Annotated in this window: 56 protein-coding genes (2 of these 56 only partly in view); 29 read left to right on the top strand and 27 right to left on the bottom strand. The window is 68.2% G+C overall.

Features of this window, described 5'->3' with window-relative positions:
- A protein-coding gene (locus tag DAT35_RS41235) for a CYTH domain-containing protein (RefSeq protein ID WP_158502108.1) crosses the window boundary here: on the bottom strand, window positions 1-160 show its 5' portion. Its footprint begins 671 nt before the window's first position; 160 of the gene's 831 nt are visible here — the first part of the coding sequence; its start codon is at window positions 158-160; its stop codon lies beyond the left edge, outside the window.
- Between the two features lie 138 nt (window positions 161-298).
- Window positions 299-961 carry a hypothetical protein gene (locus DAT35_RS41230; RefSeq protein ID WP_146210094.1) on the bottom strand — a complete coding sequence of 221 codons (663 nt, stop codon included), beginning with the start codon at window positions 959-961 and terminating at the stop codon, window positions 299-301.
- A 179-nt stretch (window positions 962-1,140) separates the two neighbouring features.
- On the opposite strand from DAT35_RS41230, the gene DAT35_RS41225 reads away from it, so the two are divergent.
- The 3 genes from DAT35_RS41225 (at window position 1,141) to DAT35_RS41215 (ending at window position 4,052) form a co-directional block, all read left to right on the top strand.
- Window positions 1,141-2,112: a multidrug resistance efflux transporter family protein gene (locus tag DAT35_RS41225; RefSeq protein WP_199243150.1), complete on the top strand. Its 972-nt coding sequence runs from the start codon at window positions 1,141-1,143 to the stop codon at window positions 2,110-2,112.
- Between the two features lie 390 nt (window positions 2,113-2,502).
- Window positions 2,503-3,717 (top strand): M4 family metallopeptidase, encoded by a 1,215-nt coding sequence (locus tag DAT35_RS41220; protein WP_108074892.1) that lies wholly within the window; start codon window positions 2,503-2,505, stop codon window positions 3,715-3,717.
- A gap of 32 nt (window positions 3,718-3,749) precedes the next feature.
- Window positions 3,750-4,052: a protealysin inhibitor emfourin gene (locus DAT35_RS41215; protein WP_108074891.1), complete on the top strand. Its 303-nt coding sequence runs from the start codon at window positions 3,750-3,752 to the stop codon at window positions 4,050-4,052.
- 121 nt (window positions 4,053-4,173) lie between these two features.
- On the opposite strand, the gene DAT35_RS41210 is transcribed toward DAT35_RS41215, so the two are convergent.
- Window positions 4,174-6,390, bottom strand: coding sequence for a M4 family metallopeptidase (locus DAT35_RS41210; protein ID WP_233262015.1), 2,217 nt, complete (start codon window positions 6,388-6,390; stop codon window positions 4,174-4,176).
- Window positions 6,391-6,744: 354 nt separating this feature from the next.
- On the opposite strand from DAT35_RS41210, the gene DAT35_RS41205 reads away from it, so the two are divergent.
- The 4 genes from DAT35_RS41205 (at window position 6,745) to DAT35_RS41190 (ending at window position 10,703) form a co-directional block, all read left to right on the top strand.
- On the top strand, window positions 6,745-7,881 hold the full coding sequence (locus tag DAT35_RS41205) for a histidinol-phosphate transaminase (protein ID WP_158502107.1): 1,137 nt from the start codon (window positions 6,745-6,747) through the stop codon (window positions 7,879-7,881).
- 90 nt (window positions 7,882-7,971) lie between these two features.
- The gene (locus DAT35_RS41200; protein WP_108074780.1) at window positions 7,972-9,093 is read left to right on the top strand and encodes a sensor histidine kinase; all 1,122 of its coding nucleotides are present in this window, start codon (window positions 7,972-7,974) and stop codon (window positions 9,091-9,093) included.
- The gene (locus DAT35_RS41195) at window positions 9,059-9,802 is read left to right on the top strand and encodes a LytTR family DNA-binding domain-containing protein (protein WP_108074779.1); all 744 of its coding nucleotides are present in this window, start codon (window positions 9,059-9,061) and stop codon (window positions 9,800-9,802) included. The genes DAT35_RS41200 and DAT35_RS41195 overlap by 35 nt, the downstream gene beginning before the upstream one ends.
- 244 nt (window positions 9,803-10,046) lie before the next feature.
- On the top strand, window positions 10,047-10,703 hold the full coding sequence (locus DAT35_RS41190; protein WP_108074778.1) for a hypothetical protein: 657 nt from the start codon (window positions 10,047-10,049) through the stop codon (window positions 10,701-10,703).
- On the opposite strand, the gene DAT35_RS41185 is transcribed toward DAT35_RS41190, so the two are convergent.
- Window positions 10,665-11,861, bottom strand: coding sequence for a PLP-dependent aspartate aminotransferase family protein (locus DAT35_RS41185; protein WP_108074777.1), 1,197 nt, complete (start codon window positions 11,859-11,861; stop codon window positions 10,665-10,667). The genes DAT35_RS41190 and DAT35_RS41185 overlap by 39 nt on opposite strands.
- Before the next feature lie 49 nt (window positions 11,862-11,910).
- Between DAT35_RS41185 and DAT35_RS41180 the strand changes: the two genes are divergently transcribed.
- The 3 genes from DAT35_RS41180 to DAT35_RS41170 all read left to right on the top strand — a co-directional run bounded on the left by DAT35_RS41180 (window position 11,911) and on the right by DAT35_RS41170 (window position 13,365).
- On the top strand, window positions 11,911-12,477 hold the full coding sequence (locus DAT35_RS41180) for an Lrp/AsnC family transcriptional regulator (RefSeq protein WP_108074776.1): 567 nt from the start codon (window positions 11,911-11,913) through the stop codon (window positions 12,475-12,477).
- Between the two features lie 215 nt (window positions 12,478-12,692).
- Window positions 12,693-12,896 (top strand): cold-shock protein, encoded by a 204-nt coding sequence (locus DAT35_RS41175; RefSeq protein ID WP_108074775.1) that lies wholly within the window; start codon window positions 12,693-12,695, stop codon window positions 12,894-12,896.
- Window positions 12,897-13,182: 286 nt separating this feature from the next.
- Window positions 13,183-13,365 (top strand): hypothetical protein, encoded by a 183-nt coding sequence (locus DAT35_RS41170; RefSeq protein ID WP_108074774.1) that lies wholly within the window; start codon window positions 13,183-13,185, stop codon window positions 13,363-13,365.
- 3 nt (window positions 13,366-13,368) lie between these two features.
- Here DAT35_RS41170 and holA read toward each other — a convergent pair whose 3' ends face one another.
- The 7 genes from holA to DAT35_RS41135 form a co-directional block, all read right to left on the bottom strand.
- The gene (holA, locus tag DAT35_RS41165) at window positions 13,369-14,685 is read right to left on the bottom strand and encodes a DNA polymerase III subunit delta (RefSeq protein WP_108074773.1); all 1,317 of its coding nucleotides are present in this window, start codon (window positions 14,683-14,685) and stop codon (window positions 13,369-13,371) included.
- Window positions 14,682-15,710, bottom strand: coding sequence for a DNA polymerase III subunit delta' (gene holB / locus DAT35_RS41160; RefSeq protein ID WP_108074772.1), 1,029 nt, complete (start codon window positions 15,708-15,710; stop codon window positions 14,682-14,684). The genes holA and holB overlap by 4 nt, the downstream gene beginning before the upstream one ends.
- Window positions 15,711-15,776: 66 nt before the next feature.
- Complete coding sequence (locus tag DAT35_RS41155; protein ID WP_108074771.1) at window positions 15,777-16,730, bottom strand: TIGR02757 family protein; 954 nt, start codon at window positions 16,728-16,730, stop codon at window positions 15,777-15,779.
- A gap of 82 nt (window positions 16,731-16,812) precedes the next feature.
- Window positions 16,813-17,592 carry a hypothetical protein gene (locus DAT35_RS59475; protein ID WP_158502106.1) on the bottom strand — a complete coding sequence of 260 codons (780 nt, stop codon included), beginning with the start codon at window positions 17,590-17,592 and terminating at the stop codon, window positions 16,813-16,815.
- Window positions 17,593-17,775: 183 nt separating this feature from the next.
- Window positions 17,776-18,243, bottom strand: a complete 468-nt coding sequence (locus DAT35_RS41140; protein WP_199243160.1) for a molybdenum cofactor biosynthesis protein B — start codon at window positions 18,241-18,243, stop codon at window positions 17,776-17,778.
- Window positions 18,244-18,272: 29 nt separating this feature from the next.
- Window positions 18,273-18,410 carry a hypothetical protein gene (locus DAT35_RS60185; protein ID WP_199243148.1) on the bottom strand — a complete coding sequence of 46 codons (138 nt, stop codon included), beginning with the start codon at window positions 18,408-18,410 and terminating at the stop codon, window positions 18,273-18,275.
- Window positions 18,411-18,452: 42 nt separating this feature from the next.
- Window positions 18,453-18,770 carry a Rieske 2Fe-2S domain-containing protein gene (locus DAT35_RS41135; RefSeq protein ID WP_108074767.1) on the bottom strand — a complete coding sequence of 106 codons (318 nt, stop codon included), beginning with the start codon at window positions 18,768-18,770 and terminating at the stop codon, window positions 18,453-18,455.
- Window positions 18,771-18,912: 142 nt separating this feature from the next.
- On the opposite strand from DAT35_RS41135, the gene polX reads away from it, so the two are divergent.
- The 3 genes from polX to mrtX are packed head-to-tail and all read left to right on the top strand — an operon-like array spanning window position 18,913 to window position 22,008.
- On the top strand, window positions 18,913-20,652 hold the full coding sequence (gene polX, locus DAT35_RS41130) for a DNA polymerase/3'-5' exonuclease PolX (protein WP_108074766.1): 1,740 nt from the start codon (window positions 18,913-18,915) through the stop codon (window positions 20,650-20,652).
- A 34-nt stretch (window positions 20,653-20,686) separates the two neighbouring features.
- The gene (locus DAT35_RS41125) at window positions 20,687-21,283 is read left to right on the top strand and encodes a serine protease (RefSeq protein WP_108074765.1); all 597 of its coding nucleotides are present in this window, start codon (window positions 20,687-20,689) and stop codon (window positions 21,281-21,283) included.
- Window positions 21,280-22,008, top strand: coding sequence for a myxosortase MrtX (gene mrtX, locus DAT35_RS41120; RefSeq protein ID WP_108074764.1), 729 nt, complete (start codon window positions 21,280-21,282; stop codon window positions 22,006-22,008). Before DAT35_RS41125 ends, mrtX begins: the two co-directional genes overlap by 4 nt.
- Here mrtX and DAT35_RS41115 read toward each other — a convergent pair whose 3' ends face one another.
- Window positions 22,009-22,842 (bottom strand): class II glutamine amidotransferase, encoded by an 834-nt coding sequence (locus DAT35_RS41115; protein ID WP_108074763.1) that lies wholly within the window; start codon window positions 22,840-22,842, stop codon window positions 22,009-22,011.
- Between the two features lie 214 nt (window positions 22,843-23,056).
- Here DAT35_RS41115 and dnaK point away from each other — a divergent pair, with 214 nt between their 5' ends.
- Window positions 23,057-24,673, top strand: a complete 1,617-nt coding sequence (dnaK, locus tag DAT35_RS41110) for a molecular chaperone DnaK (RefSeq protein WP_108074762.1) — start codon at window positions 23,057-23,059, stop codon at window positions 24,671-24,673.
- A gap of 197 nt (window positions 24,674-24,870) precedes the next feature.
- On the opposite strand, the gene DAT35_RS58465 is transcribed toward dnaK, so the two are convergent.
- Window positions 24,871-25,482, bottom strand: a complete 612-nt coding sequence (locus tag DAT35_RS58465) for a hypothetical protein (protein WP_146210093.1) — start codon at window positions 25,480-25,482, stop codon at window positions 24,871-24,873.
- Here DAT35_RS58465 and DAT35_RS41100 point away from each other — a divergent pair.
- Both DAT35_RS41100 and DAT35_RS41095 read left to right on the top strand, forming a co-directional pair.
- Complete coding sequence (locus tag DAT35_RS41100; RefSeq protein WP_108074761.1) at window positions 25,472-26,218, top strand: J domain-containing protein; 747 nt, start codon at window positions 25,472-25,474, stop codon at window positions 26,216-26,218. The genes DAT35_RS58465 and DAT35_RS41100 overlap by 11 nt on opposite strands.
- A 27-nt stretch (window positions 26,219-26,245) precedes the next feature.
- Window positions 26,246-26,998: a CvpA family protein gene (locus tag DAT35_RS41095; protein ID WP_108074760.1), complete on the top strand. Its 753-nt coding sequence runs from the start codon at window positions 26,246-26,248 to the stop codon at window positions 26,996-26,998.
- Window positions 26,999-27,006: 8 nt separating this feature from the next.
- Here DAT35_RS41095 and clpX read toward each other — a convergent pair whose 3' ends face one another.
- Window positions 27,007-28,080, bottom strand: coding sequence for an ATP-dependent Clp protease ATP-binding subunit ClpX (clpX, locus tag DAT35_RS41090; RefSeq protein ID WP_108074759.1), 1,074 nt, complete (start codon window positions 28,078-28,080; stop codon window positions 27,007-27,009).
- A gap of 219 nt (window positions 28,081-28,299) precedes the next feature.
- Between clpX and speA the strand changes: the two genes are divergently transcribed.
- Complete coding sequence (gene speA / locus DAT35_RS41085) at window positions 28,300-30,318, top strand: biosynthetic arginine decarboxylase (protein WP_199243147.1); 2,019 nt, start codon at window positions 28,300-28,302, stop codon at window positions 30,316-30,318.
- Between the two features lie 323 nt (window positions 30,319-30,641).
- Here the strand turns inward: speA and DAT35_RS41080 are convergent, their stop codons facing one another.
- The 3 genes from DAT35_RS41080 to DAT35_RS41070 form a co-directional block, all read right to left on the bottom strand.
- A complete protein-coding gene (locus DAT35_RS41080) occupies window positions 30,642-31,133 on the bottom strand; it encodes a hypothetical protein (protein WP_108074757.1) in 492 nt (163 codons plus the stop codon).
- A 36-nt stretch (window positions 31,134-31,169) separates the two neighbouring features.
- Window positions 31,170-32,216, bottom strand: a complete 1,047-nt coding sequence (gene add / locus DAT35_RS41075; protein WP_108074756.1) for an adenosine deaminase — start codon at window positions 32,214-32,216, stop codon at window positions 31,170-31,172.
- A gap of 142 nt (window positions 32,217-32,358) precedes the next feature.
- On the bottom strand, window positions 32,359-33,003 hold the full coding sequence (locus DAT35_RS41070; RefSeq protein WP_108074890.1) for a type IV pilin protein: 645 nt from the start codon (window positions 33,001-33,003) through the stop codon (window positions 32,359-32,361).
- Between the two features lie 202 nt (window positions 33,004-33,205).
- Here DAT35_RS41070 and DAT35_RS41065 point away from each other — a divergent pair, with 202 nt between their 5' ends.
- A complete protein-coding gene (locus tag DAT35_RS41065) occupies window positions 33,206-35,005 on the top strand; it encodes a CsgG/HfaB family protein (RefSeq protein WP_108074755.1) in 1,800 nt (599 codons plus the stop codon).
- Window positions 35,006-35,017: 12 nt separating this feature from the next.
- Here the strand turns inward: DAT35_RS41065 and DAT35_RS41060 are convergent, their stop codons facing one another.
- Window positions 35,018-37,345: a hypothetical protein gene (locus DAT35_RS41060; RefSeq protein WP_108074754.1), complete on the bottom strand. Its 2,328-nt coding sequence runs from the start codon at window positions 37,343-37,345 to the stop codon at window positions 35,018-35,020.
- 43 nt (window positions 37,346-37,388) lie between these two features.
- On the opposite strand from DAT35_RS41060, the gene DAT35_RS41055 reads away from it, so the two are divergent.
- Window positions 37,389-38,096, top strand: a complete 708-nt coding sequence (locus DAT35_RS41055; protein ID WP_158502105.1) for a CsgG/HfaB family protein — start codon at window positions 37,389-37,391, stop codon at window positions 38,094-38,096.
- A gap of 4 nt (window positions 38,097-38,100) precedes the next feature.
- Here DAT35_RS41055 and DAT35_RS41050 read toward each other — a convergent pair whose 3' ends face one another.
- From DAT35_RS41050 to DAT35_RS41025, 6 genes are all read right to left on the bottom strand, one after another.
- Window positions 38,101-39,402: a tetratricopeptide repeat protein gene (locus DAT35_RS41050; RefSeq protein ID WP_108074752.1), complete on the bottom strand. Its 1,302-nt coding sequence runs from the start codon at window positions 39,400-39,402 to the stop codon at window positions 38,101-38,103.
- Window positions 39,403-39,472: 70 nt separating this feature from the next.
- On the bottom strand, window positions 39,473-40,006 hold the full coding sequence (locus DAT35_RS41045; protein WP_108074751.1) for a hypothetical protein: 534 nt from the start codon (window positions 40,004-40,006) through the stop codon (window positions 39,473-39,475).
- A 112-nt stretch (window positions 40,007-40,118) separates the two neighbouring features.
- A complete protein-coding gene (locus DAT35_RS41040; RefSeq protein ID WP_108074889.1) occupies window positions 40,119-40,559 on the bottom strand; it encodes an OsmC family protein in 441 nt (146 codons plus the stop codon).
- A 27-nt stretch (window positions 40,560-40,586) separates the two neighbouring features.
- Window positions 40,587-41,798 (bottom strand): deoxyhypusine synthase family protein, encoded by a 1,212-nt coding sequence (locus DAT35_RS41035; RefSeq protein ID WP_108074750.1) that lies wholly within the window; start codon window positions 41,796-41,798, stop codon window positions 40,587-40,589.
- 45 nt (window positions 41,799-41,843) lie between these two features.
- Window positions 41,844-42,116, bottom strand: coding sequence for a hypothetical protein (locus DAT35_RS41030; RefSeq protein ID WP_108074749.1), 273 nt, complete (start codon window positions 42,114-42,116; stop codon window positions 41,844-41,846).
- A 14-nt stretch (window positions 42,117-42,130) separates the two neighbouring features.
- A complete protein-coding gene (locus DAT35_RS41025; RefSeq protein WP_108074748.1) occupies window positions 42,131-42,622 on the bottom strand; it encodes an Rrf2 family transcriptional regulator in 492 nt (163 codons plus the stop codon).
- A gap of 63 nt (window positions 42,623-42,685) precedes the next feature.
- Here DAT35_RS41025 and DAT35_RS41020 point away from each other — a divergent pair, with 63 nt between their 5' ends.
- Window positions 42,686-43,513: a PHP domain-containing protein gene (locus DAT35_RS41020; protein ID WP_108074747.1), complete on the top strand. Its 828-nt coding sequence runs from the start codon at window positions 42,686-42,688 to the stop codon at window positions 43,511-43,513.
- A 4-nt stretch (window positions 43,514-43,517) separates the two neighbouring features.
- Here the strand turns inward: DAT35_RS41020 and DAT35_RS41015 are convergent, their stop codons facing one another.
- The gene (locus tag DAT35_RS41015) at window positions 43,518-45,113 is read right to left on the bottom strand and encodes a methyl-accepting chemotaxis protein (protein WP_108074746.1); all 1,596 of its coding nucleotides are present in this window, start codon (window positions 45,111-45,113) and stop codon (window positions 43,518-43,520) included.
- Window positions 45,114-45,330: 217 nt separating this feature from the next.
- Here DAT35_RS41015 and DAT35_RS41010 point away from each other — a divergent pair, with 217 nt between their 5' ends.
- Both DAT35_RS41010 and DAT35_RS41005 read left to right on the top strand, forming a co-directional pair.
- The gene (locus tag DAT35_RS41010) at window positions 45,331-45,702 is read left to right on the top strand and encodes an NADH-quinone oxidoreductase subunit A (RefSeq protein ID WP_108074745.1); all 372 of its coding nucleotides are present in this window, start codon (window positions 45,331-45,333) and stop codon (window positions 45,700-45,702) included.
- A gap of 30 nt (window positions 45,703-45,732) precedes the next feature.
- Entirely contained in the window at window positions 45,733-46,290 is a 558-nt protein-coding gene (locus DAT35_RS41005) for an NADH-quinone oxidoreductase subunit B (protein WP_108074744.1), read from the top strand.
- Window positions 46,291-46,360: 70 nt separating this feature from the next.
- Here the strand turns inward: DAT35_RS41005 and DAT35_RS41000 are convergent, their stop codons facing one another.
- Window positions 46,361-46,831, bottom strand: coding sequence for a PaaI family thioesterase (locus DAT35_RS41000; protein WP_108074743.1), 471 nt, complete (start codon window positions 46,829-46,831; stop codon window positions 46,361-46,363).
- Between the two features lie 126 nt (window positions 46,832-46,957).
- Between DAT35_RS41000 and DAT35_RS40995 the strand changes: the two genes are divergently transcribed.
- The 7 genes from DAT35_RS40995 to DAT35_RS40965 all read left to right on the top strand — a co-directional run bounded on the left by DAT35_RS40995 (window position 46,958) and on the right by DAT35_RS40965 (window position 54,842).
- Window positions 46,958-48,301 (top strand): adenylate/guanylate cyclase domain-containing protein, encoded by a 1,344-nt coding sequence (locus DAT35_RS40995; protein ID WP_233262014.1) that lies wholly within the window; start codon window positions 46,958-46,960, stop codon window positions 48,299-48,301.
- An 87-nt stretch (window positions 48,302-48,388) separates the two neighbouring features.
- The gene (locus DAT35_RS40990) at window positions 48,389-48,901 is read left to right on the top strand and encodes an NADH-quinone oxidoreductase subunit C (protein ID WP_108074887.1); all 513 of its coding nucleotides are present in this window, start codon (window positions 48,389-48,391) and stop codon (window positions 48,899-48,901) included.
- Window positions 48,902-48,940: 39 nt separating this feature from the next.
- Window positions 48,941-50,206 carry an NADH dehydrogenase (quinone) subunit D gene (nuoD, locus tag DAT35_RS40985; protein WP_108074742.1) on the top strand — a complete coding sequence of 422 codons (1,266 nt, stop codon included), beginning with the start codon at window positions 48,941-48,943 and terminating at the stop codon, window positions 50,204-50,206.
- Window positions 50,203-52,017, top strand: a complete 1,815-nt coding sequence (locus DAT35_RS40980; protein ID WP_108074741.1) for a 2Fe-2S iron-sulfur cluster-binding protein — start codon at window positions 50,203-50,205, stop codon at window positions 52,015-52,017. Before nuoD ends, DAT35_RS40980 begins: the two co-directional genes overlap by 4 nt.
- 2 nt (window positions 52,018-52,019) lie before the next feature.
- A complete protein-coding gene (locus DAT35_RS40975; RefSeq protein ID WP_108074740.1) occupies window positions 52,020-53,507 on the top strand; it encodes a complex I subunit 1 family protein in 1,488 nt (495 codons plus the stop codon).
- Window positions 53,508-53,528: 21 nt separating this feature from the next.
- The gene (locus tag DAT35_RS40970; RefSeq protein ID WP_108074739.1) at window positions 53,529-54,284 is read left to right on the top strand and encodes an NADH-quinone oxidoreductase subunit I; all 756 of its coding nucleotides are present in this window, start codon (window positions 53,529-53,531) and stop codon (window positions 54,282-54,284) included.
- A gap of 198 nt (window positions 54,285-54,482) precedes the next feature.
- Window positions 54,483-54,842 carry a ferredoxin gene (locus DAT35_RS40965; protein WP_108074738.1) on the top strand — a complete coding sequence of 120 codons (360 nt, stop codon included), beginning with the start codon at window positions 54,483-54,485 and terminating at the stop codon, window positions 54,840-54,842.
- A gap of 15 nt (window positions 54,843-54,857) precedes the next feature.
- Here the strand turns inward: DAT35_RS40965 and DAT35_RS40960 are convergent, their stop codons facing one another.
- Window positions 54,858-55,202: the 3' portion of an adenylate/guanylate cyclase domain-containing protein gene (locus DAT35_RS40960; protein WP_199243146.1), read on the bottom strand. 2,229 nt of this gene lie beyond the right edge of the window; only the last 345 of its 2,574 coding nucleotides appear in the window; the start codon falls outside the window, past its right edge; the stop codon is at window positions 54,858-54,860.

Genomic DNA, 55,202 nt, shown 5'->3' with positions numbered 1-55,202 from the left:
CCTGGCTCGGGTCGATGGTGACCTTGAACTCCACCCCGTTTCGCGAGGTGATGGCCTTCTCATCCACCCGGAAGCTCGCCGTGGTGGCACTCGGCTCGGGGGACTGCTTCGAGGCAGGGGCGGGCACGCCCCGGCGCGCGCTGGAGATGGAGCGGCTCATGAGACACATGCTCCCTTGGATGGACCCCGGCTTCTGGCGAACCGCTCCGGGGTCTCCCAGGTAGAGTCCGGGGCATGGGTTTGTGACCAACCGGCCGCGCTGTCACTTCACCGGCAGCGACAAGGCGTCCACCGGGGGTCACGCGAGCATCGCGTTGCCCACGGCAACGAAGTCGTCCAGGTCCAGGTCCTCGCGGCGCACCACAGCGCACAGCCGGGTGAACCAGACCTCGAAGCTGTCGAACCCGAATGTCCGTGGGGCGTTCGAGTCCAGCCACTCTCCGTCATCCACGTAGTGCCCCGTCAGCGCCTCGTAGTCGTTGTCCTCCAGCAGGACGGGAAGCTCACCGCCCTTCGGGCCCGTGCGCGTGTAGAAGCACCAGCGCGCCGCCTCCGCGCCCAGGTGCGCGTCCGCGAAGGAGATCAGGTCCGTGGTGGTGATTTCCCGGTCGTCCACCGTCGTGCCCGCGGGCGTCCACGAGGCCGTAAGCGATTCCATCGTGGGCGCCCAGACATGGAATGGGCGGTACGTCTCCCACCCCTCCCCGTCCGGCTGGTGCTCCAGCCGGACCTCGCGGTGCAGCAACAGGAACTCGCGGTAGCTCTCCGGGACGACGAAGGATTCCTCGCGATAGGGCGTCGGAAGCTCGTAAGGGTAAGCGGACAGCAGGCGCGGCAGTGCATCCACCTCCTCGCGCGTCAGCGGCGCCTCCCGCACCAGCCGCCAGCCCCGCTCCCGGGCCCAGGTGTCCATCGCATCCAGCAGGGCCTTCAAGTCCTCTCGCCACGTCGTACTCGCCATGGGCAGCACCTACCCCGGCTCGATGGTGAGCGAAAGGCCCTCTACTTGGGTTCCCGTCTGCGAGTGCCCTCACGACGAAGAGGAGACCCCTGACCTGGCGGACGAGCAGGGCGTTCACGGGAATTCGTCGGGACGAGGTGACCCGTGATAACCAGGGGTCCTCCTCGAGCACGTCCCCCATGAGAAAGTCCTCGTCCGCCCTGCCAGCGATCTTCCTCGGTCTGAGTTCGGCGATGTTCTTCACCATGACCTATGTGCTCAACCGACGCATGGCGGCGGCGGGAGGGTCCTGGGCGTGGAGCGCGTCGCTGCGCTACTTCATCATGGTGCCCCTGCTGTCCGTGATGGTGGCCATGCGGGGCGGCTGGCCGGCGCTGTGGGCCGAGTTGCGGCGCCACCCCCGCGAGTGGCTGCTCTGGGGCGGTGTGGGCTTCGGCATCTTCTATTCCTTCCTGACGCTGTCGGCGGAGTACGGGCCCTCGTGGCTGATCGCCGGCTCCTTCCAGATATCGGCGATTGCGGGTCCGCTGCTTTCGCCGTTCATCTACACGGATGCACGTCGGCGCATCCCCCTGAAGGCCATCGGCATGGGCTCGGTGATCATCGTGGGCGTGCTCATCATGCAGTTGGGGCACTTCCACCTGGCCATGCCGGCCCGAGCCTGGCTGGCGCTGCTCTTCGTGGTGCTCTCCGCCTTCGCGTACCCGCTGGGCAATCGCCGGCTGATGCTGCACCTGGAGCGCGAGGGCATCTCTCTGGACGCCAGCCAGCGCGTGCTGGGGATGACGCTGGGAAGCCTGCCGTTGTGGTTGGGTGTGGCGGCCTACGGCTACGCGCAAGCGGGGTGGCCCTCGCCGGAGCAGGCGCTGCAGTCCGCGGGCGTGGCGGTCTCCTCCGGAGTCATCGCCACGACGCTCTTCTTCCGCGCCACGAACATGACCGCGAACAACCCGGTCGGACTGGCCGCCGTGGAGGCCACACAGGCCACCGAGCTGCTCTTCGCGCTGCTGTTGGGAGTGCTCTTCCTGGGCGAGCCATGGCCCTCCGCGTTCAGCCTGGTGGGGGCGGTCATCATCGTGGTGGGGATGGTGCTCTACAGCCGCATCAGCATGAGCGCCGAGCTGGAGCCTTCCGCGGTGCAGACGTTCTGAGGCCGCCGAGCCCCCTATCGGGTCCAACTCCTGGCGCACCGTAGCGACCTCACGCTGGAAACATTCAGCCACGGAGCAAAAGTCGGGTCCTTCGCATGTCGGATGGAGATCTCTGGCCCTCGTGCGGGTCGGATGATGGCCATCTGTATGCAGCAAATGGAGACGGACGCGGTTTCACGACGTGGATCAGCCAGATCTGGCAGCCGGGTACGTACAACCGCAAGCCGATCCTGGACACAGGCCTGGCCCTAATGGACAGTGGATCCGCACCAGGTTCGAGCGCATTTCCGTGTGCGCTGGTGACTCGGCCAACCTGGCGGCCCATCCAGCGGCTCGTCTTCGAAATACCTCAGACGTTGCTCGCGGTCCCCAATGGACTGGGAGATGACCATGAATGCTCGTTGCTCCGTCAGCTGTATCGTTCCGCCTCACATTCTCCAAAAGCTGCTGGAGAGCACGGACCCTCAAATCCGCGGAGCGGCGCTCGGCAGCCTGCTGGCCACGACCCGATTCAGGGCCGAGCGGCGCATTCTGTCGGAGTTCGGTTTCACGCCGAACATTGCCGGCGGGATGCGGCGGACCATCTACGACTGCCAGCATGGTCGAGTGCTCAATAAATCCGTGCGGGTCTGCGGAGAAGGCGACGCATCGCCGAAGGACCCGACGGTCAAGCGCGCCTACGACGGGCTGGGCAAGACGTACGACTTCTACAAGACCGTCTTCTCGAGAAACTCGATCGACGGTCGTGGCATGCGTCTGGACGGCTACGTTCATTTCGCACGGGCGTACAACAACGCGTTCTGGAACGGCCGTCAGATGGTGTTCGGCGATGGCGACGGCCGCGTCTTCATCGACTTCACCAAGTCGCTCGACGTCATCGCGCACGAACTGACGCATGGCTTCACGGAGTTCACGGCGAATCTCGCCTACCACAATCAGTCCGGCGCGTTGAACGAATCCATTTCCGACGTCTTCGGCTCGCTCGTCAAGCAGTGGTCGCTCGGGCAACGGGCCGACGAGGCGGACTGGTTGATTGGAGCCGAGGTGTTCACCCCGGACATTCAGGGCGATGCGCTGCGGTCGATGAAGGAGCCAGGAACGGCCTACAACGATCCGACGATCGGCCGCGATCCGCAGCCCGGTCACATGGATGACTACAAGCAGTCGCCGGATACCGAAGAGGGCGACTGGGGCGGCGTCCACATCAATTCCGGAATTCCGAACCACGCGTTCTACATCCTCGCGGCGAACATCGGAGGGCATGCGTGGGAAGCGCCCGGCCACATCTGGTATGAAAGCGTCAAGGCATCCACGGAGACAACGGATTTTCAAGAGTTCGCGGATACGACGTTCCACATGGCGGGACGCCTGTACGGCGCGGGCAGCGTCGAGCAGAAGGCGGTTCGTGCGGCGTGGGGCGAGGTCGGAATTCGCGTCAATCTTGTCTCCGGTGTGGCAGCGCGTGCGGCGATGACAGCCGACGACGCCGACAGCGTGGCCGCGCTCGGCAGGAAACTGGAAGGGCTCGCCAAGCAGGTGAGCGCGCTGAAAACCGAAGTCGCTCAGCTGAAGGAGGGGCGGTATCCTGACATCGCGGAAACCTAGATGCGTTTCGGCCCACAGGTCGCCTATTGCGTATGCGCATCACGCTGAAGAAGCATGGCGGGCAGACTGCGGGCATGCGGATGCCGGAGCAGCGTGTCGACGTCGCCGCGCTCGACACGCGAACGGCTGAGAAGCTGACCGGGTTGGTACAATCAGCCGTTCGCGCCGGACCTGGAGAACGTTCCCCGCGCGCCGCGCCGGATGCGATGAATTACTCGATCACGATCGACGAGAACGGTCGCTCGACGACGTTGTGGGGCTCGGACACGAACATGACCGAGCCGTTCGCGGAGTTGTTGGACTATCTTGAGAACCTGGGCTTCGTGCCCGGTTAGAACCCGCCATTCGCTGCTGGGCCCAGGCGCGGCGTATAGCGGCACGCCGGACTCGCGCGAACGCACGGCGGGCGGCCCCCGAGGAGTGCCGCCCGCCGAGGATGAGTGTTGAGCGCCAGGGCTACAACAGATCAACTACCAGGGAGTACGTGCCTGCGGTGTAGCCTCTCACCATGATGTAGGCAGACTTTACGCCCAGTGGAACCGTCAGATCACACGTTTCGGAGGCTCCCGAGAGGTACGGACGGCAGTTGTATTGGCTGACGGTGGGCGCCGCGTCCCAGCGGACGTACAGGTCCGGGTCACCCGTGCCCGTCATCACCACCCTGAACCTCTTGCCGGCCGCGACACAGAAGGGGCCGTAGTGGACCTCCTGCCCCGTGAGTACGCTGCCAGTTATCGGTCCGGGAGTAGGGTTGGTGTAGTCAGCCCTCAGCGTGACGCCGGAGTAGGCAGTGACTGCATGCAGCATGACATACCACTTGCTACCAGGAGCCACGTTGTTGAAGACGCAAGTCTCGTCGTTGCCGTCCAGGTGTGGGCGGCAATCGTAGCTGGTGAACGTCGGCTGCGAGCCAGACTTCACATACAGGTCCGCGTTACCCGTGCCGCCGCTGATGCGGATCGTGAGGGAGCTCGGTGCGAGCTGCGCGATCTTTCCACAGGTTCCCCCGCCGACGGTGGGCACCTCGAAGACGAAGTTCTGCACAGAATCCGTGGCTCCCCCCAGGCCTGTCACTGGCACCCCATCCATCAGCGGGATCGCATCAGGGGGAGGCGCCAGGCCCACGGCCGCCCAGGCCTCGGTCACGGGTGCCACGCTATATCCAAGCGCGCTGGCGGCCTGCTCGGTGTACGTCCTCGCCTGGGCGAAGGTGGTGGAGGCCGTGAAGAAGTCCACGTTGGCCTTGTAGAAGATGGCGCCGGCCTTCTGCACGCCGATGCCCGTCACGTTCACGGTCGACTTGCCGCGCGGGTGCGTGCCGCCCTTGGAGAGCAGCGTGAAGGCCAGGTTGGCGATGCCGGAACTGTAGTGCACGTCCACGCTGCCGGCGCCGCTGGTCCAGTAGTCCAGCGAGGAGCCGTCCTTGGCGGGGTCGTACATGTAGCGGAGCGCGTCGCCCGGGATGGCCGGCGTCCAGATGTCGTCGCCCACCATGAACACCGCGTTGGTGGTGGCCCAGGTGCCCGAGGCGTAGCTCTCGCAGTAGGCGCCGAAGATGTCGCTCAGCGCCTCGTTGAGACCGCCGGACTCACCCGAGTAGGTGAGGTTGGACTCGTGCTCGGTGACAGCGTGGGTGAGCTCGTGCGTGGTCACGTCCGCGGACAGACCGAGCATGCCCGAGTTCACGCCATCGCCATCGCCGTACACCATCTGGGTGCCGTTCCAGTAGGCATTCACGTAGTTGCTGCTGTAGTGCACCGTGCTGATGAGCGGGGCGCCCGCGTTGTCGAACGAGTCGCGGCCGAAGTTGTTCTTGTAGCAGTCGTACGTGCCACCCAGCTTGAGGTAGTTCGTGTCGACGTGGGTGTCACCCGTGGCGGCGCTCCCCTCGCTGCGCCTGAGCGTGCCCGGAAGGCTGGTGCCGTTGTTGGCCGAGTACACCCTGCGGCTCAGCGCCGAATGCACTTGCGGATGCACCGCCAGGAGCGCGCCCGTCCCCGCGTCCACGTACACCAGGTCGTCCGCCGGCATATCGTCGCGCTCGCCCTTCACGCGCACCTCGTAGGCCAGCGCCGTCTGACGCTCCCCTTCCCCCAGCAGGTACACCAGAGGCGCGGTGCCCTCGGCCACCGCGCCCCTGACATCCGAGCCACGTACCGCGGCGACGACCGCCGCCTCTTCTGACACCTTCGGAGCCACCGCCGCATCCACCCCGTCACGCGCAGAGCCGTTCGCCGCGTAGATGAGACCCTCGGCGTCCGCGTGCAGGATCAGCTCACCGCCCACCACCTTCAGCCCGTTCTTGAGTTGCTGGAAGCGCAGGTGCTGGTGGCCCTGCTCGTCTCGGTGCACCCGAGACAACACCAGGTCCTCCCCGCGCAGGCGGAAGACGGGAGCGATGCCACGCAGAGACTCGTGCAACCGGGTGTCCCCCCGCATCAGCTGCGCGTTCATCCCCGTGCCGACCCGACCCAGTTGGCCACGGATGAAGTAGGGAATCTCTCCCTCCAGTCCCAATACCTTGGCGTTCTGGAGGGCACTCAGTGCCGCCTGGATGTCGCTCCCGTCCCTCTCCACCTGGGCGGTTGCCCTCTCCTCACCCACCACACCGCATGCCGAGAGCGCGAGGCCAGCCCAGACGACGCCGAGACTCCTCAATATCGGTGTCTTCAAACTTTTCTCCTTTAAATAGGAATCACTGTTTATATCATAATTCTGGGAGATGTATAAGACGGCCACAGCAGAGCATCGACCTGCTTCGCCACGTGTGCTGCCAGTCAAAACCTGGTGGAGCCGTGGAATCTCAGGCGAGCGGATTTTTTCCGAGAGTTTGAGCGCTGGCAGCCCTCTCGGGCTCCCTCTGTGCCCCATCCGGCGCACGGGACACACCGCTCACCGGCGAATCGGCGCCGTTCACCGACGTCCAGGGCGGCTTCGCAGATGAGGGCCGAGCGGGAGGCGTGGGTGTTCCTAGGCTCTTGCGCGTGCGCTGAGCCACCCAACCCCCTCAGCGCAGGGAGGTCCATCGTGTCTGCCTTCGCCCCTACTCGCAGAGCACTCCTCACCGGCGCTGCCGTGGCCACCGCGGGCCTGGCGCTCCGCCCGGCACTGACGGTGGCGGCCCCAGCGCCGTCCCGTCCCGCGCCTGGAACGGAGCTCATCCGGCTCTTCTCGAACGAGAACCGCTACGGCCCGTGTGAAGGCGCACAGCGCGCGATGCTCGAGGCGCTGCGCCTCAGCAGCCGCTATGCGTCGCTCGACGCCGTTCATGCGCTGCGGCGCCTCATCGCGGAGCAGGAGGGGGTGTCCCCGGAGCACGTCCTGCTCACCGCCGGCTCCCTCGAGGCGCTGACCAGCATCGCGGCGGAGTACGGCGCGGGAGGAGGCGGTGTCGTGTGCGCGGAGATTACCTTTCCCGCGCTCCCGAACTACGCCGCGCGCCTGGGCGCGAAGGTTCAGCGCGTGCCCATGGACGGGCACATGGCGCATGACCTCGAGGCGATGGAGGCCCGGGTGGGCTCGGGCACGAAGCTCGTCTCCGTGTGCAACCCGAACAACCCCACGGGCACCGTCGTCGACCCTGCCCGTCTGCGTGCCTTCTGCGAGGCCGTGTCCTCACGCGCCACGGTGCTGGTGGACGAGGTGTATCTCCACTACCTGGAGCCTGCTCCGGGACAGTCCATGGTGGATCTGGTCCGGGCTGGAAGGAATGTCATCATCGTCCGCTCCTTCTCCAAGATTTATGGCATGGCGGGCATGCGTGTGGGGTATGCCATTGCGCAGCCAGACGTCGTGAAGCGGCTGTCCGAGCTGAAGATGGCTTTGCCCAATCCCATCTCGCTCGCGGCGGCCCAGGCGAGCCTCCAGGACACGCAGTTCGTGGGACGCATGCGCAAGCTCAACACCGAGGCGCGGAAACTGACCTCGAAAGCCCTGGACGATGTGGGGATGAAGCACATCGCGGGACACGGAAACTTCCTGTGGATTCCGTTGAAGCCGGACCAGCTCGACCTGCCCTCTCGGTTCATTCCGCACGGCTTCGCCCTCACCACGATTCCGAAGGACCCCATCCCCGCGGACGTGGCCGCCCTCCGGCTGACGATTGGCACCGTGGAGGAGATGCGCGCCTTCGCCACGGCGCTGCGCTCCGTGCTGAAGGCTTGAGGCCATGCGGGGCTCGCTCCGCCGGGGTCTCCGGCCGCTCATCCGGGAGACATGCGTCGATGCTCCGGCGCCTCTGGTAGGTTGCGGCACATGAATCAGCGCTCGGCCTCCGCCCCCTCCTTCTGGACGCTGCAGTTGGGCGGCTGGGGGCTCTATGCCCTGCTCCTCATCATCACCTTCCTCCCCATCCTCTCGGCCGAGGGTGGGGCGCTGCATCTGGTGATCGTGAAGGCCGTTCGCGCCGCATTCGGGTTGGGGCTCACCAGCGTGATGCGGCTGGGGTATCGGCGCATCTTCCCCAGCACGTTCCGGCGTCAGGCAATCTGGGCCCTGGCCACGAGCGCCATCTTCGGCGGGGTGTGGATGGTCCTGGGTGAGGCCTGGGCCGCCTGGTTCTATGCGGGCCAGTACGACTGGGACGAGAACCGGGTGCGGCTGCCGAGGTACGCGTTCGACTACGCCATCACCCTGCTGGGCTGGAGCGGGCTCTACTTCGGAATCAAGCACGGCCTCGCGTGGCAGAGCGAGCGGGAGCGGGCGCTGCGCGCGGACACGTTGGCGCAAGAGGCTCGGGTCGCCTCCCTGCGGCACCAGATGCACCCGCACTTCTTGTTCAATGCGCTCACCTCCGTGCGGGCGTTGATTGGAGAGGATCCGGCGAGAGCGCGGCGGATGGTGACGGAGATGGCGGAGTTCCTCCGGTTCTCGCTGCAGAAGGGGGACCACCCGCACGTGCCGCTGGAGGAGGAGCTGGCCATGGTGCGCAGCTACCTGAGCATCGAGTCCGTGCGCTTCGAGGAGAAGCTGGAGGTGAGCCTGTCGGTGATGCCCGGCACGGAGCGGCTGGTGGTCCCCGCGTTCCTCATCCAGCCGATCGTGGACAACGCCGTGAAGCACGGGATGGCCTCCGGGGTGTTGCCGGTCCGCGTTCGCGTGGACGTGAGGGAGGAGCAGGGCGTGCTGCGCATCCAGGTGGACAACACGGGGGCGTGGGCGCCGCCCGCGCGCGAGCCCGGGGGCCAGGGCACAGGCACGGGACTGAGGAATGTGCGCGAGCGGTTGGCGCACCTGTTCGCGGAGCGTGCGAAGCTGGAGTCCTGGGAGGACGAGGGGTGGGTTCACGTCGTCGTCGAGCTCCCCGCCAGGGAATGGACCGCGGTCTTCGACAAGGAGTCTCATGACGTCCCCGTTGCGCGCCTTGCTGGTGGATGACGAGCGGCTGGCCCGGGTGGAGCTGAGAGAGCTGCTATCGGAGTACCCGCAGGTCAAGGTGGTGGGAGAGGCGGATGGGGTTGCGTCCGCGCTCGCGCAGATCGAAGCGCTCCAGCCGACGCTCCTCTTCCTCGACGTGCAGATGCCGGGAGAAGGGGGCTTCGAGCTGCTGGCGCGCCTGCCCGAGCGCCCGTTCGAGCTCGTCTTCGTGACAGCCTACGACGCTCATGCTCTGCGAGCGTTCGAGGTCAACGCGCTGGACTATCTGCTCAAGCCCGTACATCCGGAGCGGCTGGCCCGGACGGTGGCGCGGCTGGCGGCGCGGGAGCAGGGCAAGCGAGAACCCGTACCGGGGACCGCGCGCCCGAAGCTGGCGGAAGGCGACATGCTCTTCCTGGAGAACGGAGCGAAGTCGCGGTTCGTGCGCGTCGACCAGATTGTCTGTCTCTGTGGTGCGGGGGACTACGCGGAGGTCGTCATGGCGGACGGCAGCCGGACGCTCTCTTCCCGCCCGCTGAAGGAGTGGGAGTCGCGGTTGCCGGAGCGGCTCTTCGCGCGCATCCACCGCTCCTCGCTGGTCAACCTGTCCTTCGTCGAGCGCGTGGACCGGGGCTTGAGCGGGGGTGGTGAGGTGTACCTGCGAGGCCTCGCCGCGCCATTGCTGCTCAGCCGGAGCCATGCGGCGGTGTTACGAGAGCGATTCGGTTGATGTCAGGATTTTTCGGGCCCTTTCGTCCCTGATTGCAGCTGCCCGGCCTGAGAGGCCAAACAAGCCCTGGTAATTCGCCTGTAAAGCGAACGCGGTTCAACTCCGCCCCAGACCTGGATTGGTCAGCCAACCAAACCGGCTTCTCCACTCGGGCAGCGATTCTTCTTCTCTTCCTCGACAGCCGCCACATGGCGCGGGGGGATGGCGTCCAGGCCCGCAACGCGGTAGACGGCGCCCCGCCCCTATGTCGCGCGAGAAAATCCAGACCGTCCTGAAGCGAATCACGGCCGAGCCCCCGCTCGAGGCTCGCTGGCTGAACACGCTGTCCCTCCTGGAGTTCGTTGGAGCCAGGAAGATCAGCCGCACCGTGGCCGATCGTCATCCGACGCTGGAGGTGCTCGCGCACCTCGCGGACGAGACGCGTCACGCCATGGCCTTCAAGCGGCTGGCGTGCGAGGTTGCCGGAGGCGAAGTCTCCGAGTACCTCTGCCCCCAGGAAGCCGCCACGTACTTCCAGACGCTCGACCGCGAGCTGGCTGCCTGGGCCACGCAGGCGCTGGGTCACGAGGACGTGAAGCTCAATTACCTGCTGACCACCACCATCGTGGAGCAGCGGGCCATGCTGATGTACCCGCTCTACAAGGCCGCCACGCACCAGGCCTCGGTGCGCACCGAGCTCGGAAAGGTCGTCACCGAGGAGCAGTCGCACCGGCTCGACATCGAGGAGACGTGCAAGCTGCGGCTGGCGCAGGCCGGCGTCTCGGACCTGTCCGCGCCCCGCGCCATCGAGGAGCGGCTCTTCGGCGCGTTCCTTTCGGCCCTCGAGCGCGAGGTCTCGTCCCCCGCGCCCCAGCCCGACGCCCTACCCCGCCAGCCGCTCGAGCGACTGCAGCGCGTCTAGGGCGCGCTGGAGGTCCGCCCAGAGGTCCTCCGGGTTCTCCAGGCCCACGCTGACCCGGAGCATTCCCTCGGAGATGCCGCTGGCCTCGCGGGCCGTCGCGTCCACCACGCGGTGCGTGAGGCTCGCCGGGTGCTGGATGAGCGTGTCCACCGAGCCCAAGCTCACCGCCGGCGTGAGCAGCTCCACCCGCTCCATCACCCGGGCCGCCGCCTTCCCACCGCCCGCCAGCTCGAAGGAGAGCAGGCACCCAGGCCCCCGCATCTGCCGGCCCACGAGGCCCTCGGGATCACATCCCGCGAGTCCCGGGTACCAGATGCGAGACACGGCCGGGTGCGAGGCCAGGCGCTCCGCGAGGAACTGGGCTCCCCGCTGCGCCTCGCGGACGCGGACGGGCAGCGTCGCCAGACCGCGGTGCAGCATGTAACCCGCCTCGGGGTGGAGCACGCCGCCAGTGGCGATGCGCACCTGGCGCAACCGCGCCGCCCAGGCCGCGCTCGTGGCCACCACGCCGCCCATGACGTCGCCATGCCCGCCGAGGAACTTGGTCGCGCTGTGCAGCACCAGCGTGGCCCCGTGCGCGAGCGGGTTCTGGAGCACGGGCGTGGCGAAGGTGGAGTCCACCAGCACCGGGACGTTGCCCGCCTGGGCCACCACCCGCGCGATGTCGATGAGCGCCAGCGTGGGGTTGGCCGGGGTCTCGATGACGACGAGCGCCGTGTCCGGACGCAGGGCCTTGCTCACGTGCTGTGGCTGCGTCCAGGTGACCTCCAACCCCAACAGGCCACTGTCCAGCAGGTGGTCCGAGCCCCCGTAGACGGGACGGCACGCCACCACGTGCTTGCCGCCCTGGCGCGCCGCGAGGAGCACCGCCGTCAGCGCCGCCATGCCGGAACCGAAGGCCACCGCCTCCTCGGTGCCCTCCAGTGCGGCAAGTGCCTTCTCGAAGCGGACCACCGTGGGGTTGTGCAGCCGGGCGTAGACGGGATTGTCCCGCAGGGGACCCCCCTGGGCGAGCGCGTCGAAGCACTCGCCGATGCCCCCGAGACTGCCCACGGGATAGGTCGTGGAGAGATCGATGGGCGGCGCATGCACGCCGAGGGTGGCCAGCTCCTCGCGGCCGGAGTGGACCGCACGCGTTTCGAAACCAAGCTGTCTCATCCGAATTTCCTCCTGCCAACCGGGCACCTAAAGGAATACGCTTCCACGAATGAAAGGAACATCGAATAACCTGCGGAAGCCACCGGCGGCGCCTGAGCTGGACCGAATCGACTTCGCCATCCTGGAGGCCTTGCAGAACAATGCTCGGCTCTCGAACAAGGAGCTGGCCGCGGAGGTGGGGCTCGCACAGTCGAGCTGCCTCGCCCGGGTGGGCCGGCTGCGAGAGACGGGCGTGCTCAAGTCGTTCCACGCCGAGGTGGATGCGCGAGCGGTGGGCATCGGGCTCCAGGCGATGATCGCCGTGAGGCTCCGGCAGCACTCGCGGGAGATGGTGGAGGAGTTCCGCCGCCACGCGCTCTCCCTGCCCCAGGTGCTGGCCGTCTATCATGTGGCCGGAGCCAACGACTTCCTCGTGCACGTAGCGGTACGGGACGCCGACCACCTGAGGGACCTGGGCATGGACGCGTTCACCACCCGGCCCGAGGTGGCCCACCTGGAGACGTCCCTCATCTTCGAGTTCGTACGAAGTCCCGGGCTGCCGCTCTATCGGCCCACCGAGCCCGGGAAGGTCACTCCCGTGCCCTCCAGACGGCGTACTCGAAAACCGCCTCGCTGAGCGGCGGCTCCCGAGGGAGAGGGAGGACGCGGAATGGAAGCCCGGGGCCGGGGGTTCCAATCTCCAGCCGCCAGTCATGTGGCACTTTCCGGACATATTCGGAGAGGGCCCCTAGGCACGCGCCTCGAAACGTGACACACGGCAATGGTCGCCCCCCGTAAGGGAGCGGCCTCCGGCTCAACTCACTGAGGCCGGACAAGAAAGAAGACGAGTAAATGGCAACCGGTACCGTGAAGTGGTTCAACGACGCGAAGGGCTTTGGGTTCATCACGCAGGACGGCGGGGGCGAGGACCTCTTCTGCCACCACAGCGCGATCCAGACCCAGGGCTTCCGCTCGCTCCAGGAAGGGCAGAAGGTCGAGTTCGACGTCGCCCGCGGCCCCAAGGGCCTGCAGGCGCAGAACGTCCGCCCCGTCTAAGGCGCGCCGTCAGGATCGGCACCAGGCCCACTCTCCTCGCGAGGTTGGGCCTTTTTCATTTCTGGACACCCGGGTTCAATGGGGTGACATCTCCGGACCCGGTGATTACATCTGAAACCCACCGCGCTCCGCTCCGGGGCGCTACCGCAATGGGTTCCCATGACGGGAGGCAGCTCGGCTTCCTCGTCTGCCCAGCGGGCGCGATTCCACGCGCATCAGGACCGTTTCACGGGGCCTGTCTCAGGGAGGAGACGGGTCTTTCTAGAACTCACTCCCTTGGAGTCTCATGACAGTCACATTCATCAAGCGTCAGAAGGAGCGGGCTCGTCAGCAGCGCAATCAGGACAAGGATGCCAGACGAGAGGAGCGCAAGCGCCTCAAGGCCGAGCGCCCCAAGGGCGAGGTGGGCGGACTGGATCCGGACATCGCGCACATCATCCCGGGGCCCCAGCCGCCTCTGGAGGAGTGAGCCTCAGGCGCTCCCGCAGACGGTCCAGAGCAGGCGCTCGATGACGAGCTTGCTGCTCGCGGACGACTTGAGCGCCAGGTCCGCATCGGCGCACGCCACCAGCGCATCGAGCAGTTCACGCCGCTTGTAGCGTGCCGCCCCCTGCATCGCGAGGAACGCCGCGTACGGATGAGGGGCCTTGCCCTTCGCCGCCTTGGCCTCCTCCTCGATTCTGGGGAACACGCGCGCCTTGAAGTCCGGGTACGAGCGCGGCAGTGAACCTCCCGCGAACTTCTCCAGCCGCTCGTGGTTCTCCAGCATGCCCCGCGTGATGGAGGCCACCGCACCCAGCAACTGCAGCCCGTGCACGCCCTGCCCCATCGCGTCCATCGTGTAGTCCAACGCCGCCTTCAGGTTGCGGTTCTGCAGGGCCTCGGACAGCTCGAAGAACTCCTCCTCGCGCGTGTGCGCCACCAGCGCCGCCACGTCCGAGGCCTCGATCGTCGACCCCTCCGCGTACGTCGCCAGCTTCTCCAGCTCGGACTGCAACAGCCGCACGTTGCCGCCGATGCGCTCCTTGAGCTGCTCCGCCGCCCCCTTCCCCAGCTTCTTCTTGAAGGGCCGCAGGAACTCCTCGGCGAGCGGCTCCAGCTCCAGGTCCTTGTGGCGCGCCGCCACCTTGCGCTCGACCACCCGCCCCTTGTCCGCCGCGAGCTTCACCAGCGGGTTCTTCGCGTCCACCTCCGACGCCGCCAGCACCAGCGCGTGCCCCCGCGGCACTCCCTTCTGGAACAGCTCCAGCAGCGCGCTCGCGTCACCCTCGGGCGCGGTGATGCGCTCCTCGCGGCAGAACGCGGCCACCTCCTTGAGGAAGACCAGGTCCGCCTCGGCCAGCTCGACGTTCAGCTCGTCCTTCCACTGTTCCACCGACGGCGCACCCGAGGCCCCCGGATCAATCTGGTCCGCGCCCCACCCCGCCCGCGCCGCCAGCGCCAGCAGCCGCCGCGCGCCCTCCTTGCGCTTGCCCGCCTTCCACGCCTCGCGCGCCTTGCCCAGCGCGTCCCCCCGGCCCTTCTTCGGTGCGAGGAACTCCGGGTCCCTCACCAGCACCACCTTGCGCCCGGGGAAGAGCGGCAGCGTGGCCAGCTCCTGCGCCACCTCGCGCGGTGAGCCTGCGTCCAGCACCGCGAAGTTCAGCCCCGCCGACGCGTCCGGCAGCAGCGCCTTCACCAACTCGTCCGCGCCCCGGCGCACCAGGTACTCCTCGCCCCACAGCAGGTAGAGCGGTTGCACCTTCCCGGCCTTCACCTCGTCCAGCACGTCCTCGATGTCCGCGCTCATCGCCCCTCCAGCAGCTCGATGAGCATCCGCTCCAGCTGCAGCCTCGGCGCCGCGTTGCGCTCCACGATGGTCGCCCTCGTCTTCTCCAGCAGCGCGTGCCGGCGGTGCAGCACCGTCTCGTGCGTGCGTACCGCCACCTCCTGCGCGAGCTGCACCAGATCCCTGTTGGCCAGCCGCTCCACGCCCGCCTTCGCCAGCGACACGTCCCGCGTCCACAGCGAGAGGATGGTGAGTGCCTGCTCCGCCAGCTCGCGCGAGGCGCCGAACGTCTCGGCCCAGCGCAGCAGCGCGCCCACGTCCCCGGGCTTCAGCGCCTCGAAGCCGGTGATGACGTCCTTGCGCGCCGCGAGCGCGTCGAGATCCAACGCCATGGCCCGCCCCAGGCTCCCGCCCGCCATCACCGCCGCGAGCTCCGCCGTCTGGGCATCCAGCTTGCGCTCCTTCTGGAGGCGCTCGGCGACGAGCTCCACGGGCAGCGGATTGAAGTACACCTTGCTGCACCGGCTGCGAATGGTGGGCAGCAGCTTGTCCGGCGCCGAGGCGAGCAGGATGAGCGTGGTGTCCGCGGGCGGCTCCTCGAGCGTCTTGAGGAACGCGTTCTGTGCCTGCGCGTTCATCATGTGCATGTCCACCACGATGGCCACCTTGCGCTTGGACTCGAGCCCGCGCAGCGCGATGCGCTCCAGCAGCCCACGCACCTGCTCCACGCGGATCTCCCGGCTGGGCGTGCCGCTGAAGTCCGAGCGGCCCGCGAGCCCTCGCTCCACGCGCTCGGCATCCGGCATGAGCCAGGTGACGTCCGGGTGGGCGCCCTTGGCGATACGGGTGCAGCCCGAGCAGGTGCCACAGCCCTCGTTGGGCTTCTCCGGGCAGGTGAGCGCCTGGGCGAGCCCCACGGCGGCGAGCTCCTTGCCCACGCCCTCGGGTCCGGCGAAGAGATAGGCGTGATGAACCGCGCCGCTGCGAAGCGCCGCCTGGAGCGCGTCGATCGCACGCGGCTGTCCGACAACCGAGGCCAACGTCATGGCGCGTGTATCCCCGCTCGCGTGGCACCCGTCAACCACTCAGGGGGTAGTGACCCCGATGCCGCGCTAGCGGGTCCGCGCACGCCGAGCCCCTCTCGCTCCCGTGCGGACCTCCACCGTCTTGCGTCCCACGGAGCACGCCGGGAGCAGCTTGCACCGCGCACAATTCTCCGGGACGGGCTTCGTGGGACACACGCCGCTCATGCCGTAGTGACACAGCGCGAAGTCGTAGCGCACGGGGTCCTCGGCATCGAGCGCGCGCAACGAGGCCGTCACCTCCTCGGCGGTGCGCCAGGTCAGGTCATTGCGGCGGGTGAGGCCCAGGTGCTTCGAGATGCGGCCGATGTGTGTATCCAGGGGGATCAGCAGCGCCGAGGGACGCACCCGCTTCCAGATGCCGAGGTCCACGCCATCCGGCCCGCGCACCATCCACCGCAGGAAGAGGTTGAGCCGCTTGGCCGCTCCGGCCCCGAGGGGCGAGGGCAACAGATGGTGCAGGCCGCGCTCGGGCCCGAGCGCCTTGCGCAGCGGCTCCATGGGCACGTCGCGCAGGGCCGAGGTGAAGGCATCCAGCGCGCCGTGCCAGGAGCCCCGGACCTCGAGTCCCTGGACGAAGAGCGTCTCCAGGCTCCCGAGCTCGCGCAGCGTCCGGCCCATGCCTAGCAGGAGCACCGCCACATCCGTCCCCACGTTGAAGCGGTAGACGAACCCCGCGAGCAGCTCGCGTGCCCCGGCCACATCCAGCCCGCGCACGAAGGCCGCCGGTGACGGGCCCATGCGCTTGAGCAATGCGTCCACCTTGGGCCGGAAGAGGTCCGCGCGCCCGTAGGCCAGCGCCGCCGCGAGCAGCGCGCTGACCTCGATGTCCCTCGGGTCCCGGTAGCGGTGTGGGAACTCCAGGGGATCGAACGCGATGCGCGCCCGGCTGTCGGTGGATGCCAGGAAGGCGTCCAGGCACGGGCGCAGGCGCTCGGCTTCTCTCGGGCTCAGCCCCGTGTGTTCTTGTGTTCTCCGGCCCATGGCTCAGGGAACCCAGTAGCGTGAAGCAGCCCATTCCGCCACGGGGTTCATCGTTGCCAGGAGTCTCGGCACCACCGCTCGATCAGTAGAAGATGATGGGGAAGCGGTTGCGGCCGTGGGGCGCCTTCTCGAGGTCGTGCTTCTCGCGCTGGATGTCGAGACCGGCCTTCGCCTGGCGCGCGGTGGTGGCCAGCTTCTCGGCGGGACTCAGCGAACCATCGGCCTGCGCCTTGGCGATGTCGCCGGTGAGGTCGGCCTGCCCCCGGAGAAGCGTCGAGGACTCGCTGCTGGAGAGCTGCCCCGAGCGGATGCCCTGGGCGATGCTGCCGAGCTGCTCCGCCTGCGTCTGCACGACGCCGTGGTCCTGCAGGATCGAATCGAACTCGAAGCTGGTCCGGGCCTCACGGATGCTGGCGCTGGCCTTGGCCTGCTGGCGCTGGATGTCCGCCTGCTCCTTGGCCGAGATGAAGCCATCGGCCTGGGCGCGCTTGATGGCGTCGGAGACAGAGGCCTGCTGCTTCAGCAACTCGGCGGCTTCCGCCTCGGAGATGTAGCCACTCTCGAGGCCGTGCTGGATCCGCTCGAGCTGGTTGGCCTGGGTGTTGGAGACCGCGGAGGAACGAGCGCGGTTGATCAGGTCGCGCAGCCCACCGTGACCGGGCAGGGGAAAGGGCTGCGGATGCGGCAGCGGCTGGGGATGCGGCAGCGGCGAGGGGAAGCAGCCACCACCGGGCGGCGGCGGGGGACGGGGAATCCCAGGCGCGGGGAGGGTCTCGATGGGGCCGGGCTGCGGCCGGGTGGGAACGGGCGAGGGACGGTAGCAACCACCAGCACCAGGGGCGAACGAGTTCAGCTTGGACATGGCGGGAATCTCCGACAGTAGCGAGCTTTGAATGAATTATCGGAGCTGCTCGCACATGGTTTCCTGGAGACTCATCAACGCCGTCTGATTCGTCCTCACCATCCTGTTCTGTCTGGAATGTGACGCGAACCGGCCAGACCTCGCGGAGATTGAATGGGCGAGGCCTGGCCGGAAGCTCTCAACTCAGCGCGTCAGCTCACGCACCGCGTGACCCAGCTCGGGGAGGATGAGCCGCTGAAGCCCGAGCCGCACCGCCTGTGGCGAGCCCGGCAGCGCGAAGAGGATCATCCCCTGGTACGTGCCCGCCGTCGCCCGGGACATCATCGCGGCGCTGCCGATCTCCTTGAACGACAGCATCCGGAACAGCTCGCCGAAGCCGGGCAGTGTCTTCTCGAACAGCCCCTGCAACGTCTCCACCGTGCTGTCCCGCCGGCCGATCCCCGTGCCTCCGTTGAAGATCACCGCCCGCGCTCCCGACTCCTGCGCTTCCTTCAGCGTCGCGCGGATCGCCTCGGGCTCGTCCTTGATCACCTTGTAGCCGCTCACCGAGTGCCCCTCGGCCTCCAGCAGCTCGCGCAGGACCCGCCCGCTCTCGTCCTTCGACGCGTCCCGGCTGTCCGAGCACGTCACCACGAACGCACTCACGTGCACCGGCGCGTGCGACTTGTGCTCCGCCGCCGTCACCGAACCGTACGCGTGCCTGTGCTCATGGTCGTGATGGTGATCATGCCCGTGGTCCTGACCGTGCCCATGATCGTGGTGATGATCATGACCATGTCCGTGGTCATGGCCGTGCCCGTGACCATGCCCGTGGTCATGGTCGTGATCGTGTCCTTCGTGTGCCATACCGATCCTCCTCCCTACACGTCCTTGTCGGGCAGCTCGACCACCAGCTCCCCGTTGTCGACCTCGAGCTTCACCGTGGGCTGGTCGTCACACACGCCCGGCGAGGTCTCGTTCTTCCCCGAGTCCATGTCGAAGCCGACCTCGTGGCAGGGGCAGACGACCATGTTCCCCTCCAGGCGGCCACCGGACAGCAGACACCCCGCGTGGTTGCACCAGTCATCGAGCCCCTTGTAGCGCCCGTTGATCCGGGCAACGCACAGGCTGCGCTTGCCCACCTCGTAGCCCCGCATCTCCTTTTCGGCGAAGTCCGCCGGTCCGAGCTTGATCTTCATCGGCTCCGTCTCTCGTGGCTCTCTGGAGTCAACATCCGGTGTCCTTGTATCCCGACACGGCCGGGCCTGGGAGGTCTTGCGAGTGAACCTCGCGTTTCCGCTCGCCTGCACCCCCATTCCATGGGCATTACCTTCCCCCGTGATGCCTGCCGACAAAGCCACCGTGGTCCAGGTCCTCCGGGACATCTCGCTCCTCCTCCAGATGAAGGGGGAGAACCCCTTCCGCAGCCGGGCCTACGACACGGCCGCCGACCGCATCGCCGGCCTCTCCGAGGACCTCGGCGCCCTCGTCCGTGACGGCCGCCTGAAGGAGCTCCCGGGAATCGGCCAGGCGATCGCCGACAAGGTGTCCGAGCTGCTCACCACCGGAAAGCTCGCCTACTACGACGCGCTGCGCGGTGAGTTCCCCCCGGGAGTCCTGGAGCTCGTCCAGGTGCCCGACCTCGGCCCGAAGAAGGCCCTGGCCATTGCGCGCCAGCTCGGGGTGGATGGCGTGGATGCGCTCGAGAAGGCCTGCCGCGAGGGCCGCGTGCGCAAGCTGTCGGGTTTCGGCGAGAAGAGCGAGGCGAAGATCCTCGCCGGGGTCGAGATCTACCGGAGAACCCGTACGCCCCGGCGCCTGCTGGGGGACGTGCTGCCCGTGGCCGAGCGGCTGCTCGCATCCATCAAGGCCGCGCCCGGAGTCATCCGCGCGAGCGTCGGAGGCAGTCTGCGCCGGCGTGCGGAGACGATCGGAGACGTGGACCTCATCGCCTCGGCGCCCGATGCCGGCGCGGTGTTCGATACCTTCTCCCGAGCCCCCGAAGTGGCCCACATCATCGGCCGGGGCGAGAGCAAGTGCTCGGTGCGGCTGCACGAGAAGGATCTCCAGGTGGACCTGCGCGTCCTGCCCGACGAGGACTTCGCCACCGCCCTGCACCACTTCACCGGATCCAAGGCCCACCACGTGCGGCTGCGCGGAATCGCCCATGACCGGGGGCTGAAGATCTCCGAGTGGGGCGTCCACCGCGACGACGGCACCAAGCTGCACGTGCCCGACGAGGCCGCGCTCTACCGGCTGCTCGGCATGCAGTACGTCCCGCCCGAGCTGCGCGAGGACTCGGGAGAGATCGAAGCCGCGCTCGAGGGCCGGCTGCCCGAGGACCTGATCACACTGGAGGATCTCCAGGGCGCCGTGCACGCCCACAGCACCTGGTCGGACGGAAAGCACTCGCTGGAGGAGATGGCTCGCGCGGCCCAGGCACTGGGCCTGAAGTTCCTCACCGTCACCGAGCACAGCCAGGCGGCCATCTACGCCGGAGGCCTCAAGGAGGACGACCTGCGCCGGCAGTGGGAGGAGATCGACCGCGTCAACGACACCGTCAAGGGCGTGCGGCTCCTCAAGGGCATCGAGGTGGACATCCTGGAGAGTGGCGCGCTCGACTATTCGGACAGCGTCCTCGAGAAGCTCGAGGTGGTCATCGGCTCCATCCACGTGCGCCACGGCATGGACGAGGAGCAGATGACGCGCCGGCTGCTGACGGCCTTCGACAACCCGCACCTGCACATCCTCGGGCACCCCACCGGGCGCCTCATCCAGAACCGCGAGCCCTACCCCATGCGCATGGAGGCGGTGCTCGACAAGGCCGCCGAGCGAGGCGTGGCGGTGGAGGTGAATGGCAAGCCGGAGCGGTTGGACCTCAAGGCCGAGCACGTGCGCCTGGCGCTCCAGCGCGGGGTGAAGCTGGTGGCGAGCTGCGATGCGCACCGGGCCGAGGATCTGGGCAACCTGGCCTTCGCCGTGGCCACCGCGCGCCGGGGTTGGGCTCGGAAGGGTGACATCCTCAACACCCTCCCCGCGGAGCAGTTCGTCTCCACCCTGCGCAAGCTGCGAAGCGCCTGACGCGGCCCATCACCGGTGCTAGGCTCGCCGCGCCTTGCCGCACCGACTGATCCCGCTCGTCCTCTTCCTGCTCGCCACCCACGCCTCCGCCGTGGATCGCCCCACCATGGCCGATCTGCAGAAGGCGCTGGCCCTGCACGAGCGCTCCGTGGTGAAGGTGCGAGGCACCCGCAAGGCGGGCCTGGGCGTCATCGTGGGCACCGAGGGCCAGGTGCTCACCTCCGTGAGCCACATCAGCCTGGACACCGCCCAGGTGGAGTACGACGGGCGGACACTGCCGGCCAGGGTGGTGCTCGCCAATGCGTACTTGAAGGTGGCGGTCGTCGCCGCGCCCGCGGGTGAATACCCCGCTGCCCCCGTGCGGGTGGCCTCCGAGAGCCCCGTCGGGCAATGGCTCATTGGCGTCGTGCCCGGGCGAGGCCGGCAGCAGGACAGGCCACAGGCGGCCCTGGCTCGCAAGGCCCCCGCGCCCTTCTTCGACGTGAGCCTGGCGCTCCCTCCGGGCAGTCCCCTCTTCGACACCAACGGCCGGCTGGTGGCGGTGTCCGTCCAGCGCAAGGGACGCGGCTGCCGGGCCCTGTCCCTGGACGTCGTCCGGCAGCAGCTCGCCACGAAGGTGGCCACGCCGTGAGCACCTCCGCCGCCCCGGCCACGCCCTGGCGCCCGAGCGCCGTGCAGGAAGTCCTGGGCCTGTGGGGCCTGGGCTTCCTGGGCATCATCATCGCCTTCCTCCTCTTCGGAGGCTCCGGCATCCCCAAGCTGGTGGCCACGGTGGGCTTCCTCTACCTGCCGCTCATCCCCATGCGCTGGCGGGGCGAGGACTACCGCGACTACGGCCTCAGCCTGCGCACCTGGCGCGAGGACGTGCGCCTCTTCCTCATCATGAGCGCGGTGGTGTTCCCCCTCTTCTTCGGGGCCTTCGCCCTGTGGACGCAGGTGCTGCCCCAGCTCCCCCCAGACCTGGCACGCCTGCTGGCTCCCTTCCGGGGTGTCTCGCACTTCACCCCGCGGCTGCCGCCCCGCTTCGGTGAGTGGGTGGTGGATCAGCTCTTCGTGGTGGCACTGCCGGAGGAGTTCTTCTACCGGGGCTACATGCAGGCCCGCCTGCGCGATGCCTGGCCCCACGGGCGGCGTGTCCTGGGCGTGCGTCTGGGGGCCGCCTTCTGGCTGACGGCGCTGCTCTTCGCGCTCGGCCACCTCGCCATCTTCCAGGTGTGGCGCCTGTCCGTCTTCTTCCCCGCCCTGCTCTTCGGATGGATGCGCGAGCGCACCGGCAGCGTGGTGGGCTCCGCCCTCTTCCACGCCGCCTCCAACCTCTTCGTGCGCTTCCTCGAGGTGTCCTTCTTCGGCGTGTGACTACGCCGTCAGGTGACGCACCCGCAGGTCCGGCTCCACCGCCAGTGTGGTGCCCTCGGCCAGCTCCACCCAGCCCGCCGGACGCTTCACGTGCGTGGCCACCACCACCGAGCGCCTCCGCCGGTGCGCCACCACTCCCGGCTGCGACTCGGGCGAGGTGGGGGTGATGCCGCACACCTCGCAGCGATCCGTACCCTCCAGGCGCGTGTAGTACAGCGGCTGTCCGCCCAGGCGCGTGGCCACCAGGACGAAGCCATTGGTGGCCAGGAGGTTCACCGTGGAGGTGCGCGCGGCGCCCGCGGAAGCCGAGGCCTTCGACAGGTAGCGCGCGGTGTCCGCCAGCAACCGGCCCACCGCCTCCGCCTCCAGCCTCGGGTCATCCGCGTGCCCCGTCTCCCACAACCGCTTCAGGAAGAGCGCGAAGGCCACCTCGCTGTCCGTCTCCCCGCGGATCTGCCGCTTGAGGAAGTCCGGCACCTCGTCCAGCAGCCCGGCACGGATGCGGGCGAAGTCCTGGAGGCTCCCCTGGTGTGCGAACAGCCAGCGGCGCGAACGGAACGGCTGGGTGTTCTCCTCCAGCGACAACCCGACGGGCAGCCGCCGCCCGTGGAAGAGCAGCGCCTCTGTCTCGTGCGGCGGAGCGAGCGATTCCAGGGACAGGTCCGCGTCCCGGGGGAAGCGGCGCAGCAGGACGTCATCCTGCGCATAGGCTCCAATGCCCACGGCGTTGGATCGCCCCTCCTCTCCCTGGAGAGACACCTGCCCCTCCAGCCGATGCAGCTCGCACCGCACCAGGTTCGGATCGGACGTCAGGACGGCCAGCGCGACGGACATGCGACAAACCTCCTTGTTCTCCTCATAGATAATGCCGCCCCCCCCGCCCCCTCAACCCAACCCCCGGACGGCTGGATGCTGGGCCAAACCCTTGAAACGACTGGGGTTTACCCATACGGAACGTTTGACAGGCCGAGTGCGAGGTGCCTAACATCCCGGCGCCTTTCCGAGGGCCGGGATTCCAACGGCCCTCCCTGGCTACACCGGAGACGGAATGTCGAACGACATCGCGATCGGCATCGACCTGGGTACCTCCACCTCGTGTGTGTCCGTGGTGCAGGACGGTCAGCCGTTCGTCATCCCCAACGAGTGGGGTGAGACGACCCACGCCTCGTGCGTGTCCTTCCTCGAGGACGGCTCGGTCCTGGTGGGCAACGCGGCCAAGCGCAACATCATCACCAACGCCGAGTCCACGGTGTACTCGGCCAAGCGGCTCATCGGGCGCTACTACTTCTCCGACGAGGTGAAGAAGGCCCAGGCGGTGATGCCCTACCGCATCGTCGAGGGCGACAACAACTCGGTGCGCATCGCCGTGCGGGGGCACGACTACTCGCTGCCGGAGATTTCGGCGCTCGTCCTCAAGGAGATGAAGGCCATCGCGGAGACGTACCTGGGCCGCGAGGTGACCAAGGCCGCCATCACGGTGCCGGCCTACTTCAACGACAACCAGCGCCAGGCCACCAAGGACGCGGGGCGCATCGCCGGGCTGGAGGTGCTGCGCATCCTCAACGAGCCCACCGCGGCGGCGCTCGCCTACGGCTTCGGCCGGGAGGTGAGCCAGCGCGTGGTGGTGTACGACCTGGGCGGCGGTACCTTCGACGTCTCCATCCTGGAGATCGGCAAGGACGTCTTCGAGGTGCTGTCCACCGCGGGCGACACGTACCTGGGCGGCGACGACTTCGACGACCGCATCATGACGTGGCTGGCGGACGACTTCATGAAGCGCACGCGGCTGGATCTGCGGCAGAACAAGTACTGCCTGCAGATGCTCAAGGACGCGGCCGAGCGCGCGAAGATCGACGTGGGCAGCACCGGCGTGGCGGACGTGCTCTGCCAGGGCATCTGCCAGGACGCCAGCGGCAACGTGCTGGACCTGAGCAACCGGCTCACGCAGGACCAGTTCAACCGGATGGTGATGGACCTGGTGCAGCGCACCTTCAAGGTGTGTGACGAGGCGCTGCAGTCCGCGCGCATGACGGCGGCGGACATCGACGCGGTCATCCTGGTGGGTGGCCCCACGCGCCTGCCCATCATCCGCAACTCGGTGCGCCACTACTTCCAGAAGGAGCCCAAGGAGGGCGTCAATCCGGACCAGGTGGTGGCCATGGGCGCGGCGCTCCAGGCCAACGCGCTGCTGGACGCGGCCACCGAGACCTTCCTGGTGGACGTGACGCCGCTGTCGCTGCGCATCGGCACGGTGGGCGGCTACACCGAGAAGATCATCGATAAGAACACCCCGGTGCCCATCGACCGCTCGAAGACATTCACCACCAGCCGCGACGGCCAGGAGAAGGTGAAGATCCGCGTCTACCAGGGCGAGTCCAACCGCGCCGACGAGTGCGAGATGCTGGGCGAGTTCGAGTTCTCGGGCTTCCGCATCGGCTACCGCGGCGAGGTGAAGATCGACGTGACGTTCGAGATCAACACCGACGGCCTGGTGAACGTGTCGGCGACGGATCAGGAGACGGGGCAGAAGACGTCCACCACCCTCACCATGTCCTCGGGCATGTCGGAGGCGGACATCCAGCGCTCCATGCAGGCCAACAAGCAGCTCCAACTCGCGGGCCATGGGGGGGACCTGCCCGCCGTCGCCGCCAGACGAGGAAGATAGACCCGCGCGATGTCCCAGCCTCCCCAGAACGGCGCCGGGAAGCCCCCCGCCCCTCCGGTCCCGAGCCAGCCCGCCACACCGGGCTCCCGGGTGACTCCGGCGGCCGCCGCGCCCGCCGTGCCTCCGGCCCGTCCGCCCGCCTCGGGCACCGCGCCGGCCGTGGCCCCCGTGCGGCCTCCCGTGACCGCGGCCCCGGGTCAGCCCCCGTCGCGCCCGTCCTCGCCGGGAGTGCCCTCCGTGGCCCCCGCGGCCCGTCCATCCGTGCCCGGTGCGGCGGCCCGTCCGCCCCCACCTCCCGGTGCGCCTGCCCCGGCCTCCGCGGCCCGTCCGCCCCCGCCTCCCGGTGCGTCCGCCGCCCCTGGTGGGTCTCCGGCCACGCCCGCGCGCCCCATGGGGACACCCTCGGGGACTCGCCCCAGTGTCGCAGCGGTCCCGAGCGTGGCGCCCGCGCGTCCGTCCGCGCCCCCAGCACCTCCGGGCCCCGCGGTGCCCCCTCCTCCGCCGGCTGCGGCCACCGCGTCCCGCCCACAGCCGCCCACGCTGGCCCCGGGCGCGGCGCTTCCCCCGAGCCCCGCTCCCTCGGGCACACGTCCCGTCGTCCGGCCCACCACCTCGCTCCCGGCCGTGGCGCCCGCGGGATCCGCACCCGTGCGCCCTCCGTCCGGGAGCAGCCCGGTTCGTCCGCCGCCTCCTCCCACCGGCGCGGCCCAGCCTCCCCCCCCGCCTTCCGCCGCACTCCAGCCGCCGCCCCCTCCGGGTGCGCCACGCCCACCGGGAGTGCCCTCGGTGGCACCCGTGATGCCCTCCATCGCACCGCTCGTGCCCTCGGTGGCGCCCGTGGTGCCCTCCGTTGCACCCGCGGGAGCTCCAGCGCGCCCTCCGTCCGGCGTCAACCCCGCCGTCCCGCCTCCGCCTCCCACCGCCTCGGCCCAGCCTCCACCCCCGCCGCCCGCCGCGGCCGGGAAGAGCCTGGACCTGGATCCCGCCCAGATGGCCCAGCTCTGGGAACGCTGCGCCCAGCTCGACCAGATGGACTACTTCGAGATCCTCATGGTGGAGCGGACGGCGCCACCCGCGGACATCAAGAAGGCCTTCTACCGGGAGAGCCGCAGCTACCACCCGGACCGCTTCTTCCACCTGCAGAACAAGGACCTCAAGGACCGCGTCAACGAGCTCTACAAGCGCGTCACCGAGGCCTATTACGTGCTGAGGGACGACGCGAAACGCCGGCAGTACACGGCGAACGTCTCGGGGCCCGAGCGCGCCCAGAAGCTGCGCTTCACCGAGTCCTCCGAGGCCGAGACGCGCGCGGCCTCCAAGCGCCAGGTGGAGGAGCAGATCGGCGTGCACCCCAAGGGGCGCCAGTTCTACCAGACGGGCGCGGCGGACGCGGATGCGGGCCGCTGGGCCTCGGCCGAGCGCAACCTGAAGATGGCACTCACCTATGAGCCGGCGAACACCCGCTACAAGGAGAAGCTCGCCGAGGTCCAGAAAGTGCTACTGGAAGAGTCACGCAAGCAGGGCGACGCCTTCAAAATCCGCTGACGAACACCAGGCGGAAGGAGGAACCGCGTGACCATCGACCTGATCATCCTGGGGCTGGTGCTGCTCTTCGCCGTGGTGGGCGCCATCTCCGGAGGGGCCAAGCAGATCGCCAACATGGCGGCGCTCGCGGTGGCGTGGTTCGTCTCGCGCAAGCTGGGCACGTACGTGGGTCCGAAGATGGCGGAGGCGCTCGGTGGCGCGCCGCTCCTCATCGGCACGGTCGCCGGCTCCCTGCTCCTCTTCATCGGCGTGCTGGTGGCGGTGCGCTATGCCCTCACCACCCTGCTGCAGCGGCTCTTCGGGAGCACGAACCCGGAAAAACGGGGCCTGGACGGCGCCATCGGCTTCGTGCTCGGCGGGGCGAGGGTGGTGGCCATCACCTACGTGGTGCTCAGCGCGCTCGTCTTCGCCGAGCAGTACATCATCGTGGCGGGCAAGCGCATGGGCGTGTCCCCCAAGGACTCGCTGAGCTTCGCGCTGGCGCGCCGCTACAACCTCTTCGAGATGACCCAGTTCGCCGCGGTGAAGGACATGGTCGTGGTGGGCAAGGTGGCGTCGAACCCGGAGCGGGCCCGGCGCCTGGCGGAGAACCCGGCCTACAAGTCCCTGAAGCAGGACCCGCGCTTCCAGCGGGCAATGTCGGACAAGCAACTGCGCGAGGCGATGGAGCGCGGTGACACGCAGGCGGTGCTGCGCAGCAACCTCGTCCTCCAGCTCCTTCAGGATCCCGAGTTCGCGGCCCGGCTCGGAGCCGCGGCGCGGGCCTCCGAGCGCGAGTAGCCTCGGACTCAGGCCCCCCACCCGGCGTGCGCCTCCAGGCCCGCCAGCCGGGTGCGCACGAAGCCCTGGTCCACGGTGACCTGGTGACGGCGGTGCTCGGGGGCCTCGAACATCACGTCGGACATCACGTGCTCGAGGATGGAGCGCAGACCGCGCGCCCCCAGCCCCTTGTCGATGGAGAAGCGCACCACCTCGCGCAGGGCGTCGTCGGTGAGCTCCAGCTCGATGCCGTCCAGCCCCAGCAGCTCCCGGTACTCGCGGATGATGGAATCCGGAGACTCGGTGAGCACGCGCAACAGCTCCGGCTCGCCGAGCAGCTCCAACTGCACCACCACCGGCAGGCGGCCGAGGAACTCGGCGAGCATCCCGTACTCCACCAACTGCCGGGTGGTGACGTGCCGGCGCACCCGCTGGCCCTCCATGGCGCCAAACCCCATGGGCCGCGAGTCCACGGAGCCCCCGTACTCGTGCAGATCCGAGAACGTGCCCGCGCAGATGAACAGGATGTCCCGGGTGTCGATGGGCACGAAGTCACCGCGATTCCACGCCTGTGTGACATTCATGGGAACGAAGACCTCGCGGCCCTCTAGCAGCTTGAGGAGCGCCTGCTGAACGCCCTCGCCGCCGATGTCCCGGCTCCCCGCCCCGTTGCGCGCCCCCTGCGAGCGCCGGGCAATCTTGTCCACCTCGTCGATGAAGATGATGCCCCGCTGGGTGTCCTCGACCGAGTGGTTGGCCTTGAAGAGCAGGTCGGCCACCATCACCTCCACGTCCTTCCCGTAGTAACCGGCCTCCGTGTACTCGGTGGCGTCCACGGTGGTGAACGGGACGGAGAGGATCTCCGCCAGATTCCTGGCAATGTGGGTCTTTCCGCTTCCCGTGGGCCCGATGAGCAGGATGTTGGACTTCTTGAGCAGCGAGGTGCGCCGCATTCGGCGCGCCTGGACTCTCTTCAGGTGGTTGTGGGCGGCGATGGCCACGGCCCGCTTGGCTGTCTCCTGCCCGATGACGAACCTGTCCAAGCGCTCGTAAATCTCCCTCGGGGTCATCAACGGCGAGTCCCTGCGTGCGGACGACTCCATGTACCCTCCCCTTGGCTCCATACGGGCTCCCCAACCTCCTCTGGGGGAAGGGTAGGAATCCGCTGGAGGACAGCCCACCCATGACTTGGAGGGCCCTCTGGCGCCGTCTGGCCGCCCGCCCTTCAACCAGGGGTTGAATGACGGGGGGATTCCCGATAGTTCCCGCGCCGTCCGATGTTGGACAACCTCCACCCCTTGACCGGGAGAGCAGGAACGCCGATGCCTTCGATCACTCCTCAGCACCGTTGGACCCTCGCCGATGCCCAGGACACCTACGGCATCCGCAACTGGGGCTCGCCCTACTTCGGCGTCAACGACAAGGGCAATGTGTGTGTCCATCCGGACGGCCCCCAGGCCCCGAGCATGGACCTGAAGGAGTTGGTGGACGAGGTCCGGCGCCGAGGCATCGGCCTGCCGCTGCTGATCCGCTTCACGGACGTGCTGCGCCACCGGGTGATCCACCTGAACCAGGCGTTCCGCAAGGCGATCTCCGAGCACAACTACAAGGGCGTGTACCAGGGGGTGTACCCCATCAAGGTGAACCAGCACCGGTACGTGGCGGAAACGATCGTCGAGACGGGCAAGCAGTTTGGCTACGGCCTGGAGGCCGGCAGCAAGCCGGAGCTGCTCGCGGTGATGGCGCTGCTGGACCAGGAGGACGCGCTCGTCATCTGTAACGGCTACAAGGACGAGGAGTACGTCGAGACGGCGCTGCGCTTCTCGCGCCTGGGCCGCAAGGTGATTCTCGTGGTGGAGAAGCCCTCGGAGCTGCCGCTGATTGCCGAGGTGGCACGCAAGACGGGCATCCAGCCGCGCATCGGCATGCGGGTGAAGCTGTCCTCGCGCGGAGCGGGCAAGTGGGAGGCCTCGGGCGGAGACCGCTCGAAGTTCGGCCTGTCATCCTCGGAGCTGATGAGCGCCATCGGCTTCATGAAGGAGACGGGACTGCTGCCGAGCTTCGAGCTGCTGCACTTCCACCTGGGCAGCCAGATCTCCAACATCCGCAACGTGAAGAACGCGCTGCGCGAAGTGGGCCGCTTCTTCGTGGAGGTGGCGCGCCTGGGGGCGCCGCTGAAGTACCTGGACGTGGGCGGCGGCCTGGGCGTGGACTACGACGGCTCGCAGACGAACTTCACGTCGTCCATGAACTACACGACGGAGGAGTACGCCAACGACGTGGTGTTCGCGGTGATGGAGGCGTGCGACGCCGCGGGCGTGACACACCCCACCCTGGTGTCCGAATCGGGCCGGGCCGTGGTGGCACACCACGCGGTGCTGGTGGTGGACGTGCTGGGCACCAGCGAGTTCGATCCGGTGAGCGTGCCAGACAAGGCGGACGAGAAGGCGCCCTCGGTGGTGCGCAACCTGCTGGCCACGTTCAAGGACGTGACGAACAAGAACCTGCTGGAGGCCTACCACGACGCCCAGGAGTACAAGGAGGAGAGCCTGACGCTCTTCTCGCTGGGACACCTGTCGCTGGAGCAGCGGGTGATGGCGGAGAACATCTTCTGGGCGCTCTGCCACAAGATCATGCGCATCGCGCGGGAGTCGGGCGAGGTTCCCGAGGAGCTTGAGGCGCTGGAGAAGCAGCTGTCGGACACGTACTTCTGCAACTTCTCGGTGTTCCAGTCACTGCCGGACTCGTGGGCGATCGATCAGCTCTTCCCCATCATGCCGATCCACCGGCTGAACGAGCGGCCGACGCGGCAGGCGGTGCTGGCGGACATCACGTGCGACTCGGATGGGAAGATCGACCACTTCATCGACAAGCGCGAGGTGAAGGACGCACTGGAGCTGCACCCGCTCAACAACGATGACTACTACCTGGGCATCTTCCTGGTGGGCGCATACCAGGAGATTCTGGGGGACTTGCACAACCTGTTCGGAGACACGCACGCGGTGCAGGTGTCACTGGCGCCGAACGGGGGTTACCTGATCGACCACGTGGTGGAGGGCGACACGGTGACCGAGGTGCTCAACTACGTGAGCTACAACAAGGACGACCTGGTGGCGAAGCTGCGCAAGTCCACCGAGGTGGCGCTGCGCAACGGCCGGCTGACGCTGGACGAGTCGCGTCAGCTGCTGCGCATGTACGAGGAAGGCCTGTCCGGCTACACGTACCTGGAGCGCGAGGTGGATGCGTCCTTCGTGGCGGCGCACGGGCAGCTGCGCCTGGTGACGCAGGATGCGGGCACGGGCGGCAAGGCGCCTGTCCCGCCCTCGGGCACGGGGACCTGAGCCCCACGGTAGAACCAGCGCAGTAACGAAGCCCCGCGCGCACAAACAGGTGCCGCGGGGCTTTGCTTTTGCCCGTGGCGATGACGACCGTCCGCGGAGGAGCCGGCTCGACGAACTGCCACGCCACCGCCACGACTGCCGCCGCACGCACCATCTCCAGACGCGACAATGCCCGAGGACCCACGTTTCGCGCTCCCTGCACGCCAGACCCTCCTTCGAGCCGGTATCGTAACCAGTGGGGAGTCCATCGCTCGCCTCCACCGCTCGCCCCGGCCACCCGACTGCTTCGGAGGCAACGTCTCGACTGTCGTGGGCTGTGCCTTTCAGCGTCCCGCCACGGAGAGCAATGCGAGCTTTCCCTCGATGGCGCGCCCCGGTTCGCCTCGGATCGAGATGCGGAGGTTCAGCGCGGGCACCTCGAACCTGGAGACTCCGGGCCATCCGAAGAGTCCGTCCTCTTGGGGACGAACGCAGTGGAGCTCGCTCCAGGGAATGCAGGGGATGCCTCGAAAGAACGGGGAACGGAAGAGCCCGTTGGGCGCCAGGTGAACCCCCGCGGTGCCGATCCCCACGTAGAGGGCGTTGTGGAAGCTCACCCCCCAGCGCATGTGGCCCGAGGCGAAATGGAAGGATTTCTCCACGAGCTCATCCACGGGCGGGTACCGAACCAGGAGTGCCCGGTGCCCGGTGACCCACGACATCACGGTGCAGGAGAGCACCCACATTCCCGCGAACAAAACGAGAGCGACCACCGGGCTGAATGGAGCATCGGACCTCGCGGTGACCAGCAGGGCCTCCGGAATGAACGGACTCATGTCGAAGGGAGTATAGACGGGTGGCGACTCGCGGGGTCAGCGTTCCGCGCGGAGCCCATTGGCCAGTGAGCGCTGGGCCGTGAGCAGCTCTTGCTTCCGGGGCTCGGGCAGGAAGCTGTGCTCGACGGCGGCCGAGGCCAGGGAGAGCACCGTCTCCGATGACCAGCCGAAGCTGGCCGCGCACCGCAGGTACTCGTCGGTGAGCGTGGTGGAGAAGAGTGGCGGATCATCGCTCGCGACACTCACGGCGAGCCCCGCCTCCATCAGCTTCGGAAGCGGATGCTGCTCCAGGTCAGGGCAGACGTGCAGCGCCACATTGCTGGACGGGCACACCTCCAGCGGGATGCGGTGCTCCGCCAGGTACTCGACCAGGGCGGGGTCCTCCAGGCAGCGCACGCCGTGCCCCAGACGCTCGGCGCCGAGCCAGCGCAGCGACTCCCAGATGCCCTCGGGGCCACGAAACTCCCCCGTGTGAGGCAGGCTGTGCAGACCTCCCTCGCGGGCTCGGGAGAAGATCGACGCGAAGAGCTCCAGCGGCCACCGGGCCTGCTCCTGCCCACTCAACCCGAGCCCGATGACGCCCTGCTCCCGCCCGCGCAGCGCCAATTCGAGCGTGGGCTCTGCGTGCTCCGTGCGGTCGCGCATGAAGTCGAACACCCAGGCGAGCTCCACCCCATGCTCTCGCTGAGCCCGTGCACGGCCCTCGGCCAGCCCCTCGAGCACAACCACCTCGGGCACGCCGCGGTCCACGTGGGTCATCGGGGTGACCGTGACCTCCGCGTACCGCACGTTCTGCGCCGCGAGCACACGCGCCAGATCGACGGTGATGGCGGTGAAATCCCCGGCATCCACGAGGCATTGGCTGATGGCCAGATACAGGGTGACGAACTGCTCGAAACTCGCGAAACGGTAGCGTCGCCGCAGCCCCTCGAGGCCCTCCGTGGCTCCAGGCAACGAGACGCCATGCTTCCGCGCCAGGGAGAGCGCCATCTCTGGCTGGATGCTGCCTTCGAGGTGGAGGTGAAGCTCGGCTTTGGGAAGCTGGCGGATGAGCGCATCGAGCCGGGGCGCGAGAGTCGTCATGGCACGCCCATCAGAACTCAAGCCCCTCACGCTGTCAGCACGCGCCTGACGATCTCCGGAGGGTTGCCCACGCGCCCAGACACTCGGGCGGGGGCCCGGCGCGCATCATGGCACCGGGCCCCGCCCCACGTCTGGGATTGTCTCAGAAGCTATCGCACTCGATGTCGTCGTAGACATTGAACGGCTTACCGGCTTGCACGGAGGTCTTCTCCGTGCCGCAGGTCCTCGAGAGCTCGGCATCGCCGGTGGAGACGTACCACGTGTCCACGTCGGCGAGGTCGCCATCGATTTCGCCAGTCGCGATCGCGCTGATATTGCAATCCGGGCAGGAGCCTCCGAGACCCGGGTCGATCGGGGCAGCCCCTGGACCCGTATGGGTGGCCTTGAATCTGGGCCAGACAGGCAGTTGGGCCCAATCCGGGCCGTGCACGTAGCGGTCCACAGTGATGCAGTCCACCGTCCCCGAGTCCGGCACCGTGGGAGTGGCGGTATCGCGCAGCTCGCAATTCAGCCACGAGCCGAAGAAGTAGGCATAACGGTTACCGCGTTCGATCGTGAAGCCGAGAGTCCGGATGTTCTCCTCATAGCGTGCCTCCTCCTGGTAGAAGGAGCGCTGGGCCTGGGACCACGCCTTGAGGTTTTGCCGGACCTCGGCCTGATGGGCGTGAGAACGGGCGGACAGGAATCTCGGGACGGCGATGACGGCCAGCAGGCCGAGCATCACCAGGACGATCGCCACCTCGATGAGAGTCGAACCTCGACTGTGACGTTGAGTTGGACGGCGCATGAATCCTCTCTTGTAGAGAAAGATGAAGCAGGTTTTGTCATGAGCCCCCCACAGGGCAGCAAGAGGATAGCACGGCCCATGCCTGCCCGGACGCTCTGGAAACCACTGGAATCCCGGAGAGGGCCCCTTCGCGCACTGACCATTTTTGTCTGAGGATTGACAAGATTCGTCAGTGCGATCCCGGCGTAGGATTCACGCTCCCATGCCCCGACTCCTGGCCCTCGCCCTGAGCCTGCTGTTCGCGCTGTCCCTCTCCGCACAGGCCGCGGAGGGAGGCGACGTCAAACCGGTCGTCGCGGTCCTCTACTTCGACAACAACACCGGGAAGCCCTCGTTCGATGTCCTGCGCAAGGGCTTCGCGGACATGATGGTGACGGACCTGGCCGCGGTGCGGCAGATCCAGGTCGTCGAGCGCGAGAAGCTCCAGAAGCTGCTCGACGAGCTGAAGCTGCAAAAGAACGAGTACTTCAATCCGAAGACGGCCCAGCGGATTGGCCAGGGCATCGGCGCGCAGTTCGCGGTGGCGGGCTCCCTCCAGGCCATCGACCCAGCGCTGCGCATCGACATCCGGCTCGTCGAGATCGCCACCGGCAAGGTGCTCCTCGCCGAGAAGGTGACGGGCAAGAAGAACCAGCTCTTCGACCTGCAGCAGCAGCTCGTGGGCAGGTTCGTGAAGGCGCTCCTTCCCAAGCTTGATCAGTTCCCGAAGCCCCGGAGCCGCGCGCCCGACGTGGACACGCTGCTGAGCTACTCCAAGGGCATCGACCTGGTGGACCAGGGCAAGCTCCAAGAGGCCAGTGTGCAGCTCGCCTCGGTGGTGAGTCAGGCCCCCACGTTCCTCCTCGCCCGCGAGCGCCACGAGGAGATCCTCTCCCGCCTGAAGCAGGCGCAAGAGCGCCGGGCCGAGACACTCACCGATCTGGACGAGCTCCTCGGACAGAAGGCGGAGCGGTTCCTCCAGGAGAAGACCCTGGCCGGGCTCGATGAGAAGGAGGGCTCCACGCTCCTCGCCTGGCGGATCATCCGGATGCAGTACCTGGCCCGCAAGCTCCGGCTGCACCTCTCTCCGAAGCACCCCCACATCGTGATGCCGGGCCACGAGCCCCAGGCCCTGGCGCTGATGCAGCGCTGGCACGAGCAGGCCCAGGCCTTCGTCCGGGAGAGCACCGAATACGTCCAGCGCTTCACCCGTGAGGCGAATGGCGTCCGCTTCCTGCCGAACACCTCGATGGAGCTCTCACCCGAGGACGAGGAGCACGTGCGCCAGGCGAAGTATGGCCCGCTGCGCTTCGACGACGAGGCGCGCATCACCGTCGCGGAGGCCCTGCTCATGGGCCAGTTCGAGGACGGAAACGAGAGATTCGTCGCGGGGCCCTCGCTCTCGGACCTGGAGCCTTCCGTGGAGGAGGAGGGCTTCCGCCTCCTCGAGGAAGCCGTCGAGGACACCTCCGCCCTCACGCCCCAACTGCGCGAGCACCGGGTGCGCCGGGCGCTCGATCTCCACGGCGATGCGCTCATGCGCAAGGGCCGCACGGAGGAGGCGATCGCCCGGTGGCAGCGGTTCCTCGACCTGTTCCCGACCTCGAGCCAGTTCAACTTCATCAGCAACAAGATCAAGACCGCGCTGGGAGTGGGCTCCAATGCCTACGACAACTCGGGCGCCACCTTCGCGCAGCAGCTCGAGACCTGTGACAAGAACGGCATCCTCCAGGGCTACAGCCATGAGATGAGCCGGCGCTTGCTGACGCGGGGCTACAAGGCGGCTCGCGAGCTGTTCGTCGAGGTGGACACCCGGTGTGGGGAGTCCAAGGAGCTGAAGTCGTTCCTCCGCTCGCTGCTCACCACCGCGGCCATGTCCGCCGCGAATGCCGGTGACTGCGCCACGTTCCACGAGCTGATGACGACCCGCTTCCTCGCCCTCCATGGCAGCCAGTCAGAGATCGCGGGCTACCTGAAGAACTACGTCCCCCAGTGCAAGAAGGAGGAGCCCGCGGCCCCCTGAGCCGCGAGCCCCTCAGCGTCGGCGCCAGTTCATCACCCGGGCGAAGAACACGGTCCCGAAGACGAGCACCGTGAAGGCCGCCGTGTAGCCGAGGAAGATGAGCCACCCGGTGGTGGTGCCCGGAATGCCCACCGTGGGGCTCATGTCCTGGAACTGCGCCCCGGAGAAGAACCCGCACGCGAGGCTCACCGGCAGGAAGACGAACACCAGGATGCCCACCATCCGGTCGAACTGATCCCTCTTGTACTGGTCCAGCTCCGCGGCCTGGTCCTTCATGGCCTCCACCGTCTCCTGCAGCCCGTGCAGCGAGTGCCAGGCGAGATAGCGCGCGTTGATGTCCGGGTCCTCGCTCACGCGCGTGTGCCACAGGGAGTTGGTGAAGAGCATCACGTCGGAGCGGACGCTGCGCGCGGGCCGCAGGCTCTGCCAGCGTGAGGTGCGGTAGCGCTGCTCCACCTCGGCCATGCGCCGGCTGGTCTCGAAGGCCGAATAGCGCTGGCCAATCGTGAGCAGGAAGAGCAGGACGTCCCGGTCACACCCGAGTGGCCCACGATCCTCCTCCTCGATGAGGAACTCGAGCCGGGCGCCGCCCGTCGACGTCAGCCAGTGCTCCGTCTCACCGGCGGCATCCCGGAGCACGCGCCGGCTCTCGGCCGCGGCCTCGGATGGCAGCCGCTCCAGAGTGGGCTCCGCTCCGGAGGCAAGCGCGTGGAAGAGCCCCTGCATGGAGCGCGAGTCATCGAGCATCGACGAGCGGCCTCGCGAGATGCGGTAGGCGCCATAGACGAGCCAGCGCTCGGGGCCCAGCGGCGCGAGCCAGGGAGGCAGTCCCCGCAAGGGCTCGAGCTCCCACAACTCCTTGCCCTCCACGAGCGCCGCCTGCTCATGGGCGAGCGTGTACAGCGAGGTCGGCGTCTTCCGGGGCCGTTCGATCCACACGACGACGAGCCGGTTCGGGTAGACGGAGACGCGGACGGTGTGGCCATCGGTGGGCTTCTCGTAGTGCGTGACGTCCGCCTCGTGGGTGGAGCCCAGGAAGGAGTTGACCACCGCGGGGTGGAAGGACATGCCCAGGGGAGAGAAGTCACACCGGCGGAAGCCTCGGGACATGAGCTCCGCGTCCGGCGCCGGTCCCCGCCACAGGAAGGGCCGGGCGAAGACGATGTGGGCGCGGAGGACGTGGACGTGGCGGCCCACGTTGAACCGGTCCCAGATGGCCTGCCACAGCTCGCGGCGCGACAGCCGGGTGCCCGAGTACGGGACGGCCACCATCGTCGAGCGGCCCACGGGGCTGGCATAGCCGTCCGAGTACCACGGGTCCGAGTAGTCATTGGGCTGGCGCTCGAAGCGCCGCGCGCCCTTCGCACGCGAAGTCCCATCCGGAAGCCGCTCTCCCTCGAGCTCGTCCAGGGCACCCGCGAGGTCCGCGAGCGACCCCGCGCGCTCGGGGGTGATCGAGAAGGCATGCCAGGGCCTGGATTGATCCGGCCGCGAGATGTGGACGGCCATGAAGTCGAAGCCCTGGCCGTAGTGGGTGTTCTCGGTGTCGGTGCGCGCGAGCAACCGCAGGACGGTGACGTCCTGGAAGGAGGACAGGAAGAGCGCATCCACGCGCCTCACGGAGCCGTCCTTCTTGCCGTCGATCGGGATGTCGAGCTGCACGCGTTGGGCACGCGACAGCTCGGCGCGGTACAGCAGCTCGTCCGCCTTGAGGCGCCGGGAGACGACCGGGGGGATGAGCGTCTCGGACAGCCTGGCCAGCTCCGAGGGAAGGCGGACGGCCGTGAGCACGGAGGCCATGAGCTCCAGCACCTCGCGAGTGGGGCAACCAGTCTCCGAGGGCCAGAGGTTCAGGGCGGCGTAGAACACCGTCCCCAGGGCGCTCTCGTAGTCGCCCACCGTCTCGGTGTGGCCCTGCTCCCACTCTCCCAGGTACTCGACGAGCGCCTCGGCCCCCTCGGGCCAGGAGCCGTGCAGGAGCCGGTACACGCTCAGCAGCGTGGCGCAGACGACGTCGAGGGTGTGCTCGTGGACGCGCAGGACAAGGCGCCCGAGCGAGCCCTCGGGCTGTCCCTCCCTGAGTTGACGGGAGAAGGTGTCGAGCGCGTCTGCGGACAGGAGGACGGCGCCCGTGGTGGAGCGCACCGAGCGCCGCATCCACTGGGGCAGCTTCCACGCCAGCATGCGGGGATGGGGTGGCAGGGATTCGATGCGTGAGCCCACGCTGATGAACAGCTCGCGTGCTTCCGGCTCCACTCCCGGGGCGGGCTTGTCGATGCTCCACTCGACCTGCCCCTCCCCCATCAGGAACTCCACCACCTGTCGCAACTTCGAATCCATGGGGGGCACCTTATAGGCGCATCCCGTGCGAGAATCCCGCTCCGTGAAGACCCTGCGCTCCTCGCTCACGCGTCTCGCCGTCTTGCTGCTCGGATTGCTCACCCTGCCCGTGCTGGCCGCCGACAAGCCCACGGTGGCGGTGCTCTACTTCGACTACGAGGGCGACACCGCTGGGATGAAGCTCCTCAAGAAGGGCCTGGCCCAGATGCTCATCTCGGACCTGTCTGCCCACGAATCCGTGCGGCTCGTGGAGCGCGAGCGCCTCCAGCAGGTCCTCGACGAGCTGAAGCTGAACCAGTCCGACAAGTTCGACCCGGAGACCGCCAATCGCATCGGCAAGCTGCTCGGGGCGCGCTACCTGGTGATGGGCGGCTACTTCGACGTGATGAACACCCTGCGCGTGGACGCCCGCGTCGTCGAGACCGAGACGGGCCGCATCATCCGCTCCGTGGGAGCCGACAGCACGCCGGACAGGTTCCTCACGTTGGAGCAGACGCTCGCGCAGGACCTGCGTGCCGTCTTCGAGGAGCTCACCGCCACGGCCGAGCCCGGCAAGGCGCCCGCGAAGCCAAAGCCCGCCCGAGGCAAGCCGCGCAGGCTCACCCGGGACACGGCACTGCGCTATGCGCGTGCGTTGGACGCGAAGGACCGCAAGGACCTGGAGACGGCGAAGAAGGAGCTGACCGCCGTGGTCAAGGCCCAGCCGGACTTCCAGCTCGCCTCCACGGAACTGGCCCTGCTGATGAAGTAGGCGCTCAGGGCGAGCAGAGCGTGGCGGCCTCCGGGTGCCCCAGCTTCTTCGCCTGGCACCAGGCGGATTGGGCGCGCTGCAGATCCGCGGTGGCCTCCTGAGCGTGCCCGGAGTCCTGGGCCTCCCGGGCCCGCATCGCGTACGCCTCTCCCAATTTGAGGTGGATCTCCGCGACATTCGGAGCGCTCTCCACCGCGCGCTCCAGCCATGACACGGCCTGTTCGGTGCGTGGCAGCTTCAAATAGAGAAACCCCAGGTTGTAGCGAGGCTTCCAGAAGCGAGCGTCCAGCTCCGAGGCGCGGGTGAAGCGCTCCACCGCCTCCTTCAGATTCTGGTTGGCCACCGCCATCCGTCCCGCCAGGTTCTCCGCCGCCGCGAAGTTCGTGCACAGCAGGGCCTTGTTCATGGCCTCCGCATCGGGGTGCCTGGCCAGGAGGCTCGCCTTCGCGACGTGGAACCACCCTTCCGGGCCCCAGTTCGGACTCCGCATCCGCAGCGCGGGGAGCGCCGCCGAGGCCTCGCGCTCCCGGTCCTTCTCGGGAACGCGTTCCGACAACTTGGGTCCCATCTCGAGGAGCACCACGAGCGCCCGCGGGTCGGTCTCCTGGCAGTCCACGGGGGGCGGAGGCTCCGCGTTCTCCCCATAGAGCGCATCCACCTTGTCCCGGGCACTGGAGGCGCTCGCGGAAGAGGACGCATCGGTCATCGGACGGTAGGCGAGAACACCCAGGCCCGCGGCGAGCGCCACGAGGCCGGCGCCCCCCACCAGTGCCAATCGCCTGCTCATCGGACGCCTGCTCCCCGGAGGCCGGACCTCGGGAGCATGAACCGTGGGAGTCCCCGGAGTGGCCGGGACGATCGCAGCGGCGGCGGGCTCCTGGGCGTATCGCTCCTGGTACCAGGAGAGGATGGCCACTAGGGAGCTGAGGCTCGTCACCGCCTCCTGGAGCGCCACCTTCACCCCCGGGTCGTGAAGGTCTCCCGCGTGGTCGTGCGCGCTGAGGTTTCCCCAGGCCTGCACCGTGCTCATGTGCGCGAGGACATGCGTGGGAATCAGGCCCGCGTTGGCCTGCTGCCGGAACTTGTTGAGGAGCTCGTCGAGCGTGGCCTTGCCGGGGGTCTGCTTCAGCTCGGTGGTGATCAACGAGCGCAGGAGCATCTCGAGCACCAGCCGCGCGTTCTGCAGGACCCCCTTGTAGTCCCGGTTGCGTCCCCGGGTAGCCAGCGCCAACAGGTCATCCTGGGCCCTGCCAAAGTACGGCGTGAGCAACTCGATGCGCTTGAGCAGCGGCTCCAGCTCGGTCATCTCGAATCCCCTGGCGGCAACCCTACCACCGCGAGCGGACACGCCGGAGGCACTGGACGATCCGTCCCGCCTACCCCTTCCCGGAGGGAGAGGGAGTAAGCGGGAGCACGGCGCCTTCGCTGGGTTTGGAGAATGCCTCTTCCGAGGCCTCCAGCCGCAACCGCTCCAGGGTGCGCCGCTGCTGCTCCGTCCGGGTGACGAGCGCCGCGAAGTCGAAGCGGCTCAGGCGCTCGTCCTTGGGAGCCAGCCGCCGGAGCGTCTGCCACAGCCCCAGCCGCCCCTCGGTGCCCAGACACAGCCCCTCCAGCTCCACCACGCGGCTCAGCGGCGAGTAACCCACCCACTGGCCGTTGAGCTTCAATCGCCCCAGCTTCTCGCCCAGCCAGGCAACGCCCACCTTCACCGGATCGCGCGGTACCCCCAGCGCCACCATCACGCTCAGGAGCAGCTCACGGTCCTCCCGCAGTTCCCCGAGCAACACGTCCAGGTATTGACCCAGGGGGTTGCCCGCGTTCTCCGACCGCGTGCGGTTCGCCAGCTCCACGCCGACGGTGGAGCCCGCGAGATGATCATTCAGGTAGATCCGCAACAGCGCCACGTTCACGCCGGCCTCCTCGTGCTCGATCCGCCCCGAGGGAGGGTCGGCACACCCGGGCGGCGGCGCAGGATTCCGCGCCCGGGCGTTCGGAGAGCAGGCGGCAGAGCGAGGGCCCTGCCTACCGGGCCGCGTCGGGGTAGCGGAAGGACACCGGCAGCTTCACATCCGGGTGCAGGCTGCGCGCGACCGGGCAGCCGTGCGCCACCTCCTCCAGCCGGGCGCGGTGCGCGGCGGAGAGGCCCGAGGGCATGTCGATCTCCAGCACCAGCTCGGCGATGCGGCGCGGAGGAGGCGTCATCCGCTTCTCCACGCGGGCCTTCGCCTCACCGAAGGGAATCCCCTCGCGCGAGGCGACCAGGGCCATGGTGGTGAGCGCGCACGAGGCGAGCGCCGCGCCCACGAGGTCCGTGGGCGAGAAGGACATGCCGGTGCCGCCGTTGTCCTTGGGGGCCTCGGTGGTGATCTTCGTACCAGACGGACCGTGCTCCAACTTGCAGTGGAAGCCGGGTACGCTCGTCGCGTTCATCACGACGCCGGTGGCGGGAGTGGGCTGGCTCATGGACATGGCTCCTTGTGTGAAGCGGCGTCAGCGGACGTAGGCGGTGTGCTCGTCCGGGTTGGGCTTGGACTCCTCGGGGCTCCAGTCGATCGTCTTCAGCAGCGACTTGCGGCGCTTCTGCACGTCCTTGTCGAGGAAGGTGACCGCCTCCTGCATCACGTCCATCAGCCGGCGCGGCTTGCGCTTCATCTTCGAGTCACTCAGCAGCGCGTGGGTGAGCCACGGGAAGACGGCGGTGACGTCGGTGTGCACGTACATGGAGCCGACCTCCACAGCCTCCATGGACACCTTGCCCCAGGTGTGGCCCTCGCCGGCCGGGCAGCTGGAGAGCGCGCCGTTGTCCACCGGGTCCACGCAGAACTGCACGTCGATGTCGAAGCCATCGGTGGGCACGCCGAGGATCTGATCCAGCAGCGGCTCGCCCTGCAGCGTGTAGTTCTTGGGCACGCCGCCGCCGAGGATCCAGATGGCCATCTTGTTCGAGTAGTGGTGGCGGCAGTAGTGCTGGATCGCCGACATCCAATAGACGTCGTCGTTGATGTCGATCTCGAACTTGAACTCGTCGCCGAGCAGCCGCTTGAGCTTGACGGCGTTGAGGAAGATGGAGCCGTCCTGCACGGCGCCCACGAAGATGGGCACGCCGTGCTTGTAACAGGTGGACAGCAGCGAGGGCTGCTTCACGCCGAGCTTCTTCTCGATGGCGTGGATGTTCTTGCCGAGCAGGTAGTGGAACTCGGGGGTGGTCATCTTGCGCTGGAACTCGGGGCGGCGCAGGAGCGCGGAGAAGAGCCGGTCGGTGTCGAGCAGCGCCTCCTCCCAGAAGCCCAGATCATAGATGCGGATGATGCGGGCCAGGCGGTACTGGAGGTCGCCCGCGTTGGGGTTCACCTCGCGGATGGCGTGGCCGATGATGCGGTGGGCATCGTGGTAGAGGTTGGCGCCGGTGGTGGTGAGCGCCGAGATGACGCCCTTCTCGATGAGCGGGATGATGCAGCTCTGGTGCAGGCCCGCCGGAGTCATGGCGCCCGAGAGCGTGAGGAAGATGGAGGCATCGACCTCCATGGAGCGGCGCATCAGCTCGAACGCGGTGCGCTCCTGACGACCCACGTAGGCCGAGAAGGCGTGCTCGAGGAGCTCGGAGGGGGACTCCTTGCCGGTGATGGGTCGAGGGTCCGCCTTGCGCGCTCCGGCATAGTGGGAGCGCAGGTTCTTCTTGGTGTTCGCAGGGGTCTTGGCCATGGCGCGCGGATCTATCACCGCCCGCGCGCCGAGGGGAGCACGGGTTTACTTGCGCTTGCGGCTCTTGTCGCCCGCGTCACCTTCGGGCGGCTCCGACGCGAGCGCCCCCAGTACGCGCTGACGCACCTGCTCAGGCGGGAGGTGGCCGGTGTCCGCGACGACGCACGAGACGTACGCCAGGTCCGCCAGCGCGCGCATCGCCCGGGCGCGCACCTTCTCGTCCTCGGAGGACAGCAGCTCCGAGGCGGCGGAGACGTAGCTGCTCGCCAGCGAATCGAAGAGGTACACGCGGTTCTCGATGGTGTCGTCCTTGGCCATGGGCCCTCCTGCGCTCACTCCACTCGCCGCGATTCCGCGGCCAGACGTGCGGGAGGCTCGGGAGTTGGCTCGGGGACACGCAGGTCGCTCATCGCGAGCCGGTCGAGCGTGGCGTGGCGATAGACCTCCAGCATCCGCTGCTGGCCGAGCTTCCACACGCCGTACATGGTGCAACTGCCGGTGGCCTTGCAAGAGTCGTGGGCACTGCCGTCCTGGCAGACGTTGACCACCACCGGACCTTCGACGGCCTCGATGACGTCCAGGAAGGACATTTCCCGGGCGGGCCGGGCCAGGGCGTAGCCGCCGTGGGCGCCCCGGGTGGAGCGGACCATGTTGCGCTCGACGAGCGTCTTGAGGATCTTCGCCAGGAAGTCCTCCGGCACGTCCATGCGGCGGGCTATCTCCCGGAAGGGAACCATGCGATCCATGGGTTGCGATGCCAGGAAGATCATGGCCCGCATCCCGTATTCGATCTTCCGGGAAATCTGGAATGGGTGCTGCTGCATTGGTTATCCCACATCCTACGAAGTGTAAGCGGACCTTTCAACCCGAGCACCCCGGAGCGAGTCGTGATCGATCTGCATTCCCACACCACGGCGAGTGATGGCCAACACTCACCCACGGAGCTGTTGGCGCTGGCGGCGAGCGCGGGGGTGACGGCGCTGGCGGTGACGGACCACGACACGGTGGCGGGGCTGGGGGAAGCGGCGGAGGCGGCGAAGGCGCACGGGGTGGAGCTGGTGCCGGGGATCGAGCTGTCGGCGTTCGTGCTGAGGCGCGAGGTGCACATCCTGGGGCACTTCGTGAGGCCGGAGTTCGAGGAGCTGGCGAGCTACGACGCGCGGCTGCGGGTGGAGCGCGAGCAGCGGATGGTGCGGATGGTGGAGAGCATGCGGAAGATGGGCTTCCCGGTGAGGATGGAGCAGGTGCGGGCCATCGCGGGAGGAGCGCAGCTCGGGAGGCCGCATCTGGCGAGGCTGTTGGTGGATCAGGGCTGGTGCCTGGACGTGAAGGACGCGTTCGACCGGTTCCTGGGCGCGGGCAAGTCGGCGTGGGTGGAGCGATTCAAGCTGGACGGAGCGGAGGCCATCCGGCTCATCCACCGAGCGGGAGGCACGGCGACGCTGGCGCACCCGGGCAGCTCAAAGGTGGAGCGCTACGAGCTGCTGCAACTGGTGAAGGCGGGCCTGGACGGGCTGGAGGCGCTGCACTCGGACCACAACCCGAGCGTGCAGGAGCGGTACCTGAAGTTCGCGAGGGAATTCGACCTGGTGCCCACCGGGGGCAGCGACTTCCACGGCGAGCAGGTGACGCCGGGCAAGCGGCCCGGAGACTCCACGACGCCACCGGAGAACTTCGCGAAGCTGCGCGCCCGGGCCACGAGCCAGGGCGCATAGACCGTCAGCGGTCGCGCGCGACCTTGAACTTGCTGGTGAGCACCGTGAGGCTGTCGGCCACGTTCTGCAGATCCTGAGCAATCCGCGTGGTGCGGCCCGTGGCGTCCACGCCCTGCTTCACCAGCTCGGCCACGTTGCGCGCGCCCTGCACGGCCTGCTCGCTCGACTGACGCTGCTGCCGCGTGGCGATGGTGATCTGCCGCGCCGCCTCGCTCGTGCCGCGCGCCAGCTCGACGATCCGCTGGAACACCGCCGAGGCCTGCTCCGCCACTTCCACGCCGCGGTCGCTCGTCGCCATGCCCACGCGCGCCTTGGTGGCCGCCTCGTTCCCCGAGTCCTGCACCTTCTCCACGATGCGCGCGATGTCCCGCGCCGACGCCGACACGTTCTCCGCCAGCTTGCGCATCTCCGCCGCCACCAGCGAGAAACCCCGGCCCACCTCGCCCGCCTTCGTGCCCTCCAGCGCCGCGTTCAGCGCCAGCAGGTCCGAGCGTTCCGCCACCTGGTTGATCACCTGGGCGATCTTCGACACCTGCTGCAGATCCTGGTTGAGGCCCACGATGGCGTCCGCCACCCCCTTGGCCTCCATGCGGATGTCGTTGATGCCCGCCACCACCTGCGCCACCACCGCCATCGCCTCGGCCACCGCCTCGTGCGTGCGCCTCGCGCTGGACTCCACCACCTCGGTGGAGCTGGAGATCTGTTCCGCCGTGCGGCTCAGCTCCTCGAAGGTCGCGGCGATCTGCTGCGCGTACGCCGCCTGCTGGCTGATGACGTGCTCCTGGTCCGCCGACGCGCCTGTCAGGCCACGCGAGGCGCTCGAGAGCTGCTCGAGCCGCGCCAACAACTCCGACACCGTGCCGCGCAGCGTGCCCAGCATCTCGTTGAAGGAGTGCGCCATCATGCGCACCTCGCCCGCCGAGGCCACGTCCACCTCGCTCAGCGACACATCCCCCTGCGCCACCTCGCGGGCGGCCTGGGTCATGCGCGTCACCGGCTCGGCGATGGCCCGTCCGATGAAGAAGGCGATGAACAGGCCCACCACCATGGCGCCCAGGTACACGTAGAGGGTCGTCCGCAGCAGGACAGCCGCATCCTCCCTCACCCCCGCCGAGTCCATGCCCACCACGTAGGTGTGGCCTCCGGGCAGTTCGCAGAACGCCACCGGGTTGCCCTGCAGGTGGATCACCGAGCAGGACTCGCCCTCCTCCGGCGAACCCTTCACTCCCCTGGGCACGCTGCCGCGCTCCGCCAGGACCTTGCCGTCCGGCGCCAGCACGGCCTGGAACAACACGGCGCCGGACTGATCCACCCGCTCGAAGATGTGCGACAGCTGCTTCACCGCGCGCAGCCCGCCCTCGCGCGCATCCACGGGCTGGGGACCCGGAAGCGCCGGAGCGACCGCGCCCCCCTGTTCCAGCAGGATGGCGATCTCATCCGAGGCGAGCAGACCCACGGTCCGCGCCCGGTCCTCGAGTCGCTTCAGCCCGAAGGTCCGCTGTTGCTTCGGAACGTAGAAACCGCTGAACAGGGCCACCGCGAGGCTGGGGACCAGCACCGCCAATGCCACCTGCCAGCGCAAACTGAGCCGACCCCACATGCCTGGGCTCTCTCCTGTTGTCTGATCGGATGACGCGCCAGGGTGTGACCCTAGGCGCCCGGTGTGCGGAGCGTCAAACCCCCGGAGTCCCGACGCTCGGGACTGGAGGGGGACCGGCCAGGCACCCCGCCCGGCTTTCCGCTGTCATGTCCGGGGGTTGGCTTCCCGGGTTTCCCCATTGACACCGCCCCCTTGTGTCCCTAGGGTCCGCGACCGAATGAACACCACCCCTCTCGCCCCCTATCTGCCGCTGGCCGTCGTGCTGCTGCTGGCGGGCGGTCTGTCGCTCCTCATCGTGCAGCTGGCCGCCATGCTGGGCCCCAGGCGCCCGAGCGCCATCAAGTCCACGGCCTTCGAGGCCGGCTCCGAGAGCAGCGGTCCCGCGCGTCAGCGCTTCGCGGTGAAGTTCTACGTGGTCGCCCTCCTCTTCATCGTGTTCGACGTGGAAGCGGTCTTCCTATACCCCTGGGCGGTGAACTTCCAGGCGCTCGGCTGGTTCGGCTACGTGGAGATGCTGGTTTTCGCGGCGACCCTCGTCGTGGGCCTTATCTACATCTGGAAGAAGGGCGCCCTGGAGTGGGAGCACTGAGCACCCCCCCACCGAGGGCTCTGAGGAATCATGGCTGAGACTGATATCGCACCCGTACTGACCACCCGCCGCGACGAGGCCATGGGCTTCTTCGAGCGGATGGTGTCCAAGGGTCTGGGTTGGGCGCGCAAGTACTCGCTCTTCACCTACCCGTTCGCCACCGCGTGCTGCGGCATGGAGTTCATGTCCGTGTCGGCCGCGCGCCACGACATCGCTCGCTTCGGCGCCGAGTTCCCCCGCTTCTCGCCCCGTCAGGCGGACATGCTGATGGTGATCGGCACCATCAACCTGAAGCAGGCCCCCATCCTCAAGCGCGTGTACGAGCAGATGACCGAGCCCAAGTGGGTGGTCGCCTTCGGCGTGTGCGCCTCGTCGGGTGGCTTCTACGACAACTACGCGGTGCTGCAGGGCATCGACCGCATCATCCCGGTGGACGTGTACATCCCCGGCTGCCCGCCGCGCCCCGAGCAGGTGCTCGACGGTCTCAAGCTGCTGCAGGACAAGATCGGCAACCAGGTGCACCGCATCGGGCACAAGGGCTCGGCGCCGCACGATCTGCTGGCCGGTCAGTACCACCTGAACAAGTAGGCCCCGCGCACCGCTGGTGCCGGCCCAGGGCCCCGCGAGCCTCCTCGGAGGCGGCGGGGCCCTCGCCTTTTCACCACCGGTGGTAGGCGGGGTGCCCCGGCTTCACCGCCACGAAGGTGCCACGGCAGGTGGCGCATACCTTGCCCCCGGCGGTGAGCGTCCCCTCGACGATGACCTTGTCCCCCTCGATGGAGACGGGCTTCGCCTCCAGGTGCAGGGGTCCCAGCGGCGTGGGGCGCTTGAGCTGGATGGTGTACTCGGCGGTGACGGTGCAGGGCGGCGTGTCCAGGCCGCGCTCCTTCATCAGCGACCAGGCCGCCGTCCAGTTGCAGTGGCAATCCAGGAGTGAGCCGATGATTCCGCCGTTCACCACGCCGGGGAAGGCCTGGTGGTGCTCGGCCGGAGTCCAGTCGGCGACGACGACTTGCCCCTCCACGATGCTGCGGATGCGCAGGCCCTGGGAGTTGGCGGGGCCACAGCCGAAACAGGCGAGGTTGGGAGCGAAGCGTTCCTGGAGACTCTCGGGAGAAGTCGTGGACATGGCGGAACCATAGCGCTGGTGTTACCTCGCGGGACGTCCATCGAGCAGGCGGGCGTTCGAACCGTGCGCGCCCCTGACGTACATGCGAGGATGTACCTACTCTCCCCTATCAACCACCGAGGCTGAGTGGCCGAGTCCGAGCAGACACGAAACTCCCTCGCCGACTTCCTTCGGGAGCCGGTGGGGAGGGCCCTCGATGAGGAGCGCCGGTACAACACGGTGCGCCTGGCGCTGCTGCGCTTCATCGGCGTGTCCGCCATCCTGGCCATCACCGTGTACCTCGCCCGGGTGCAGGGGCTGGCGGACTGGGAGGTGTACCTTCCCCCCTTCTCCGCCTACTGGCTGTGTACCGGGGTGACACTGGCCGTCGTGCTGCGCTGGCCCCGGGCGGCGAGTTGGGCCGGGCTGTCGCTCGCGGTGGTGGATGTACCGGCCATCTACTGGCTGCAGCACCTCGCCATCCCCGTCTCGCCTTCACCGGGTGGGGTCGCGGGCTTCACCCTGGGTCTCTACAGCTGCGTCATCGTCCTATCGGCGCTGTCGCTGCGCCGTCAGGTGACGTTCACGGTGACGGCGGTGGCCGCGCTGGCCGAGGTGACCCTGCAGGCCGAGGCCAACATCGGCATGGGCGCTCGGGTGGTGGCGGTGGTGGTGCTGGCACTGACGGCGGGGGCCTCGCGCTACCTCTTCCACCGCATCCGCGTGCTCATCTCCGCGGTGACGAGCGAGGAGCTCAAGCGCGCCCAGCTCGGCCGCTACTTCTCCCCCGCGGTGGCCGACCGCCTGCAGGACCTGGCCTCGCCGGTGTCCTCCCCTGAGCTGCGCGAGGTGACCATCCTCTTCGCGGACCTGCGGGACTTCACCGCGCTCAGCGAGCGGCTGTCCCCCGAGGCCGTGGTGGCCATCCTCAACGAGTACTACGGCCGCATGGTGGAGGTGGTGTTCCGCCATGGCGGCACGCTCGACAAGTTCATCGGGGACTCACTGATGGTGTACTTCGGCGCCCCCCTGCCCGAGCCCCAGCACGCCCGGCGGGCCGTGGAGTGCGCCCTGGAGATGATGCTCGAGCTGGAGGCGGTGAACGCCGAGCGGGCCGCCCGGGGCGAGCCGGGCCTGCGCATGGGGGTGGGCCTGCACACCGGCCGCGTGGTGCTCGGCAATATCGGCTCCGTCACCCGCCGCCTGGAGTACACCGCCATTGGCGACACGGTGAACCTGGCCAACCGCATCGAGCGGCTCACCAAGCAGCACGGCACGCCCGTTCTCGTCTCTCGGGACACCCGGGAGCAGGCCGGCGACGGCTTCCTCTGGCAGGAGCTGCCCCCCACCCTCGTGGCCGGCAAGCGCGAGCCGGTGGCCACCTTCAGTCCCCAGCCGTCCCCTGCCCGCGTGGGCGCCAACGGGGCGGCCAGGAAACCCCGTTCCGGCGAACGCCGCCTTCTGCCTCGCGTAAGTAGTGAGGATGGCTGAGGGATTACGTTGACGCCCGCCGGGAGGCATCCTTATAACGCGCCGGATTCTACAGCCAGCATTGGGGCCCCCTTGAGCACTTTCGCACTGGACAGGGTCACCGCCCAGTTCCCGGAGGCGGTGGCGGAGCGCTACCTCGACCGCACTGGCGGCGCCTGGGCCGTCATCCACGCCGAGCACCTCCCGAAGGTCGCCGCGTTTCTGAAGAACGAGCTCGACTTCAAGCTCTTCACCTCCATTGACGCGGTGGACCGCCTGCACCTCGCGGAGAATGATCCGCGCTTCGAGGTCGTCTACTTCATCTATTCGCTGTCGCGTCACGAGCACGTGCGCCTCAAGGTGCGCGTGAGCGAGGACAAGCCGGAGTTGCCCTCCATCGTGCCCGTCTTCAAGGGCGCCAACTGGTGGGAGCGCTTCGTCTGGGACTTCTACGGCATCCGCTTCACGGGACACCCGGACCTGCGCCGCGTGTTGCTGTACGAGGAGTTCCAGGGCCACCCGCTCCGCAAGGACTACGCCCTGCGCGACCGGCAGCCGCTCATCCCCGAGCGCCCCATCAAGGACATCTTCCGCGGCCCCGGCACCAGCGGCGTTTCCTGAGCCACCCGCCCGCACGACCGGCAGCCTCCCGAGGACATCATGGCGGATCCCCACAAGCCCGTGTCACCCCCCAATCCCGAAGCGCCCAACCCGGACATCGACGCTTACGCCCACGAGGCGGAGCTGGAGGCCCACCTCCAGACCAAGCGGATGTACATCAACATGGGCCCCTCGCACCCCGCCACCCACGGCACGGTGCGCCTCAAGGTGGAGCTCGAGGGCGAGAACATCGCCTCGATGGATTGTGAGATCGGCTTCCTCCACCGCGGCTTCCAGAAGAGCTGCGAGAACGTCACCTGGACCCAGTGCCTGCCCTACACGGACCGGTTGAACTACGTGTCCGCGATGATGAACAACTTCGGCTTCCTCAATGCCGTAGAGAAGCTCATCGGCCTGGAGATCCCGGAGCGCGCCCAGTACATCCGCGTCATCGGCTCGGAGCTGCACCGCATCCATGATCACCTGACGTGTGTGGCCGCGACGGGCATGGAGCTCGGAGGCTTCGCCCCGTTCCTCTTCGGCGTCGAGGCGCGCGAGCTCATCATGGACCGCGTCGCCGAGCTGACGGGCGCCCGGCTGACCACCAACTTCGGGCGCATTGGCGGAATGAACCGCGACCTGCCCGAGGGCTGGAGCGAGAAGGTCATCAAGACGCTCGACAAGGTGATGAGCCTGGTCGACGAGATGGACGGCCTGCTCACGCGCAACCGCATCTTCGTGGACCGCACGAAGGAGACGGGCGTCATCTCCGCCGAGGACGCGATCGACTACGGCTGGACGGGCCCCTGCCTGCGCGCCTGCGGCATCAACTACGACGTGCGCAAGGCGAAGCCCTACTGGGTGTACGACCGGATGGACTTCGACGTCCCGGTGGGCGAGCACGGCGACAACTACGATCGCTACCTGATGCGCATCGAGGAGATGCGGCAGTCCAACCGCATCATCCGCCAGGCGCTCAAGGAGATCCCCGCCGGCCCCATCATCGTGGACGACTGGCGCATCGCCCTGCCGCCGAAGCCCGAGGTGTACGGCACCATCGAGGGCGTCATCTCCCACTTCAAGTTGGTGATGGAGGGCATCCAGGTGCCCGCCGGCGAGGTCTACGACAGCACCGAGGCCGCCAACGGCGAGCTGGGCTGGTACATGGTGAGCGACGGCAGCGGCCGGCCCTACAAGGTCCACGTTCGTGCGCCGGGCTTCCCCATCCTGGCCGCCGTGCCCCAGATCATCCAGGGCAAGCTGTTGGCGGACCTCATTCCCACCTTTGACACGATCAACATGATCGGCGGCGAGGTCGAGCAGTGAGCGAGAACGACACCAAGAAGCCCGCCGGAGGGACCCCTCCGTCCACTCCGCCCGCGGGCGCGAAGCTGGACACGCCTCCCGCGGCGCACAGCGCCCCCACGGCGCCGCCTCCTCCCCCGGCCGCCAAGCCCGCCGGACCGCCCCCGCCGAAGAACCCGGGGTTCGTCACCTGCACCATCGACGGCAAGGAAGTCGTCGTGAAGCCGGGGACGAACATGATCGAGGCGGCCCGCATGGTCGGCTCGGACATCCCCTACTTCTGCTACCACCCGCGCCTGTCCATCGCGGCCAACTGCCGCATGTGCATGGTGGAGGCCTCCAACGCCCCCAAGCTGGTGCCCGCCTGCCAGACGGCGCTCGCCGAGGGTCAGGTCATCAAGACCACCACCCCCAAGGTGAAGGAGCAGCAGCGCGCCGTCATGGAGTTCCTGCTCCTCAACCACCCGGTCGACTGCTCCATCTGCGACCAGGCCGGTGAGTGCAAGCTGCAGGACTACTACATGCGCTACGACTACCGCCCCTCGCGTCTGGAGGGCGGCAAGGTCATGAAGAACAAGCGCCATGTGCTCGGGCCCCGCGTGGTGCTGGACCAGGAGCGCTGCATCATCTGCAGCCGCTGCGTGCGCTTCATGAACGAGGTCCCGAAGGAGCCGCAGCTCGGCATCTTCGGCCGCGGCAGCCACGAGGTCATCGACACCTTCCCGGGCAGCGAGCTGAGCAGCAACTACTCGCTCAACACCGTGGACATCTGCCCGGTGGGCGCGCTGCTCAGCCGCGACTTCCGCTTCCGCGCTCGCTCGTGGTTCCTGTCCGCCGCTCCGTCCGTGTGCACCGGCTGCTCGCGCGGCTGCAACATCTACGCGGACTTCATGGGCCAGGACACCTACCGCTACCGCCCCCGCGAGAACGAGGCCGTCAACAAGAGCTGGATGTGCGACCAGGGCCGCGCCACGTACAAGGCGCTCGACCTGCACCGCGTGCTCAGCGCCGTGGTGGGCCGCCAGCAGGGCACCGGCACCGCCCGTCCCGAGGTGGCTCGCAAGGAGGCCGTCAAGGCCGCCGCCAAGGCGCTCGCCGATCTCAAGGGCAAGGTGGCGGTGCTCGCCTCCGCCGTGGCCTCCAACGAGGACCTGCTCGCCGCACTCTCCTTCGCCAAGGGGACGCTGGGCGCCAAGGAGATCTACGTGGGCGGCCGTCCCCAGGGTGAGGGCGACCACTTCCTCATGACGGCGGACAAGAACCCCAACCGCAAGGGCCTGGAGCTCATCGCCGCCGGCCTGGGGCTCGCGCTCAAGCCGTTCGACGAGCTGGTGAAGGGCATCGACAGCGGCAAGGTGAAGGCGCTCTACGCCGTGGGCACCGAGGTTCCCGTCAACGCGGAGAGCTTCGCCCAGACGGCCGCGAAGCTGGACGTCTTCGTGGCGCAGGCGATGAACGAGTCGCCGGTGACCGCGCAGGCCACCGTGCTGCTGCCGGCCTCCGCGCACGTGGAGTTCGACGGCTCCTTCGTGCAGGTGGACGGCATCATCCAGCGCTTCCGCAAGGCGTACCCGTCCAAGGGCGACGCCGTGCCGCACTCGACGCTGGCGGCCGAGCTGACGCGCGAGCTGGGTGGTACCGCCACCTGGACGAACTCGCGCGAGGCGTTCCGCGAGCTGAGCAAGCAGGTGCCCGAGTTCGCCCAGTTCGACTGGGACAAGGCCGCTCCGCCGGATCGCGAGAAGCCCGGCATCAATCCTCTGCCGACCGCCGCCGACGGCCGGCCTCCGGGGTATCGTGAGTTCGGCGCTCCCAGGGTCCGGGGTCTCTGACAATGAAGCGCGTACTCACCATCCTCTTCTGGTTCGGCCTGATGTTCGCCGTCATGGCCGTGCACATGTGCCTGGCCTACTTGCTGGGCGGCTGGGTCGAGGAGCACCTCTTCCCGGGCTCCAGCCGGCTGACGAACATGCTCATCCTGATGCTGGCCTTCGTGATGGGCACGGCGTCCCTGCTCACGGTGGCCGAGCGTAAGTGGAGCTCGCTGATGCAGAACCGCATCGGCCCCAATCGCGCGCGCATCGACCTGCCGGGTCTGCGCGACAACGCCCTGGTGGGCATCCCCCACTTCCTGGCCGACGGCGCGAAGATGCTCTTCAAGGAGGACTTCATCCCGGCGACGGCCAACAAGCTCCTCTACAACCTGGGGCCCATGCTGGCCTTCGCCCCGGTGTTCGCCCTGTTCGCGGTGGTGCCCGCCGGCCCCAGCGCGACGGTGTTCGGCCACTCCATCGACATGGTGGTGGCCACCCCGGACTTCGGTCTGCTCTACGTGTTCGCCATCGCCTCGCTGGCGGTGTACGGCACGTCGCTCGCCGGCTGGTCCTCCAACAACAAGTTCGCGCTGCTCGGTGGCGTTCGCGCCTCCTCGCAGATGATCTCCTACGAAGTGGCGCTCGGCCTGTCGCTGGTGGGCCTGATGATGGCCTTCTCCACGGTGCAGCTGCCCGCCTTCGTGGGCCACGTGGCCAACGAGCTGGGAATGGGCGTCGAGGCCAGCGGCCAGGCCAGGTACCTCTGGTCCATCCAGATCGGCAGCTTCGACCTCGGCATCCCCGCCTGGGGCTTCCTGCTGCAGCCGCTGGGCTTCTTCCTCTTCTTCGCCGCGGCCTTCGCGGAGACCAAGCGCGCCCCCTTCGACACCCCCGAGGGTGAGTCGGAGATCATCGGCTACTTCGTCGAGTACTCGGGCATGAAGTTCGGCCTGTTCATGATCTCCGAGTTCGTGGAGATCGTGGTCCTCTCCGGCCTGATCGTCGTGCTCTTCTTCGGCGGCTACCACCTGCCCTTCGGCGGCGAGTGGTTCTCCAACCTGGCGGTGATGAAGGAGTACAGCTGGCTGTACGGCGCCATCCTCGGCACCGTGTTCTGGGCGAAGGTGATGTTCTTCGTCTGGTTGCAGCTGACCATCCGCTGGACGTTCCTGCGCTTCCGCTACGATCAGATCCAGTCGCTGGGCTGGAAGATCCTCCTGCCCCTGGGCCTCATCAACGTGTTCGTCACCGGCGCGCTGGTGCTGTGGGATCCGTCGCTCCAGGCGCTGGCCCTCTTCGGCATCGTGCAGATCGGCTTCCTGCTGACCCTGACGCTGTCCAGCAAGGAGAAGGGCGCCGAGGGTCACGGCCACGGCGGCGCGCACGGAGCCCACGGACACGGCCACGACGATGCGCATGGCCACGGCGCGCCCGCCCACGCGCACGCCGCCCATGCGGATACCCATTCTGCCGGTGCGCACTCCGGTGCCGCAGCGGCCTCGCACTAGTCGAGCTGAGAGAGAGACACCATGGCTTACAAGGCAACCCAGGAGCCTCGGACCGACCTCCGCGAGCGCACCTTCCTGCCGAACCTGTTCCGCGGTCTGGCCATCACCACCCGGCACTTCCTGCGCAACCTCTTCGGCACGCGCGAGGTGGGCACCCCGTTCGAGGATCGCAACAGCTTCAGCCTGGTCACCACCGTGCAGTACCCGGAGGAGAAGGTCGCCTACCCTCCCGGCTACCGCGGTCTGCACCGGCTGGTTCCGCGCGAGGACGGCAAGCCCCGCTGCGTGGCGTGCTACATGTGCGCCACCATCTGCCCGGCCCAGTGCATCTACATCGAGGCCGGTGAGTACGAGACGGATTCGGCCGACGCGAGCTCGCGCGTCATCGAGAAGTACCCGACCCAGTTCGTCATCGACGAGCTGCGCTGCATCGTGTGCGGCCTGTGCGTGGACGCGTGCCCCAAGGACGCCATCCGCATGGACACGTACACGCACACTCCGTCGGAGTACAACCGGCAGGGCTTCGTCTACGACATCCCCAAGCTGCTCAAGGGGCCCGCCGTGTCCCACCCGTCCGATCCGTGGAACAAGCGCCCCAGCTCGGAGCGCCCGGCTCACACGCACAAGGAGGCCCACACCCGCATCGGCGAGGGCCACGAGGGACACCACCCGGCGCAGCTCGAGTCGGGTCATGGTCACGCCGAGCATGCCGCCCATGCCAGCCGCACCGTCGTCTCCCATGAGGGCCCGGTGCCCGTGACGAAGTTCCTCAAGTAGGACGTCCGGCGTCAGCCGCCGGCTCCCGGCCCGCCCTCCCCGCCTCGCGCGGCGGAACGGCGGGCCGGTTCCGTTTCCGGGAGCACGTGCAGCCGCGTTGCAGCCCTACAACCACGCTCCTGGCATGCGAGAGGACTGGCCCTCTTCAGCCGCGCGACCCTTTCCAGGATCTCCCAAACTCCGTAGGGTGGGTGCCGTATGAAGCGCTACCGCCTCTCCGTGTGCAAGGGCTCGAGCTGCAAGGCCGGTGGCTCCGACGCCGTGGCCGCGGCCGCCCGGGACGAGCTGTCCACACGCAAACTCCAGGTGCGCTGCGAGCTGTACCGCGGAGGCTGCTACGGCTTCTGCCACATGGGGCCGAACGTCGTCATCCGCGAGGAGACGGGGCGCAAGAGGGATCCGCTCTCCCCCGAGGACTACCAACTCATGGGCTGGGAGGGCGAGGTGTACTACTCGCACATGACGCCGGAGAAGATGCGGCGCGTGGTGGCCGAGCACATCGAGCAGGACAAGCCCATCGTCGAGCTCTTCGGCCACCCGGAAGAAGCGGAAGAGTAGCCCGCCGCGCGCCGCTCACGAGCCCTCGAGCCCGAACACGCCGTCCCAGTCTTCCGGTGGCGCCGCCGAGGAGAGCTTGCGGCAGCGCTCGGCGTACACCCCGGCCACCGCGTCCTGGAACTCCTCCACGCCCCGCGTGAAGAGCGCCAGCGCCTCGTCGAAGCGGCGCTGGTGGTACGCGGTGAGCGCCTGCTCGTAGAGCGCGAGCTGCCCCTGGACCTGGAGGGAGATCTCTCCCTTGCGGCCCACCAGCTCGTGCATGCGCAGGGGCTCAGCCCGGCCCTTGAGCCGCACCCGATCCACTTCGCGGAAGACATAGGCGTCCTGCGCCAGCTTCGCCGAGGCGTCCCCCACCAGCAC

The sequence above is a fragment of the Vitiosangium sp. GDMCC 1.1324 genome, assembly GCF_003044305.1.
Taxonomy (GTDB): Bacteria; Myxococcota; Myxococcia; order Myxococcales; family Myxococcaceae; genus Archangium.
The sequence above is the reverse complement of the archived record's forward strand: the minus strand, read 5'-3'. Positions and strand labels throughout refer to the sequence as shown.

Coding starts and splice junctions, on each gene's coding strand:
- DAT35_RS58465 (WP_146210093.1), bottom strand. CDS start 25,482: ATGGAGGGCATCACGGGTGCCACCGAGGGCACTCCCGGTGGGCGTGGC.
- DAT35_RS41005 (WP_108074744.1), top strand. CDS start 45,733: ATGGCTGAGACTGATATCGCACCCGTACTGACCACCCGCCGCGACGAG.
- DAT35_RS41015 (WP_108074746.1), bottom strand. CDS start 45,113: ATGTGGGGTCGGCTCAGTTTGCGCTGGCAGGTGGCATTGGCGGTGCTG.
- DAT35_RS41010 (WP_108074745.1), top strand. CDS start 45,331: ATGAACACCACCCCTCTCGCCCCCTATCTGCCGCTGGCCGTCGTGCTG.
- nuoD (WP_108074742.1), top strand. CDS start 48,941: ATGGCGGATCCCCACAAGCCCGTGTCACCCCCCAATCCCGAAGCGCCC.
- DAT35_RS41000 (WP_108074743.1), bottom strand. CDS start 46,831: ATGTCCACGACTTCTCCCGAGAGTCTCCAGGAACGCTTCGCTCCCAAC.
- DAT35_RS41115 (WP_108074763.1), bottom strand. CDS start 22,842: ATGTCCGTCGCGCTGGCCGTCCTGACGTCCGATCCGAACCTGGTGCGG.
- DAT35_RS41035 (WP_108074750.1), bottom strand. CDS start 41,798: ATGGCCAAGACCCCTGCGAACACCAAGAAGAACCTGCGCTCCCACTAT.
- DAT35_RS41220 (WP_108074892.1), top strand. CDS start 2,503: ATGAATGCTCGTTGCTCCGTCAGCTGTATCGTTCCGCCTCACATTCTC.
- DAT35_RS41025 (WP_108074748.1), bottom strand. CDS start 42,622: ATGCAGCAGCACCCATTCCAGATTTCCCGGAAGATCGAATACGGGATG.
- DAT35_RS40970 (WP_108074739.1), top strand. CDS start 53,529: ATGGCTTACAAGGCAACCCAGGAGCCTCGGACCGACCTCCGCGAGCGC.
- DAT35_RS41030 (WP_108074749.1), bottom strand. CDS start 42,116: ATGGCCAAGGACGACACCATCGAGAACCGCGTGTACCTCTTCGATTCG.
- DAT35_RS41200 (WP_108074780.1), top strand. CDS start 7,972: ATGAATCAGCGCTCGGCCTCCGCCCCCTCCTTCTGGACGCTGCAGTTG.
- DAT35_RS41195 (WP_108074779.1), top strand. CDS start 9,059: ATGACGTCCCCGTTGCGCGCCTTGCTGGTGGATGACGAGCGGCTGGCC.
- dnaK (WP_108074762.1), top strand. CDS start 23,057: ATGTCGAACGACATCGCGATCGGCATCGACCTGGGTACCTCCACCTCG.
- DAT35_RS41185 (WP_108074777.1), bottom strand. CDS start 11,861: ATGAGACAGCTTGGTTTCGAAACGCGTGCGGTCCACTCCGGCCGCGAG.
- DAT35_RS40975 (WP_108074740.1), top strand. CDS start 52,020: ATGAAGCGCGTACTCACCATCCTCTTCTGGTTCGGCCTGATGTTCGCC.
- DAT35_RS41080 (WP_108074757.1), bottom strand. CDS start 31,133: ATGAGTCCGTTCATTCCGGAGGCCCTGCTGGTCACCGCGAGGTCCGAT.
- DAT35_RS41190 (WP_108074778.1), top strand. CDS start 10,047: ATGTCGCGCGAGAAAATCCAGACCGTCCTGAAGCGAATCACGGCCGAG.
- DAT35_RS41135 (WP_108074767.1), bottom strand. CDS start 18,770: ATGAAGATCAAGCTCGGACCGGCGGACTTCGCCGAAAAGGAGATGCGG.
- DAT35_RS41070 (WP_108074890.1), bottom strand. CDS start 33,003: ATGCGCCGTCCAACTCAACGTCACAGTCGAGGTTCGACTCTCATCGAG.
- DAT35_RS41225 (WP_199243150.1), top strand. CDS start 1,141: ATGAGAAAGTCCTCGTCCGCCCTGCCAGCGATCTTCCTCGGTCTGAGT.
- DAT35_RS41040 (WP_108074889.1), bottom strand. CDS start 40,559: ATGAGCCAGCCCACTCCCGCCACCGGCGTCGTGATGAACGCGACGAGC.
- DAT35_RS41170 (WP_108074774.1), top strand. CDS start 13,183: ATGACAGTCACATTCATCAAGCGTCAGAAGGAGCGGGCTCGTCAGCAG.
- DAT35_RS59475 (WP_158502106.1), bottom strand. CDS start 17,592: ATGTCCAAGCTGAACTCGTTCGCCCCTGGTGCTGGTGGTTGCTACCGT.
- DAT35_RS41050 (WP_108074752.1), bottom strand. CDS start 39,402: ATGACCGAGCTGGAGCCGCTGCTCAAGCGCATCGAGTTGCTCACGCCG.
- DAT35_RS41155 (WP_108074771.1), bottom strand. CDS start 16,730: ATGGGCCGGAGAACACAAGAACACACGGGGCTGAGCCCGAGAGAAGCC.
- DAT35_RS41180 (WP_108074776.1), top strand. CDS start 11,911: ATGAAAGGAACATCGAATAACCTGCGGAAGCCACCGGCGGCGCCTGAG.
- DAT35_RS41230 (WP_146210094.1), bottom strand. CDS start 961: ATGGCGAGTACGACGTGGCGAGAGGACTTGAAGGCCCTGCTGGATGCG.
- speA (WP_199243147.1), top strand. CDS start 28,300: ATGCCTTCGATCACTCCTCAGCACCGTTGGACCCTCGCCGATGCCCAG.
- DAT35_RS40965 (WP_108074738.1), top strand. CDS start 54,483: ATGAAGCGCTACCGCCTCTCCGTGTGCAAGGGCTCGAGCTGCAAGGCC.
- add (WP_108074756.1), bottom strand. CDS start 32,216: ATGACGACTCTCGCGCCCCGGCTCGATGCGCTCATCCGCCAGCTTCCC.
- holB (WP_108074772.1), bottom strand. CDS start 15,710: ATGACGTTGGCCTCGGTTGTCGGACAGCCGCGTGCGATCGACGCGCTC.
- DAT35_RS41215 (WP_108074891.1), top strand. CDS start 3,750: ATGCGCATCACGCTGAAGAAGCATGGCGGGCAGACTGCGGGCATGCGG.
- polX (WP_108074766.1), top strand. CDS start 18,913: ATGCCTGCCGACAAAGCCACCGTGGTCCAGGTCCTCCGGGACATCTCG.
- DAT35_RS41100 (WP_108074761.1), top strand. CDS start 25,472: ATGCCCTCCATCGCACCGCTCGTGCCCTCGGTGGCGCCCGTGGTGCCC.
- holA (WP_108074773.1), bottom strand. CDS start 14,685: ATGAGCGCGGACATCGAGGACGTGCTGGACGAGGTGAAGGCCGGGAAG.
- clpX (WP_108074759.1), bottom strand. CDS start 28,080: ATGGAGTCGTCCGCACGCAGGGACTCGCCGTTGATGACCCCGAGGGAG.
- DAT35_RS41065 (WP_108074755.1), top strand. CDS start 33,206: ATGCCCCGACTCCTGGCCCTCGCCCTGAGCCTGCTGTTCGCGCTGTCC.
- DAT35_RS41060 (WP_108074754.1), bottom strand. CDS start 37,345: ATGGATTCGAAGTTGCGACAGGTGGTGGAGTTCCTGATGGGGGAGGGG.
- DAT35_RS41175 (WP_108074775.1), top strand. CDS start 12,693: ATGGCAACCGGTACCGTGAAGTGGTTCAACGACGCGAAGGGCTTTGGG.
- DAT35_RS60185 (WP_199243148.1), bottom strand. CDS start 18,410: ATGACCACGGGCATGGTCACGGGCACGGCCATGACCACGGACATGGTC.